Here is a 48,351-nt window from a genome sequence, read left to right as displayed (position 1 = left end):
AGGTCTTGTTTGGAAACTTTGACGACCGGAACAACATCGCCGACGCCTTTGAGTTCGCAATCACTGTCCAATTCAAAGCCACCTTCGCAATGGCCTTGCAACAGCCAGCTGGTCATTAGGGAGGACGGCGATTGTTTGGTGTTGGGCATGGCGGCTTCCAAACCACCCAACGCTTCGCGCAGTTTGGTCAGGATATTTTCCGCTTTTGTCGTGGTAGCATTATTAATCAATAAAAAACCACGCCTTGTATCAAATACGGCTTCAGTCCGAGTGCTTTTTGTAAAAGCACGAGGAAGCAAGTCATCAGTAATTTGTTCTTTCAGTTCTTGTTTTTCCTTGCGACCTACATTTCGACCTTCACTATTTTGAATTTCCAAAACCTTGTCGTCCAAAATATCTCGAATCACGCCGGCAGGCAGAACTTTTTCTTCTTTTTTGAGGGCTACTCTCCATGTAAAATCGGCTGGGAAGACTAATTCTGGAGAAAAATGAACAGGAGAGGAAAAACCCTCTGAAAACCAATCCAAGCCTTGGCAAGGAGAAAACTCTGATTGTGCCAGCTTGTTCGAAAGATATTCGAAATCCGGTAACTTCTCTTTGCTAATGGGATAAAAACTTACTTGTTTGAACCACATCTTTATTTCCTTTCTGTCATATTCAAAATTTACCTTTTCTTCCTAGCCGATTCCGCATGTATTTTCCTTTACTTACTTCTTCAAACTCGGTTTAAATATATCGAATTGATCCTTGTCACCTGACTTATGTTTGCGGTTATAAGCTCGTCTAACCTTGCTTACCGTTGATGTACTACATTTAAGTGCGGATGCTATCCCTGTAATACTCACACCGTTTAATGTGAGTTGGATAATACTTTTGTGCAATTCCTCATTTGCAGGCCGGCCTTTCATCCGCCCTTCTTTTTTTGCTCGTGCAATACCTTGGTTTGCACGCTCTCTTCTTGTCTTCCAATCCTCATGGGCAATACTTAAAGCCATACGCAAGAACATTTTTTGCAAGGCTTCCATCAGTGGTTCGGTTAAATATTTTGGAAGAGAATCACCCTCACCCATAAGTTCATCTAAGTTACCGAAAGAAAAAACGTCGGGGACATGCAGCTTGGCTCCTTTTTCGGTGATTCTTTGAATCAGTAATTCTGCCTCACGGGGTGGGAGGCGAGTGATTCGATCAATCCTTTCTGCAATAACCCAATCACCCTCTTGAAGATCATCGATAAGTCGATTCAATTCGGGACGACTTGCATTTACCCCACTCGCCTTTTCCTCATAGATTCCAGCTATGTAAAATCCATTTTCCTTAGCCTCATCGATAATTTTGCGTTGCCGCTCTAAATTTTGTTGTAGTGTGCTTACTCTAAGATAAATCCGTGCGATTTTGAGGTAGCTCATGTATTTTAAATCCTGTAATTAATCCACTGGATTTTAAGTTATTGTATTTATATTTTACAGTAGTATAATGTGTACTGTAAATAACCTATGGTCAAAATACAGTATTCTACCGAATAGTTCAACTTTGTAATAATAATTGCCGTTGTCTATAATTTTGGTTATGTCTGTATATAAGCCGGTCGAATCCAAAAGGGAGAAGAAAAAATTGCCCTATAGTGGTAAACAGGATATACAGAATTTGATTGTTGTCTTATTCCAATGATGCTTTTCTTACCAAAGGATTTTGATCGTTTGAAAATTATTGCTTATACGAGTCCAGATGGTGATGAATGGTTAACTGCACTTGAAGCAAAGCTAAAACACCGAGAAGGAATGATCTACTACAGCCGTCATCGTCCCGGCACAAGAAAGAAAATGGTTTTGACCAGGAGGAAGGCGACCAATTTTTTTCGCTATTACAGTGAGGCCGACTCCGGTGGTGCTTCTGCTCCTGAATCGCTAACCCACTTGCTTTGCAAACAAGTGCTGAACGAACTATCCAACTTGCCCGGCGGCCTGACGACTGTTCTAAATTATACTGAACACACCGAGCAACATCCGCCAGTTACTATTAGACTGAACCGTGCATTATCCGAATATCGGATAGAGATAGATGGCAAAACATTCTATATTGATGTTTTGCTTGAATTTGATCAACCAGGTAACTCTTCCCTACTCAGGCATGAGATAAGGTGGCGGAGGCAATTGGCGGTTGAGATTTGGCATACATCACGATTGGCTTCTAATGCACCTAAATGTTTAGCCTTATCGAAAATAGGGATACCGGTGGTGCAGATACGGGCAGATAAGGGTTCATTTTTGTATATTGATGAAGACGAGCTACTCAATTACGATAATGAAGAAATCAAAAAACGCATAGATCGCCATGTAGAGAAACTTCGGAACACCTTTCGGAAACAAATTCTCTGCACCCTACTCCGTAATCCTTTGAGTACGGATTTTCAGACGGCCTTGACCCTACATAATCAAATAAAGGCCAATGAACAACAAGTAGAGCAAATAAAAGAAGAGTTTGAGGTGCTGAAGAATAAACATGTTTTATTGGAAGCCGAATATTCGGCTTTGGCTGCTCAGTACACAGCCTTATTAGAACATCAGAAATCCCAAGGTACTCCCGAGAAAAGGGGCATGCCGGAAAAACATGGGATTCTACGACGTATGGCCAATAAGCTGTTCAAGTTGAAATGAGCTTTTGAGGCTGATACAAATTACCTAAAGGAGAACTATATATGAAGAAATTTTTGATACCTACATTGCTGGCTACCGCCTTATTGACACAAGCTGCTTGCGGTAATATGGCTGGCAGCGTGGCTCAGGAATTGGTAAGTTCCTATTTGGTTGATCGTACTATTTATGGCCGGAATGTCGTCATGGGTACATCTTGGCCAAACCATGACAAAGATATTCGTGAAACACAAAGTACAGAAGTGCCTGGTGATTTGTTGAATTATGTGAAAGACGGAGGGTATCTGCGTGTTGATACTGATACAGGAAGTATTGTTCGGTTCACACCTGAAGAGTTCCAGGCTTTACGGACCAAAAATGGAATTATTGATCCAGCAACCAGTAATTATAAAGACAATCTGATTTTAATGAGTTTAAATCTCAAAAAAGAACATAACTATAAAGAAGTTATCAGGATTGCAAAGCGAGATAAGAGTATTATCGTATTGAAAGGTCTCCTTAATGATTCCATTCCTGAGACAGTGACAGAGGCTAAACGCTTTACAGATGAGGGTATTACCGTATTAATTGCACCGCAGTTGGTTAAACTCTTTAGGGGATATGCCGTACCGACATTTGTTCAAGCCAATGTTTTGCCAGATGGCAAATATGGCTGCGACAAAAATCCGGAGGTGAAATGTAAAACATATTTTGGGACAGTTGGTTTGAACCATAAGCCGCTGTTTTCATTTGGTGCGAAGTCCCAAGAATAAAAGGAGAATATTAAAATGAAAAAAATTATAATTGGATTATTACCAGTTATTGCCATTTCAAATGCCCTGGCTGAGGGAAATTTCTTAAATCTTGCATCAAAGCCGGCCAAAATTGACGGAGCATTAGAAGCTTCTTTGGATAAACCCTATCCCAAGTTTGTACAAGATTGGATGAAAGACAGTAAATTGGCGGGGCTTAGTCGGATTGTTCAAGGCAAGGTTTTTGAAAGTACGGGAACAATCGAACGAAAATTCTATGCAAGATCCGAATCTGAACATGAAAAAACAGTTGAGGATGCAGTAGGAACTTTCAAAGCATATTGCGAACATCACAAGGGGGCAGTTGAAACACTGACTTCCGATATTTTCTGTATCAACGGCAGACAAGTACAGTGGATGGGATGGTGGTACAAAGAAAACTATACAAACTTTGCCTTTGCTGAGGGATATACAGGGGAGCAAACCTACCGCAGCAAAGTTACGGATGTACAACCCGGTAAAAAAATCACTACTTCCTATGGGTCTGCTTTGGTCTTAGAAAAAGGTGAGAATGGCTTAATTAAAATTCAGCCAAGCAGAGGCAATGAACGTTGGATTACAAGTGATAGTATTCAAGTAACCTATAAATAATGGGATGTGCATCATATAAGAAAGAGGATTGGTAGCTGAAATGCTACCAATCATTAAGGAGTGCAAATTGAAAACAAAATCTAAAAAACTTTTTAGGCTTGCTACCTTATTTGTAGCGATATTCTCCATCTCCACACCTGCGGTAATGTTTTTTAGTACAGGGGCAGTAACATTAAATCTTTTTGTTGAGGGTTTTTGGATAATTGGATTGCTTCAATCACTCGTGTTTGCCACCATTGTAGACTATTACATTGGTTCTAATGAAGCAGTAACCTCATTTGGCAAATGGCAGTCTTTTGATATGCCTATTGGTGGTTTGAATTCCAAGATTCATGGTGGTGATCCACTTTCGGAATTTCATGACGAATTATTTGAAAAAGAAATGAGGCAAAACGATCCATTTTACGCTCATGAAGTTGATAACATTTGGCATGGAACAGACTTAGATTCGAGTTCTGAGGAGTATTGGAAATAAAAAACAGGAGATTTATAAGCTCCTGTTTTTTATATACCTAGCTATTTAACACTTCTCCTATTGCTGTTACTATTTTCTCAAAGGCTGCTTTTGATTCGATAGTTTCAAGGTCATTGCCGCCACTATAACTCATACGCACTTGATAGTCGCCTTCACCCATCTCTTCAATCTGTACAACGATTTGTGCAATACTCATTTTTAAAATCCTCTCTGTCTAAAAAAATTATGAACAAAGCCCCAGCTACGCTTGTGTTGCCGGTATTCATTTGGAGCTGTTGGGAAGCTGGCCCAGATACCACCTAATTTCATGACTGCCTGCTCATAATTGCCATTTAAAATAGCTTCCATTGCACCTTTTTTAGCTAAAATTAAGGCTACAGCAGCTTTGTCTTGTGTGGCAGGACTAAAATCCGTGAAGCCATATTGTTTTGCCAGTCCTTTCCATGTATATCCCATGAATTGATAGCGGCCGGAGGCATCAGACGTGCTTCTACTACCATCAGTTCGAGTAAAACTACGTCTAACAGAGTTACCTGGGTGACGGGAGAAGTCCGTAATTCTATAGTTACCAATCGCTGTTTGATAACCATGTTTTACACCTTCTGATGCTGCAATAAAATCAAGAAAGGCACGCACTTTCGGATTATGAACATATCGCTCTAATGCGGCTTGATTATGAGCAGTTGAAGCTTTTAATACATAGTTTCCTCTCACTTGTCTTCCACTTGATATTCCACGCCACATTACCCCGTTGCCTCCATATGAGGTGGCATTACGCAACGGGGTTATTCCTTTGGGCGGAATACAGCGGATCCGCTAGACTTCGTATTCCCTGGACGTTGAGGAATTGGTTGGTCAAATTCGGATGCTAAAGCCGGATTACCCAAATGGGCTGTTGCTTGATCTACCCCGGCACCTATCGGTCCTTTTCCTTTACGAACGTCTTCCATTAGATTATCGTATCTTTCGCCGGCGGAGTTCCAGGGTAAAGCGTGAGTATTAATTCTCATGGCTACCCCATTTGTTTCATCTTGAGCTTTTTGAGCATGTGTTGCCAACCTACCAACTTCTTGGCGGTAGCTATTTCTACCTTGATTAATATCGCCTTCAATTTTGCCAGACTTACTTTCATAGTTCTGTTCCAGTTTCTCACCTCTACTACCGATGGCAGCATTAATTCCATCTGGAATCACACCTGCCTGATGAGCTTGGGCTTGAACATTTCCAAATGCCGCCCCAACTCCGGATGAAACTTTATCAGAGTAGTATTTATAAGCGGGTTGTGTATTGTTTTGAGGTCGATCTTCAGGTGAAAGATTATTAGGTTTCCAGCCTGAACTTTCAGCAGCAACTTTTAAACGACCATGACTATTTTCACCTGCACGAATTGCAGCATTGTAGGTTCCTCCCTGCCCTGCATTCAATTCACTCATAGTCAATTCAGGGTTGCCCTGTACCAATGCATTTGTGTTATCTTGGGAAATAGTAATGCCATTACCATATGTACGAGCTGCCATTTCTCGATAAGATTGAGCTTCTTGGAAGCTTTCTGCAGCCATTTGTGAAGCCTCTCTTGCTTTACTAAAGTTAGCTTCGGCTGTTTGTGCCAAACTATTACCAGAATTGAGTGCAACTTTATATGCTTCTGATTGGGAAACTTTGTCAGTAAAATTACTATCGAAGCTAACACCTTGGCGAATACCTGCTTCAATACTTTTACCAATTTCAGCAACCATTTGATCTCTATTAATAGCATCTCCTCTCCAATTTAAATTTCCATTGGCACCAATAGAGCTTTGGATATTTCTAGCCATTTGTCCAACGATTCCAGTGCTTTTAAAAAGACTTTCCAATCCCTGTGCTCCTTTTTGAATCATAGTTTGAGCTAATCTACTAGAAGCAGATTTCTGTTCAGATGCTGTTTCACTTCCACGGGTATTTCCACCTACGCCTAGTCCAATTGCAATGGCAGAGGCAATAGAAGAAGCATTGCTGATACCAAATTGTTGGCCAATCTTCTTACCTCGATCTAAAACGTAGGAAAATTTATTACTTTCAGCTGCATCCAAACCCATTCCGTAACCCTCAGAGGCACTTCTATCCATACCATAATTAGTTGCAAAGGCAAGGCGGTTTGAATTTCCCTGAGATACAGACTCTCGTATAGAAGCCTGCCATTGTTGAGCAGCTGTTTCTGCACGGTCTGCCGCCTTTGAATATGATTCCGATTGACTAATCTGTGATTGAGAGGAAACGCCAAGACTACTATTCCTCATCTGCGCTCTACTATCTCCAGTTACCATATTTGTCCATGAGGTACCAGTAGCTGATTGAGCAGTCATCATTTGAGGATCGGTATATACAGGATTTAAGCTAAGTTTGTTGGCATTGCTATTGTTGTAGTTCATATTGCCGGCAGAGTAATTCCCCGCCCCTGCTTGAGAACCAGCGGCCTCACCAGTTGTCTTGGCTGATGTAGTCATACCCATCATACCGTTTAATAGACTACGTCCGCCCATAGCAAGAGCACCGGCGATGACTGGGATTAGCCACATTGCAGCTCCAGCAGCTGCTTGTGCATCGGCTGCTGCCATCAATAACGTATCACCTGTTCCCGGTGTAATAACGCCGTTGGCAGCTTCCACGCTAAACAGACGCTTCGCATTCATAGTCATAATCATATTGATGATACTGGCCACAGGTGCCCAAAGCTGAATCCACAGCATACTCATCATGTAGAAGCTCAATAACCGGAATGCCATGATGCCGCCTAACATGGCGAGAATCATTACAAAGGGGAATAAACCAATCAGAATGGCCTCAGCAGCAGAACGAATCAAGGGAAGATTCCAACTTGCCATTGATGAGCCGGTTTTTTGGGCTGCAATATACTGATTACGGGCTTGAACTTGAGCAAATGCCTGCTGTACAGCAGCCGAATTTCGGTTGCGTTGGCCATTGATAATGCCTGCTTGACGAATAACCTCAATCATCGCCGCCTGTTCGATATTTTTCAGAGTATCGAAGCGGGAATTGTCCAGCAGATACTGGAATGAGCTATTGCCTAACGTGGCCAGGGCATTTACCCGGTTTATTCCTGCCGAATTTGTACCCAAACCTGCAAAAACACGATCAGCAATGTAACTAGGCAAGTAATTTTTGCTATAAAACTCCGTGCGTTCTTTCAGTAGTTTTGCTGCTTCATTGCAGGTCATAGTTGTTGATTTGCCGTTGTACTTCAGCCTTCCGTTCTGTTCAGCTGTAGTTTGGGAAACATTAGTAAACAAAGCTTGGTTGGTATTGCTTAATGTGGCAAGAATATCTGTACTTTGTGCTAAATCTTGAACTGTGTAGAAGTGATACAGGTTCATATCAAAAAATGAACACTGATTCATAAACAGTGCCCAATCTTGAGTCAACTGTGTATCCGGGATTCGTGCTTCACGAATATTTTCTAACAAGCGTGTTCCGAATAGCATGCCGGTGCGTGAGTAATTGAGGTCGTCCGGCAGGTGGTTAACTTGCTCGGCTTTGCGGGTAATACTTTGGCCAAAAGAACTGACAAAGTAGCCCATATAAGCAAGGCCGACTGGTACATTGCCAACGGTATATTGACGGCCTGTATATCCATACCCACCTGATTCAGTAATGAGTACAGTGGTTTTAGGGACCATCATACCCATCCAACAAAATAACACGACAAACAAATAACTGAAGCTTTCCCTCAAATCCAATTTGAAGGCAGCAACAGCAAGAGTGACCAGGAACCCAAATAAAGCAGCAGCCTGCATTGCGCCACCCATCATCGTGGATCCCGATATTGTGGCAACGCCATTGAAAACCGCCCGTACAGCTTCCCCGTTACCAGGGAAAGTAAAGTATTCGACAGCCATCATCTCTCCTTAGAAACGGTTCATCGAATCGAAATTCATGGAGTTGTTGGTATCTACAAAGGCCGAACGCCATTGTGTTTCAAACTGCTCCATAGCCCTCATCATGTTTTCTTCGATCTCGATTTTTTTCATTGAATCAATACGTTCCTGATAAATTCTGCTTCGTAATTCACCAAGGTTGGCAAATAATTTTCGAACCGCGTCTCCACTGGCTTCGTCTGTCTTGTTATACATACCCAAGGTTGAGCGTACCTGGCGTTCCGATTGGTCCAAAATATTGGCTACAATATCTACAGCAATGGCATCTAAAACTGCTGTTTTTTTCAGATAGCCAGTTCCAAGGAAGGCATCGGATACAGCCATTTTTAATATAGGTAACTTACTATTATTGACAATGGCTGCGATCTGCTTGCGCGTAGATAAATCCCAACCTTGGTTATTCCTTATTGAAGTCGGAAGTGTTTCAAGGCGTTTATGAATCATGTACCGTAACGAAGGTACTTCAACATTATTCTTCTCAGAACAGTTCTCCATTAATTTCTTTGAACCATTCCTACATGTCCACATGTCCAGTACGATCTTTTCGCGGATTTCGCCGCCTGCATTATTTTTACCGTTCAATAAATCTTGGATACTTAAGATTCGTGGTTCAAAACTTTGAATACCTACCCTGTACTTATCTTTGTCTTCATCCTCTTTCGACAAAGGAGTAAAAACAACCGTGCCCAACATGCTGTAGTAGAAGTCCATGTCAAACCCTAATTTAGTACGCTGACCGGTATAGTTTTTCATGGCTTCATAAGTCAAATTACCACCGGTAAAGCTGATAGTGTCTTGTGGTTTGCCAGTATTCCGAACTTTATTGGATTCTTTGACTAAATTGTCAGCTGCTTGGCAGTACCATGCTGCTTCGCCACCATCGTCTGCCGAGCCTGAATCAACAGATGCTGCTCGACAGTTTGAGCTGGCCAACGAACCCAATTTCCCCATTACACCACCGACAATATCCTGACTCAGTTTGCAACTATTTAAACTGCTTTGATTAACCTGATTGACCAAGTCACGAATACCGCCGATTGCGTCTTGAATCATGGGATCAAGGGCTTTAAGTGCTAAGTCGAATGCAACACCGGCCGCATTGTTGCCAAGATTGCGGGTAAATTGGATAAACTGTTCTTTACTTGCAAAAGAGAATGAGCCGGCAAAAAAATCTATACCGCCACAACCGGCACTTATTGACGGTAGTTGGATATTGCCGAGACTGACATCAGAGACCGGATTGCGAACATTAATGCTGCCACCGGTATAAAGGCTGCCACTTTGACCATGGAATGCGCCTGCCTCAGAATAATTGGCTTCTGCACCCATTGAGTTGAACATGTCAGCCATATTCTTCTCAATGCCGGCACTACTATTAATGGGGAGAGACAGTGACGCTGCCAAACATAGATATTTTGAAGAGGAAACACAAACAGCCAGCACTTTGGCCGGCTTTGGTAATCGAAAGATGTGAAATTTCATAACCGCTCCGATGAAGCGGTTATAGTAGGGGAATCCTTACTATAACCGAGATGAGTTACAGTAAAGACTTGAGATTAAGGAAGCTTTATTTTACCTAAATTATCTGTATTGTCAACCAGTTAATACATTGAAATATAAATATTAAAGGCCCTATATAGGGCCTTTAATTTGATTAATATAATGTTCCGACAGGGCGCGAATACGCTAAAAAACGATCCTCAAGCGTGGTTTGTGCCATTACCCCAAATCCAATTGGTGTAAATTGCTTGGTTTTTGTGTCCATGACGTACATGGCGGGTACAGTAGTAACATTCAACCTTTGTGCAATACCATTGTTCGGTAAAGCACGCGGGAAATGATTAAGGCCACCACCATCAAGACTGACCGGCATAACTTTAATTCCGTATTGGTCGGCAAAGTTTTTCAAGATTGGAGCCATGGTATGGCAGTAAGGACAATCTGATTTGAAAACAAACAGAATACCGTTCTCTCCTGCAAGTTTTCTAATTGCCTCAGCCTTTTGTTGCTGACGGTTATGATCATATTGTTGCTGGGCCAGTTGATTGTTCGGACGACCACGTTGGCTGTAATCCAAATTTGGGTTCTGCCAAATTACCCTTTGCCATTGGTCAGTAAACGCCGCAGATTTGTTCATAACGACCTCTTGAAGTTCAATATATCGCTTCAAATTTTGAGGTGTGGGATTCATGACGGCAATTTTACGCGACTCATCCAAATTTTTTTGCAGCATTTCAAATTCTGCAAGTTCATTACGAACCGGAGTGTTTTGAGTCTGGCTTTGTCTAGGCTGTTTGGGCTTTTTGGCATCCGGATACCATAAGAAAGCACGGTTTTCATTTTTCCAAATATCTTGGTCATACCACCCCATACCCTCGGCTGCAGCCTGTAAAAAAGAGGCAGACATGATGATTGAAAGGATAGTTAGGATTAGATTTTTCATGATTTTTATCGCTTATTAGGACAAACTTCCATATCGACTGATTGTGTTGGTGCAAGGCTTTCATATTGCGGTGTCGTTTTGAAAGTCAGACGTACTTTATTACAGCCCGGCTTGTTTTTTAATGCCTCTTGCCTGACTGCCTCAATGTAGATAGGCACTTCTTTCTTGAACTGTTTGTGCACCGCAGCAGCAGCCTTCCCACTAAAATGCCCTCTGGCTGAACCATGGCGCATAGCCAAAGCTAGAAGCACGTCCGGCTTACCATCAGGCAGTGGGATAGACGATTTCACCAACTTCTCGGTTTTGTCTAATGAAATGCCGCCATTAAACGTTTCTGCAGCATGCAATGGCCCTACTACCATGCTCATGCAGACTGCAATCAACGTAGTGAGTTTTGATTTATTGATCATAGTAGTTTTTTACCTCGTTTGAACCTTTTTTGATATTTTCAACCGCACCTTCGATAGCATGGTTTGATTGCTTGGAAACATTGGCCATATTTGCGTAAACGTCATCATAAAAACCCGCAAGGTCCATTTGGGAAAAATCGATTTTCTCCAAATCTTGAGCGGTGAAACCTTCACAGCTTGGATTTTCTGGAGTACCCCACCCTCTTCCTAATTGAGCTTTACCTTGCACGTTTACGATTTTGGTTAATTTGGAGATATAACAGCACTGAGTCTCCATTTTAGTCACACATCCGCCCAGGGCTTTGGAACTACAATATGAACCGATGTAGTGGCACAAATCGGCTTTGCGCTTCATTGCGACCAAGATTTCTTTTTGATCGCATTTCAACCATTGCTGTAATGCCATGATTGCAATGGCAATCGCAAAACTCACCGGGTCGAAAGTAACTACCAACTGACCGCCCTGAATACCGGCTGTAAAACCAAAAGCACTCAGCCCGGTTGGTCCGCCTGCCGCCGCCCCACCTGCTGCTGCCGAAGCACCGGAACCACCAAGACCGGCAGCACTCAACGCAGTCGTCAAAAACTGAGGCGCATTGGTTTGCAACAAAGTATAGGTATAGTGGCTGGCTACGCTGGACAACAGTTGTTTCGCAGCATATTCAGTACCTGCTTGAACGACAAAGTCGATCATTTTTGCTGGGTCAGCGTCTGTTTTACAACAATCACCACCGAAAACACCGTCTAAAGCACCACCTAATTTAATAGAGCATTTATCAGGCTCACCTTTGAAAAACTGCTGTTTCTCAGAATCATAGAACCTTTGGCTTTCCCGAGCCATTTCCATGGCACTTATGGTTCTTGCAAAATCTTGGTCTTTACAGCTTGAGACCTCTCTTGTTGTTTCAGGAGAATCTATACATTCGTACTGTTTATCTCGCGCCTGACATGTACCGTCAGGCAATTTGTGCGTACATTTATCTTCAATTAACTTGCAATTTTTATTACGGTCATAAGCACTGCATTCATCGGCATCATCACCGGTCATACATTGCATAGTGCGCTGTTCTTTCCAACATTCGCGTGTGACAGGAACACCATTAATTATTTTAGTGCTTCCAGGCTCTACGCATTCTTTGGATACAACCTTGCATTTTTTATCCTTGGCGTGACAAGATGATTCATCCCATTCAGTCGTTATTGCATGGGTATGCTCCAACTCTTCCACTTTTTCGGGCAGACGGCCATTGTGAAGTGTCTTCAGATTCACATCACAGGAATATTGGTGCGTGTATCGCAAACATTCGCCGGCTTCAGATTTCTCAAGACAGTTCTGACCCTGAACCTCACATTTTGCTTCTGGTTTTTTCAATGGGGCACAATAATCAGCCGGGTCTTTCTCTAAGCACTGATATTCAGCCTTATATTCCCAACAGTCTTTTGTAATCTCTACGCCATTGATATTTTTTGTTGATGGGCCATCCACACAAACATAGGATAGCTTACGACAAACTGCTTCTTCACGAATAGCAGCTGCCGCTGGTGCCGTTACCAACATGAAATGGCTGATAATTACCATAAGAGAAATCAAACGTTTCATCATTTGACCTTCTCCTCATACTCTTTGCAGCCATCCTCCCAAGATTCTGTACAAATCGGATCACAGTATTGATGTACGCTGAAAATCGATGCACTTTCACCACCGCCACCTGCAATAGTACGCGTCCAAATAATGTTATTGCCCTCTTTCAGGTATGGACGGATGTCAATGTTCAAGTCTTTCTTCCATGAAGTTTTTCGTTCAGCGATACCAATTGTATTGCCTTTTTCATCATATACAGGGCTGATTGTCCGCCAAATGCCCTGTTTGAAATCTGCATAAAACATCTGATTGTTGTAACTGCTATAGACGATAGTGTCATTCACTTTCACAATCAGCCAGTCATCGTATTCAACGCGTCTAAGCGTAAATTCAGAAAGTTTCTTCAGATTTTTGATTTTTACGATGAGTTCACGGTCATATTGGTTATCTCGAAAATAGTCGTCACCAATCGAACCAAAGGTAAGTTTATGCGTATGCTCGCCCGGTGTTTTGATAAAGCTGACTTGCATATCCCCCTGTAACGTACCAGCTTCAACACCCGCTGTTGTACAGTCAGGTGCCTGTTCACACACCACTTTCAATTTTTTACTGCATTGATACTGGTTATTTTGATATTTCGTCTCCAAACATGAGTAATTCCAGTTTGGATCTACTTTAACCTTCAAAGCGGCCTCACATAGGAAGAGTTCTGCACCAGTATATTCGCTGCAATGCTTCACGCTTTTAATGGCCGGTACAGTTATTTTTTCTGTCGGACATGCGGTTGATGGAACAGTACCGATACTGCCATCTGCATTGACCGGATATTTCCATTTGTACTTTTCCAGCGTTTCTGCCGGATCGCCGGCGATTTTCTGTGTTCCTGTAACCAGTTTCTCATTTGGAGATACCGTTACATCAGGTCGTTTGGTACGGTTGCCTGCAATCAGGTTTACACCTTCACATTCTTGCCGCAAATACAGATCAGGATTGGCCGGCAGGTTCTTACAGTCATTGAATTTTGCATCGCCGAACTGGGTGGGAAGCGACACCCCCCCGCCATAATATTGCTCGGCCATAGGCACATTGTCCGTATAGCGCGGAGTATATTGGGCAGGTTGCATCATATTATTGACCGTGCCCGAACCCAAACTGCCTCCCAACTCACTGGCGTATTGGCCAAAGTCTTCGGCATGGGCCGTTTGATACAAACAGAGCAAGGACAAGATAATTACTGAATACTTCATTTTCTGCCTTCCAGAGCGGCTAATTTCGCATTTGCAATATCGGAAAGTTTTTTGTCTTTAGATTCACGGATCAAGTGTTCTAACGCCGCATGTAATGACACATCACCTTTTACGGCAGCATGTTCTGTACACATACCTAATTCTGAATTTACAGCACAACCGTCTAAACCATCTTCGCCATTTCGGGCTATTACCGTGACAGGGACTTCGGTAATACCATAATGGTCGAAGAGTTCAGGATGAATCAGCATATCGCCTTGTAAAGCCGCAAGTTCTTCAGCCGCCTTAACCGTGGCTTTCAGTGAGTCGTCTTTAAAACCACGGATAACCATTACACCACCCGCTTTTGCTGTTTCATGGGCAATACGTTTCAAGCTGGCTTCAGGCATTGAAAATGATACAAATACCAACAAATCTGCCTTTTCCGCAGCTTGTCGAGCTTCTTGCGAGGCAGGACGGTATTTTTGTGCAATAGACATTGGATCAGCCTTGATTTTTGCATTACCGTAGTCACGAACATCGGGCACACGGTGCTTGATACCTTCCAACTCCGGAACTTCTGGTTGCTGCCGATTGTCGCCGACATTCGGGTTTTGGCCTTGTGTAACTTTACCCATGGTTGTACGCAGACGGTTTCTCGCCGCCTCTACATCAGCATCGGCGTAAGCACTACCTACTCCGGCCAAACCACCTAAAAGACTGAGGACGACACCTCCGGCTACGATTACATTGCGTAAAGACTTGTCCATCACTCTATCTCCTGTCAATCACTCTTAAATTTATATGCACCGCAGCAGTCGCGCTTACGGAAAAGTTGGAAGGCAAACTGATTGCCTTTGTAAGGAAAGGCTTTGCCACTGTCTCTGACTAATGTTGAACGTCCAATAGGATCACAACAACGACCTTTATATTTTCGTGCAGCTACGGGATAGGTCATGGCCATTTTGTAGTTCTGCTTATCCATTACCGGATTAAGTTTGTACCCGCATAAGGCATCCTTGCCTGATGCTCTCCAAGCTACCAAATCCCTGTGCATTTTTGCCTGCATTCTTGCCACCATTAATTTGGCAGCCTGTACTTCAGAGAAATGGCCGGACATCCATCCTGATAATGGGTAAATCGATCCGTGACAACCTGCACACCAATACAATTTACTAAATGGAAAGCCAGTTGCAGCTTTTACACAGTCAGCGGCACAGGCTGCTTGTGCAACCACATTGGCAAAGAGCGCGGAATCAGGAGCTTGATAGACGGCCAATGACGGATATTTCCAAGTAGGATCCAGTTCTGTCATCCAACCAATATCCAAAGTACCCTCTTCGATACAATCGTTGTCCAATAAGGCTTCCAACCAAAACACAACCGGATTCTTGTACCAATGAACTTGGTAAAAGGCATTGTGCTGCTCATGTTGCTCATTCCGGCCACGCTTATGCGCGCCACCAAAAAGCTTTTGAATCTTATTTGATGTATCAGCCTTATCCGCTGTTTCAGACGCATCCACTTTTTGCTTTTTAAGAGAGATACCGCCCAGGCTCACCATACAGAACGGTGTACGCACGACTTCTACCAAGTGTGTCGGCTCCCAAAAGGAAACCGTTACGCCTGCACGGGTAGGCTTACTACACGCACAAAACCAATCATTTGGGGTGGATTTGTTGTCTTCCTGATTTGAGTAGTTTAGGTTGATACTTCCGCCAATTTTGATTGGGAACATGCAACTCCAACAAATATCGTTTATTGGGTTTAGCATCTTCCCTTGGCAGGTTAATTTATTTGAATTTGAAGTATTAGATACAGCCTCAGCAGCGTGAGACAAAGAGAATGTGGGAAGTAGCAATAATGGAAGCAGTAATTTCAGTGGGGATAAAAAATTTTTCACGGTTTCATGGCCTCTACGCGGAGCCGGTTCCCTTCTTGGGAAACCAAACTTGGAACTTCAGACAGCTGAAAACTTTTTGACATACGTCCTTGTTGGTCGTAATAAACTGCCTGGTCCATTTCTGCTGATAACTCATACCAATCGCCTGCAGTCAGAATAGGCATAAATGATTCACCATATTCTGCTGCAAGTTTCTTGGCTAGATCGATTTGATCAGGTTCTCGGCCATCAAAGAAAAACATTTTGAATGGGATTGGGGCTACTTCCAAAGGTTTAACCACGGTTCCGGCAGGAGCAATAATTTGGCCGTCTTGGTCATAAATTGTTTCAGTCAGGGTATAACTTGGGTCAAAGTAACGAACAGAACCTTTGGTTGCCTTCGTTAAACCTTCTACCGGCGGTAAATTTAGGGCAGAGCGATTTATTCTTTCTTGAACTTCTTTCTGCATTGCAGCCAATTGGCCACTGTCTTGTTTAGCCTTTAAACGTGCTTCAATTTCGCGAATTGCATGTTTTTCCGCTATTGGGTATGTTGGGCCAATTTTTGCACCGGCTTGCTCACCGGAATGTGTCGATGCGATTACCCATGATGAAATGCCTGTTGCGAGTATTGCAACCAGTGTTACCGAAGCTATCTTTTTTTTATGAGACATACTCACTCCTAAAAAATCGGGACCGCCTTACCAATAATTTGCCCTGAATGGATTAAACCGGATAACTCGTAGCGACTGTCCAAGCTGTCTTTGTGTCCTGTTTTAACCCACATGTACCGTTGGGGAATTTCCCCTTCAAATGGATTGATTGCCAGCTTCATGCCATCTAGGGAGTATTCTTTTGCAGTACCTACCTCTTTACCATCAATGAAAAAAGTACGATTCGTTTTCGTTACATGATTTCCGGGAAGTCCGGCAACCTCTTTGATGACCTGCGTACCGATAGGGTAAAAACCGCCTTGCCATGCAAAGGCCACATAATCGCCCTGCTTCAGATCACTTAGCTTGTTCACATCTTTTTTGATGAGGTAAAGATGATGAGGCAATGAATAGGAAAGATTTAAAGCTAAAGCAAAATGTTGATTGAATACCAACAAGCAGACGACAACGGCTAAAAAAGGGGTTGCATATTTTTGACAAAATTCCTGATAAAGACGTTTCAGAACTGCTTTGTTGCTTTCTTTTTGTGCCATTTCCATCATTATTCCAAATATCAACGCGCCGCTTCTTCTTCGGTGACTGGCGTACCTTTACCCTCTTCCATCATCGGTGCCGGAGCAGTCTGTTCAACTTGTGGATGTGCCGGTGCCGCAACTACAGCTGTGGCAGGAATACGTTTATCCAACTCTTTCATGATGTCAGCCGTAATATCAACCACCTCTGTGTTCCGTCCGACCAAGGCAGATTTGACAAAGATGTTACAGCCGCACTGAGTTACCTTTTCCTCGATAACCTGTTGCAAGGTATTCATTTTTGCTTGATAGTTTTGGAGGATGGCGGCTCGTTGCTGGTCGGAAATTCCATTCTGCAGCCCTTGGTTTTTTGCCTGTTCCTGGTAAGTCATGGAGATACCGGCCAAATCAACAATATGGACTGGTTTCTCATTGGTTTTCATGAAATTCCATACACCCAAACCCAATGCAGCGATAGAAATTGCGCCGATTACAAGGCTGCCCAATGAAACCTCTACACCGTTATCCTCCGGATTCTTTTCCGGAGCGGTATTTGCTGGGTTTTCTTTCTTTTCTTTTGCTTCAGTCATCTTAAAATCCTATCCTCTGCATAATTAGTGGGTTGCAGCCCGGTCCCTTAAAACTGCTTCAATGGCCTCGGCTGTATTCAATCCCTGATTTCTGTAATGGTTCACGGCTTCAACGTCTTCTGCTTTTGAGCTTGAGGCAAGTACATTGAATGGATCTGAGTACAACCGTCCTACTCCATAACCTATCGGGGTAGAGACAAATATTTCACTGTAGTAGTCAGTTTTGCTCAAAGTTCGGAGAATCTGCATAATTCCATCATTGATTTCAAAAGGTTCTTTCTCTTGAATGGTTTTGAGCGATTTAGCCCCGGTACGCAATTGGAAAACAAAGTCGGCGTTCTCTAACGCTGCTTCAGCTGCCTTGGTCTTGTAGTAGTCATTTGCACCTTGCGTCAGCGTACCGCATGCGCCTTTGTACTTACGGACTCGGCGGTAGCCTTCCTCAATAAAACGAGCAGCTGTACCTGTATCACCCAACAATGCCCAAGCCTCGTCAATCATCATGATTTTGTACTGACTTCGTGACAGGTACATACCCTGCATAATGCGGTACATAATCAGCTGCATGATGATCTGTTGCAGATCCGGCTTGGTTTTTAACTCTTCGAGTTCCAGTACAACCAAGTCATTTTTAAATTCGACATTCAATTTCCCATTGAAGTAACTGCCATAGATACCTTCTGAACAGTATGTGTACAGTTGGTCGGCAACGGCCACCATAGACAGATCTCGTTCGCCGGGTTCTCCTCCTTCATTGCTGCCGGTAATCAAACACCTGAGACAGCGTTCTCTTACATGATCAACCGTGCCTTCTTGTCCAAATTCGTACCATACTTCTTCAATAATTCGTTGAAGCTTGGCTTCCTGCTGTTCAGTTAGGGAGCCTGACGGAGAGGCCATCAATGAAAAGATCAGTTTCAACATTTCAATATCTTCATTGATGTCTGTTACCATTTGGAATGGTGGGAAACACAGCCCTGCTTCATAGGTAAATTCGATATATTGACCGCCAATCATTTGGCAGAATTTTTCATACGAACGGCCAACGTCGATAATCCATACCTGAGTTCCCAGCCCCATGTAATTGCGCACAATTTCATTGGCAAAAAATGATTTACCGGAACCGGAAGCTCCAATAATGGCGAAGTTATAGTTACCGGCGGGGTTGGCAAATAAGTCGATTCCCATAGCCTGGCCACGCTTACCAAACAAACCGATGACAGGTCTTCCTAAACCGTGCCACTCACCGATAATGGGAGACATACAGACAGCATTGGTCATGGTTTTGGTTGACCATCTTTTCTTACTGTCCAAATATTTTTCAACCTCTTTGTCGATAGCCATCGGGAGGGCAGTCAAATATGATCCCAGTTGAAGATATTGGTCGCGATAAAGACCAAACCCTTGAGACTGCCAAATAGATACCGCCTGGCTTTCTGCCAAGTTGATGTTTTCAGGTCTTTCCCAAATAACAACTTGGTGCAACAAACTCACCAGACCACCACCGCCTTTACCGAATGCTTCAAGGCAAATGTCGTAATCACGTTTGATTTTTGCAGCCTCCGGCATGACTGCGGCCATCTTGGATTCCGCTGTTTGTTTGGCACGAGCGGCCTTTAGTTTTACGGTATTGCTGGAAGTATCATAATCACGCTTGAACATCGCCATGGAAATCAGAAATGGTGATGTGTAATTCATGTTTGCTTCAATGGCATCACCGATCAATGCACCCATATTGGACAGATGAAACTCTTCCGGGTAACGATTGGCCGAATAGCATTGAGCGATCACGCAATCCCCCGCAGCACGGTTGCCAAATCTCAGCCCCGAACCACTATCAAGAACCTTGATAGATGTGCGGGTCTCAATCATTTGTTCACTCAAGAATTTAGTTTCGTCCCAAACAGGATCGATTTCATCTTGTTGGCCAGTAAACATCCTATTAGGATTGAGTAGGAGTGTTGTCCAACCCAATAAATCATTTGCATCCCAAGTATGGTGATAAATCTTCATGGAGATGAGTGCATCGCGCATACGGGCAAGGAGAGAAACGGCCTTACTGACTTCAACACCGTTGTCAGGCGAAATATTCAAATTTACACTGAGGATACAGCGCAGATTTCGTAAACGAATGGCCGTATTTTCTACTAAGACCTTCTGTGTGCCCTTATTCCAAAATTCAGTACGTTTCTTGGCCAAAGTTTCAAAGGTGCTCCGCATCGGGTCGTCGATAGGACGTGATGCTTGGACTTGCTCATATTCATTGAAGTAGTTTCTCAGATCAGGGGAGCCGAAAATCTGCACTTGTATGGGCGTTTTTTCAGGAAGCAGCGCATACAGGTTGCCCCACTTACTGATCAGGTCATCACTGCCACCTAAAAATGGGTTGAGTTCAAAAACAAAGCCCATACCCAACGGTTTGTCGCCTTTAACGGACATCAGAGTAAATAACTCTGTTTTGGTATCGTATGCACCATAATTGAGATAGTCGCTCAAATGGTCAAAGTCAGGATCAACAGGGTTGTTGTGTAAGGCTTCCATCGGTTGATCGACATCATCCGAACCAGCTAACCAATTTTTAAATTTTGACAGGACACCCATTACATACCTCTAGCGAGTGGTACCGGGAATACCCGATGTTTCCTGCAGATTAAGATTCACACCAACATCGGGAATACGGTCATTTGTGTTATTTGAATTGGTTGAAGAAGTATCAACCGAACTGTCTGAAGTTTTAGATCCATTCCCCAATAAGCGGATAGGACGGTACTCGTCTATGATCTGTTGCTGATTGTGGGCTATTAACCAATCACCCTGATTCAGAACGACATATGTGAAACTTTGATCATTTAAATCGCCATCCGTATCAAGATATGGAGCAACCCAAATACGAGCAATTTCACTTTGAGAGCGAATGGGCGTACCGGAGGAATAAGCTTGCGTTAACATCAATGTTCGGGCACTTTGATCTGTGTAAGGTTGTCCAACCTGTCTTTTCATGCCGTCTTGTAAAACGCCTGCAACAGATGCTTTATAGTTACTGCTTATGGATGCGCAATAAGGATCATCACTGTTCCAAGCATTTGAGCATCGGAATTTTTCACTACCGCCGATACCGGACATGGTTAAGGTTGAACATCCGCTAAGAATCAAAATTACCGCAGTAATTGATAAGGCTTTCAAACGCATCATTCCGCTCCATTCAACCATTTTTCCAATTCAGCACGCGGCATAGCACCGGATGTACGCCGACCATCTTTATGAATCATGCTTGGAGTACCGCGAACTTTAAGCTGCTCTGCGAGTGCAATATTTTCTGATACAGGGTTTTTACAGTTACCGGCTGCCGGTTCTTTATCCATCAGCATGTAGTTATTCCATGCTTTTTCACGATCTTTACTGCACCAGATACGTTCTGCTTTTGAAATTGCATCAGGGTGGAGGGATTTAATCGGGAACATGAAAACGTATGCGGTATAGTCTGTCATGCCGGCCAATGTTTCTTCCAAACGACGACAGAACGGGCAATCTGGGTCAGAAAAAAGTGCAAATTCACGTTTGCCTTTACCGCCATTGCCTTTAACGATTTTGATGGCGTTTTTGAATGGCAGTTGGGAATAACTTTTTTGTATTACCGCTGAACGAGACATCTCGGTCAAGTCTTTCTGCTCTTGCATATCGTACAGCGCGCCAAAAATGAAATAGCGACCGTTTTCTTGTACATAGGCTATGTTGTCACCCATTGTCACTTCATAAATTGAAGCCATGGGGGTGGCCTTTACTGAAGAAAACGTGGTATTTGGGTACAACTTGCGCAGAGTGCTTTCGACAGTTTTGACATCGGCAAAGGCCGTCTGAAAAGCTGTGATTGCTGCAATAGTGGCCAAGATTTTCTTTTTCATTGAATCCATCCTATTTAGTTTCGCCGGTATCAATTTCGATACCTTGAGTCAGTACGACATCCACTTGACGGCCTGCATTGACTTCGACCACAGGGAATACCTTGTCGGCAAGTTTGATATAGTAGTCAGCCAGTCTGTCAGCTGCACCACCGATACCGGAAGCAATTCCTGCACGGTATTGATCACTGCCTCGAACGGAGGTCGTGCTTCCAAATGCAGTATCACTTGTCACTTTGAATGCTTCGGATACGCCTTTACCCATACCGCTGATAACGCCCGACATCAGTGCATTCGCCAAGAGTTGACCTTGTTTCGTTACAAGATTGCCTCTAACACCTGTTTTTCCGTCTTCACCGGCAACGTAACCTTTTACTGGCATATCAATGGCTCGGCCATCGGTACCTACACAGCTGAGATTCTGCAATCTGATGTATGCGCGTTCTGAAGATATATCGCCGTAAGCCTGACCGGTAACGAAGCACTCTCTAAAGTTGTATTTAAACCGGTTGGGCAGTTGCGCAAAATCAGTTACGCGCATTAAAACTGGGTGGGGGCTGGCATTTTGTGCTTCACCCCCGGTCGGTGCATCAACCCCACCTAACAGTACAGATCGGAAAAAAGTACCGCTCGGTATATACGAGTCTCGCGCCCGAAACTTGCCTTGAGAGACGGAAACTTTTCCGCCGTCTTCAACTACTTCTATATTCATACGCGGAGTTTTTGATTTAACCCACTCCGCTTCTTTTAATTGTGGGGAAACCCGTACATTTTCATTCGGATTTCCGGTATTTACTGCTCCAGTCGTTCCAGGTTGCAGCTCCGCATCATTCATACTTCCTGAAACAATTCTTCGTTCAATGGGTCTGTCTGTTGCAGGAGCTGCCCCATTTGGCAATGTACCTGCCGGAGGTGCTGGGGGGAGTTGGCCGTTATCGCCAATGCCGCTTATTGCCGGCGGCTTGCCTAAACCATCGGGTCCCAGTCCCTTACTTGAGTCAGGATTGCTACCGTTCTCTTTTGCTTGTAACTGCTGAACCATGGTTTCCAATTCGCTGATTTTTCGATTCGCATCTTCAATCTTCGAACTTTCTGTGTTCATCCATAAAGAGTTGTCTGTAATGCCTGCTTGTGGACTTGTAAAATCAGTTTTAAGGATCTGCTGTTTGTTTTGAACCTGTGTGACTTCGGCTGATTTCTTTTTGTTACCTTCAATGACATAAATCGCACTGCCTACAATTGCTGCCATACCGCCTGCAACCATACCTGCAATGGCCAACTGCCTTTTTCGTGCAGCTGATAGGTTAAATTTGTTTACTTTCACCCTCATCTCAACCTCCCAGACGGCTGATAATAAATACGTCGGTAATTTCTCCGGGTTGTAGAATCTGTTTCCGTACCGCTACCGCCAAAACGCCTTGTCGGTAAAATTCCTGCTCTCTAATTTCAAGTTGTTTGGAACCCAAATTAGTCAATGTGAAAGAAAAACCCTGCATATCGGCGGCGGTGTAACTTCCGGTTTGAACAAACAGCGTGTTTTCCCACAATGGGATGGTTTGGTATTCACGACTGTGATTGATGCCCATATCGCCGCTAGTACCACTCATCATGGAGGCCATCATTTTCTTGATGGCTCGCACATATTCGGTACTATTCATCGTCACAGGCATAGGACCGCTTTTCGCAGCCAATACTGCTGCTTCATGACGATTTGCACCTGCCACATCGATTACGATGTTGTCACCCTGTTTCGATGTAGGCTTAAGAACCAGCAAGTAGGTCTTACCCTCCTCGCTTACAACAAAAAGATTTGTAGGATTTGAGGTCAAACTTCGAACAAACAGTTGACCTGTTGTCGTATCTTTCTGAAGCTCAAGATCGCCATCCATAAATTTCCATGAGGCAATTCGACCGCCTTCAATAGCGATTCTGCTCAAGTTGCGTTTACTTACTGAAACAACGTGAGGTGTATTTTCTGTTGCAGCCACACGTTGCTCGGCAAAACTAGTGATGGGTCCAGCTACCAATAAGGCAGTAAAGACAATTTTTTTTAATGGTGAACACATATCAATTACCGCCTTTAAATTCTGATGCCGTTTTACTGATTTCTACATCCTCGGTTTTTACTTCGGATTCTTCCTGATTTGCGGGTTCTGCTTTAGTTACGCGCTTTTGAACTTCTTTAATCGATAGTAATTGCAGCGTTCCATAATTATTTTTGAAAGAAATGAGTAGCTCGCGGTCTTTTTGCTCCACTACTGTATTGTTGCGTTTAACCTCAAAAACGCCACGAATGGAAACTGTATTGTCTGAAGTGTCTGCCGTTGCTTCTGTCGCACTAAAAGTGGTGCTTACATTATTTTTCTTAACCCATAAGGCATTTAAAGACAGTTCCTTTTCCAAGGCATCTTTATAATCAGGAGCAACGATTTTTAATAATTGGCTGTTTTGATAATCAACTGTTTTAGGGGTTACATTTAAAAGAAGATAGGCTGCATAGGGAGCCATTTCTTCAAGATATTCTTTTGAAAAAGCGATGTTTGATACAGTCATTGAACGCCGGATTTCCGGAGGAGTCAGCGTTGTTTGAACAACAGTACCTTTGAAGAGTACCGTCGCAGACAAAAATAGATTGGCAGTTATAGACATACCCAAAACTACCCAAAAAAAGACCTTGATGCCGGTTCTTACCGCTAATTCACTCAACATATACTCAGTCTTCAATTTAGAAACTCCCGTTTATTTGTTTCAGGTATCCGTTTGTTTTTTTCATTAATGGGTAGGTACCAATAAAGAACATGCAAAAAGAACCATTGATGCTTGCCCGACTTCAACTTTCCCCATCGCCATGCGATAAAAAGACTAAGCGACATGGAAATGAAAAAGTGACGAGAGACAATACCTATACCGAATCCGGACATAAATAAGATGAATACGTCCAAATCCCAAATAAATGCTTTTTTGGGATCGTCTATCGATACCGGAACTCGAAAATCTCTCATCACTTCCCTTTTTCGGTTTGATTAAACAATCAAGGTGAACATACCTTTAATGATGCCCGGGCCCAATGTTGCGGCCAGGCCAACACCCAAGCCGACGATACATGGCATGATGGTTTGTTTCATCAGACCTACGGCCAAACCGATCAAGAATGCAGTCAAGCCCAAAGCCATACCCAGATAGCCTTCAGACCAGCCTGATACCATGTCAGCCAAGCCTTTAAATTCAGCGCCGGTTGTAGCGGCCATTGCCAAGTTAGCGGTCAAAGCCAATGCAATCACGGCTGCGTATTTTGCTACTTTAGTTTGTTTGATATTCATAAAGAACCTCATATATAGAGCTTGTATCGCCAAGCTTTTGCGTCCGATCATTCTTTACCAAGTGATTACAACAGTTCGTGTGTCATCACTATTGCAGCAGGCAGGGGAACTGGCAGTTCGAATTTTTGCGGAGACATTATGTTTCCTTAGCCATTTACTGATCACTGCTGCCCGTTGTTTAGCCAAACGTCTATTAATTGCAGTATTTCGGCCTCCGATACTGTCAGCCCATCCGCGTAAATAAACCGTCTGAGTTTTTTTCAATTTAGGCAGAACACGTTTGAGCGTTCTCACGCCCTCCGCACCGAGGTGTGAACTACCTAAATTGAAAAACACCCTGATCTCATCTTGTTGAAAACTGCTTTCTGTATGAGCATAAACCGGCTGTTCCGCCAAAACTTTGCGTTCAAATCCTGAACACTCTTCATTACGGCAAAAAACAAATTCGCCCAGTTGATTTTGTTCCACTGTATAAGTTGCGTCTTGAGGCAGCTCGACCACGTCCTGTTTTGGGGCGGCACAGGCTGTCAGAATCATTGTGGAAGCTACGAAGAGCGTGTTTTTAATCGTTTCCAATTTTGATATACCTTATTTGCGTACGTCATTCTTGCGCGATAGCATGCCCGACCTTTAAGTTTGGTACATGCAGCGTTATAAGCACCAACCGCTTCCCAAGATTTGCCATGTTGACGATAACTATTTGCCAATATCCATGCACCAATGTGTACATTTGTGCATGGATTCCATACATCTGCTTCTGTTAAACCGAATTTTTTGTGAAGTACGGGTAGCCATGAACGGTTGATACCCATCAAGCCAATATCGGCTGTATGACTTTCAATATTCGGTCTGAAAGAGCTTTCTGTTAATGCGATCGATTCCAACATATCGGGATCGATACCATATTTGTTGCCGGCTTCCCGATAACAAAAAGCATCTGCTCTTGTAGATGCGAGTACCAAAACACCTGGTACGACGAACTGTAAAAGTATGGCCCTTAATCTCATGTCTTTACTGTCGTTGTATGTAGGCACTGATTTTTACCTAGAATCGACAAGTTTTGTTAAATCAAAAGAAATTAACTAAATTATTTAGAAATATTTTTTTATAAAATAATTGTGATATAATTAAAAGTTACGCTCAAAATAATAGAAACCACCCTACTGCAACCTATTGATATTAAAAGGAATGCTACAAGGGTAAAGGCTCTTATCCAAAAGCCAAAAAGGCCGTCTGCTAAAAAAATCGCAGCCGGCCTTTTTTAAAAGCTGTAACGGTAAAGCAACAGCCTTAATGGTTAAAGGAAAAGGTTTAAGGGAAAAGGATAAAAGTTAAAGGTAAAACAAAGACCTGCATGTCAAAATGCAGGTCTTTGTTTATTAAAAGGGGCGTAATTATACGCTAAAAACTCTGTTTTGTGACAATTCTAATTAAAATAACCTTTTTTACTTTGATTTTTGACATAGTAACTTTTTTTGATTATATGAATGGTTTAACAACTCTGACTTTTTAATCAAAATGAATGAAACAGATCTTTCCAAGCTTCTTGGTGTCGTAAATCGCTTTACAAATATCGATAAAAACTGGTCTTGCGTATTGTTGTACTGGATGCAGCGTGCTACCGGTTATCTGGAAATGATGACTCTTGATGACGATGAAAATACGGCAACCTTCCTTATCGAGAAGCTGGAGAAACTTTTAGAGCCATTGCCGGAAGAAATTAATGACACGGTTTTTGCAAACGCATTGGCCGATGACTTTGAAATCTTATTTCTCATGGCTCAATACGGTTCAGAATACTGGAATTCGCTAAAAGAAAGTTTCGGTGATTTTTGTATTAGACATACTACGTTACCCAATCAATTGATTGCTGATATACCACATGCCAAAAAAGAAGAAGTCAGCATGTGGCTAAAATCTTTGCTTAAAGCATCATGAAAACAAGCCTTATCACATTAGCATCCTCACTAATGCTTATCGGTGGCTCAATGCTATACCTGATAAATACCAAAAAAAGTGCTGAACCCGCATCACATAATGATGAGGGTTCCCATCGCGATCAGAACATAGTCAATGACCGGTTTCGCATTTTAAAAGCGCATGAACTGATTCAGGTGCTCGACTTAAGCCCTCAAATATCCGGTATAAAGATGAATTTAGGGTTGTCGGATGAAAACTGGAGTAAGGATGCCCTTCCCTTTTTGGAAAAATATATAGCCTTTGTTCAAAGGCTTCCCGCCAGTGAGTCTCATCACCATGCAGGTGATGGTGGTTTAGTCCGCCATACACTCGATGTAGCTGCACTGGCCCTAGTCGCATCGACATCTCAATCATGGCCGCCTAATGCCAAAACAGAGGAAATAGCAAAGAAAACTGCGGCCTGGCGTTATGGCATCATGTGTGCAGCCCTACTCCATGACGTTGGTAAAACTGTGACTGGATTTCAAGTTGAGCTATTTGATTCGGCTACCAGCCTTGAAAAATTGCTATGGTTGCCTGATGCAGGTTCTATGGCTGAAAGCGGTAAGCTTTATTATCGTGTCGAATTTCCTGATGCAAAGTCTGCTTACAGCACACATGCCGAAATCGCTTGGACATTCTTTCAAGCTTTGGTTCCTTCGCATGTCAGACAATGGCTTGCTACAACAGATCCAAATTTAATGATTACCTTGAGAAATTATCTGAGTGGGAAAAAAGATGGTAGTCCTCTTGAGCAGTTAATAAAAAATGCTGATATGACTTCGGTTTCACGGGATTTACGAAGTGGTAGCCGTCAACGCTTCTCAACTGCCAAGCGTAAACCATTTATTGAAACGATTATGGAAACATTGAAGGAAATGTTATCCGACAGAGGGGTCCATTTCAGCATCGCAACGACTGCCGGTGGTGACCTGTTCCGCAAGGGTGATCGTATCTATTTGATGTCAAAAAATGTACCTGATTACATCCGGCAGTATTTGAGAAAAAATCAACATCCTGCTGCAGGGTCATTTCCAACTGATAACCAAAGGATATTTGACACATTATTTGAGTACCGTGCCGTCATTCCGCCGGAAAACGATCCTCACAGGGCAATTACCCATATAGAGGTAGAGTTTACCCGCATGGACGGTGAAAAGGTTCGCAATGTATTCAGTGTACTTTGTTTCAATGCCAAAACCTTGTATCCGGATGGAGATTATCCGGCGGAGTTCTTAGGCAATCTTTCTGAAGTAGCCGCTAAAAAAGAAATAGCATATGTTGTAGCTTCGGAGGATAAAACATCAATTCAAGCACAAGATATTGAAATTAAGTCAGCCAACACCAAAGACAAAATGGATTTTCTGTCTATTCAACCGGAAATAACAGAACAGCCTTCCCTACCCGAAAAAAATCAAACTGAGACAGTGAACTCTGCTTTTGACAACAGTAAGAATACACCTGCTCCAGAGGAAAATAGATCCAGTAAGGTAGAAAAAGCAGAAAACCCGAATAAACGGAATTACAGCTCAATAGATAACCTAATCGAAAACTTTAACCTGATAGAACCTGATTCAGAACAAACAGAACCAACCAATTCAGAAGCTGAGACAGCAGTAAATGCCGTTAGCCCAATTCAGGAAAATATAAGCGTGGAAGTTGAAACTGAGACAGTAGCCAAACCTCACACTGAGGTTAAAGACACTGAGACAGATAAAACTCCAAAAACAATTAAATCGGGTACCAAAGCAGGTCGTAAAAAACTTGCCGACCTTTTCTCAGACGATCGTAAACCTGTTGAGAAAACAGCTGATCCTGAATCAGATCACGGACAGATTAAAACAACTGAGACAGTGAACCATCAAATTAATACTGAAGCAGTTTCATTACCTGAATCTGAATCAGCACAAAATGGTATGCGTGAACTGGAGCAGCTAAGACTAAAAGAACCTACATCTAGTCCACGTCCAGTCCAAGTCATGGATGACTCTCAAGGTTTAGATAGCCTTGCAAGCGGAGCGAAGAATATGGCCGAACTCGAAGCCTTAGTTTCTGAACGTAATTTGAAAAAGCAATCAGAAACAGAGTCAACCGAAATAGTCGAGGATTCAGTCAAAGCCAAACATATGGAAGCCAGAGACCGTGGTATGCAGTTTTTACGATGGCTGGCAGATGGATTAGGAGACGGCAGCATAGCTGTCAATAGAAGTGGTGCAACAGTCCACTTTATTGAACAGGGAATGCTGTTGGTTACGCCAGCCGTATTTAGAGATTACGCCGGCGGCGTGTTCAATAAATCTGATACGGAAAGCCTAGGCCCTCTTACACAAAAAGGCTTTGAAGCTTTGAGGTTGCATGCAAGGACGAAAAAAAGCTCATTGCATAGGGTTCTAACGACAAATGGTAGCAATCGCAGACTCTTCTATTGCTACCTTATCCCTGAACATAATATCAAACATATCATACAGCCAGGTTCAAGACCTCAGAATAATACCGATATTAAATTGGATGAATCCGACTTATTAGTAATGGAACAAAAATGAGTGCCCACTTTCCTGAAAACGTTTATCGATCACCCTATGAATGGATCAGTGTAGCCGCATACTCCACCACAGCGGTTTCAGTAGCACATTTGCCTGTACCTCCGGTAATTGCTTATGGCAGTTTAGCCATTTTTTCGGTGGTTTCAGTCAAACGCGCGTTATCAGCATTACGCATTATGCGTTTCCGTAAAAATATTCGGAAGCTGCCCTATTATGCCCTTACCGCTGATGAAATTCCTTCTTCTGATAAAGCACTTTTTCTTGGGAAAGGATTTAGATGGACACAAACACATACCCAACGTCTTTTTATGGTTCGCCAGCCTGAGAATGACGGACTTCGTAACCCCTCAAAACTCTATAAGGCAGCGAGAAAACATGAGATTGAGACAATGGGTACAGACTGGATTTCCCGCATAACTCGGAAATCAGCATGGTGGAATCCGGTTGCTCCCTTACCTCCGGTGGGAGGTTCTCCTGAATTACATGGCATTGAAATTGATGAAGATGATATTTGGGAAGATTTAGGGGAACGCGTTGGCCACAAGGTTGTATTGGGCACAACCCGCGTTGGTAAAACCCGACTATGTGAAACCATGATTGTTCAGGATATTCGGCGGGGTGATGTAACGATCGCCTTTGACCCCAAAGGCGATGCTGACCTGATGACTCGAATGTATGTCGAATCGCAAAAATCAAACAGACCATTTTATATGTTCCATTTGGGTTTCCCCGAGTACAGTTGCCGGTACAACCCTATCGGGGATTATGGTCGTATTACCGAGGTGGCGACAAGGATTGCGAACCAACTGCCCTCTGAAGGTCAGTCTGCTGCTTTCCGAGATTTTGTATGGCGTTTCGTCAACGTTTTAACGAAAACCATGGAAGGTTTATCCATTAAACCAAGCTATGAAAATATCTATAAGTCTGCTGCAAATGTAGATGAACTTGCGGGGGATTACTTTAAAAAGATATTGGATAAGCACCACCCTGGTTGGGAAAAAGACTTCGACAATTTTGATATGCCGGAATCGGAAGCAAAAAGCGCAGTAAAGACTGGGCGCAATTTGGACACAATGAAGCTCGGTTCATTCTTGAAAGCCAAAAAGCACAACGAACCTCTTATTGACGCCTTGGGTGGTATTTTGTCCAATGACAGATCCTATTTTGAGAAGCTAGTCAGCTCTCTGTATCCATTACTGGAGAAACTGACGACTGGCGAAGTTGCCAAGCTTATCAGCCCGGATACAGAGGATTTGTCAGATCCAAGAATCATTATGGACTGGCGCAAAGTCATGGAATCGAATGCAGTCGTCTATATTGGATTGGATTCCCTATCTGATGCCGAAGTTGCAGCAGCCGTAGGTAATGCGATGTTTGCTGACTTAACCTCTCTTGCAGGTCAAATCTATAAATTTGGCCATGGGGTTGGACAGAGTGGAAAAACTCAGAAAAGAAAAGTCTCAATTCATGCAGACGAATTCAATGAATTAATCGGTGACGAATTTATTCCGTTATTGAATAAGGCCGGTGGTGCCGGCTATCAAGTGACGGTTTATACACAAACATGGAAAGACGTTGAAGCCAAAATTGGCTCCCCGGCTAAAGCAGGTCAAATTGGTGGCAACTTGAATACGATGATTATGCTTAGGGTGAAAACCGTCGAAACAGCAGAGATGCTGACCAATCAGTTACCGGAAGTCAAAATTATGACCAGCACCTTGGTATCAAGGGCTGGAGATGTTGCTTATCCGGATAGTCACGAAGATTTCAGCAGCGGAAACGAAGACAGGATCGGTGCTGAGACAGTTCCTATGTTAACGCCCGCTGATTTAACCCAATTGCCAAAGGGTCAAGCTTTCGCGCTTATTGAAGGTGGCCAGTTATATAAAATTCGGCTTCCCTTACCCAAAAAGGACAAGCTGGAGAAAATTCCAGCACATATTGGTGAAATGGCGGCTGAGATGCGCGAAGTTTACAGACTAAGCCAGCCTTCGGCTGAAGAAAACGCATTTACGGAGGGAAGTAGTTATGCCGTCTAATACAAGCGCATGGTACATGAACTCATTGCCTTTAAAGTTCTTATTCCTCCCGTTTAAAGCTGCTTATACCTTATTTTTGATTGTGTTACTTATCTTTGGTAGTTCGATGTTGACTCAAAACTATTTCGGTACCGGTAATCTCTTGGAAGATGAAATCAAATGGTCTGAGTCTGTTGGCCATGATGCGTTTCCAGGAAAAGAGGTTGGCGATACTATTAATCTGCAAATTGCCAAACTAAGTTACAAGGGGCTGAAAACGGTATTTTTTGACCTGACATTAGTCAATGAGTCTCTGAAAGCTAAGTCAGAGGCCGATTTCGGCTATAAATTCAAAAATTACTTAGCTCCCCGTATGAAATACCTACAACAATTTGATGCAACATTGAAGGTTATTTCCTTACGTTTAGGAAACTTGGCATTGTTCGTGGGTATCGCGGCAATCTTTGCAATACCGGTTTTGATAGATGGGTTAGTGATGAGAGCTATCAGACAGGAAAATGCCTCACGGGAGAGTGCCGGAATTTATCACCGGGCAAAATACTGGAGAACAGGAATTATTTGGTTGGGGTGCATGATTTATATGTGTATTCCTATATCAATTTCGCCCTACTTGCTCTCTTTGCCTTTGATAGCGGCAATTTGGATGATTTTCATGCAGGCCAAATATCTTAAAAAGTATCTTTAGGATTCCAGTGGAACCTATGTGGTGCCTTTTTCAGTTCATTACGCATAGGGTTAACATCGTGGCTAAAGTATTTTTGAACTGAAGTTACGTTCTTATACCCCATCAAAATTTGAACTGCCCTAACGTCTTTGGAAGAAATCAAATAATTAAATACACAGATTTTTCTCAACGTACCAGGCGATAAGGGGTGCTCCAAATCTGCAGTTATTGAGGTTGTAACTATTTTAGAAATTTCATTCCTTGTAATTGCAGTACCATTTTTTTTCGTAAACAAGGGAAATTTTGTATTTAAACCATTTGGCATGCCATAATGATGTGGTAATAATTTTAGATATTTTTTTAGATAATGAGTAGTTAGCTGGTCAAGATACACAATTCTTGGCCTCTTGAATCTATTATCAAGAAGCAGTGCTTGTTCGTGTTGAACGAAATTGCGGATTTGTAATCGGGATAATTCGCAATTTCTTAAACCGGCATGATATATCAGATCAACAATGCACCAGTCTCTTATCTGTTTGATGTCATGCTCATCTTTGGGAATTCGTACAGAAATTTGGTACATGGGAATTGAATTTACCATGCTATCAGGTTTCTTAAAATATCTTACTTTTTGAGAAGAAACCTTTAAATTTCTAGTAAAACAATACCAATTTCTAAAACAGTGCCAACTTGCAATATACTGATTTAAAGACGATACTTCTTTACGTTTAATTGAACTTTTGTTGAGTGAGCGATGATACAGAATTAGTGTCTTTTTAAACACATTAGGATCACTAAGTACAAAAGAATCGTAGTAACCCATTGATTGTACGATTTGTCCGTATATTTGGAGTTTGTGTTGATACAACTTGATGGTTGATGTGGAATATTTTTGAGATTTTAAGTAGCTCGTAAATTCTGAAAAGATCAAATTATATTGGTTACTGCTTATAGAGAACATCTATTATTAACCCACGTTACCTGTCAAAGCTGATGTACTCTTAGTGTTATAATGTATGAAGAAGTTGCTAAGATTTGAAAAGTATTTGCAAAATACTCAAATTTCGAGTATTATATGAATGCAATATTTTATGATTAACTAATAGTTAACAAACAGGAATAAACAACGGCGATTGTTAGGTATAGGGAAAAACTACATAATTTATATTATGTTAAATTCATAATGCCAACATTTTAGTCTGTTAAATCCTGTTTTACTCAGTAGTTCAATTACTTACAGAATTCAAAAGTAAAAGGTCGTCTGAAATTTTTCAGACGGCCTTTTATTTATATCCCCCAGTCTTTTCTCAGCAAATCCTTTATTGTTTGATCAGCTGCTAATCAATTACCTACTCCAACTTTAACAATGGAAAGTAGGCAATCTACTCAATCCGTTTATGCCGTACCAACGCTATACGTTTCGCCCTTGCTGTCCGCTTGACTGACAACGGCAGCAACAGCGGTGGCCAAGCCGTTGCGCGTCATGTATTTTTGCGGAATTTCTTGGGCATTTTGTGTCAAGGTATAGGCATTATCTTCGCCATCGGCAAGGCCGCAGGGGCGCAAAATGGTCCAATTCAAACCGCTTTGTTTGAGATAGATTTCGGCTTCTGTTTTAGCACGGACGGCTTCGCCGAGTGCCTGTTTGAACGGCTCACTCATCATATCCCATTGTTCGCCGCAGCCCATGCTGGTAATCAGTACAAAGCGGGCTTGCGGATTGGCGGCTTTCGTGGCGGCAATAATGTTAATATTGCCCAGAGCATCGCTGCGGATGCCCTCTTCGTTTTTGCCGCCGACAAAACTGATCACGGTGTCGGGACGATATTGTGCCAACACTTTATCAAGCGCGTCTGCATCAAGTGCATCGGCGACGACGGTTTGAATATTGTGTTCTGCAAAAAAGCTGTCTTCAGACGGCTTTCTCAATACGGCGACGGTATCGGCTGAATTGTTCAATGTACGGATATAGGCGCGGCCGGACGGGCCGTTGGCTCCGAAGATGAGTTGCATGTTTGGGGTTCCTTTGTATGGTAGATGTTTGTTGTTAGAAAATCCGCTCCTCTATGCAACAAGGAACGGATTTTCAGGCCGTCTGAAACTGTTTAAGCAGCATCAAACAGTTTGCGCATGGCTTCGATTTGATGTTGTTTCAACTCGCCTGTCTCATCGCGGCCGACGAAAATTTTAAACATGGCGCCGCCGTTGCGGTTGATAAAGTTGAGCGAGCAAGTGGCTTTGCCCATGAACGGGCGTTCCAAAAGGTAGATGGAGGCGCAGTTTTCGTAATAGATATGACCGTGTACGCCGCCGTCGGTTTCGGGATGGTCAAAGTTGTAGAAACCGCGGCCGACTTTGCCGTTAGGCAGTTTGCCGCTGACTTCGACGATGGCATCGGGGGTGTGGGCGATAAAGGTAACGGATTCATCCCATGCTGCGATGGCTTGGAGAATTTCGACAATGCGGCTGCCTTCGGTTTGGCGCACGTTCTCTTCAGGCAGGCAGCGGATAACGTCTTCAAAACTGCATTGGTTTTGCGCGGCCAGCATTTCCAGCACTTGGCCGGGATTTTTTTCCAATGATTGGCGTAACATGGTTTGTTGTTCGGCTGAAAGTTTTTGCATGGTTTGATCCTTTTCTTGAGTCGGAAGAGTGAGCATGAGTTTGCGGATAAGGGTGGGCGACCAATAACGGCCGCTGGTATTCAAACGGATCAGACCGTCTGAATCGGGTTCTTTAAAAAGCTGCATTTCCTGCCATTGGGCAATCAGCTTTTGCGCTGCTTTGTTGCCGTCGAACAATGATGGATTTAGACGGCCTGTTTCAATATCGTGCTGGACTTTGCTGAGAAGTGCTTTATTTGGGCTATGGCCGCTCATAAATGCGATGTTTTTCTCGCCTTTCGGCGTGGCAAGATAGCTCTCCAAATCGCCCTGCACCTGATAGCTGAAACCGCCGAAGTTACCACCTGCTCCGGAGCCGAATGCTAAACAGGAAATATCGGATTTGATCAGGGTATTGTAGCGGTTGCGCTCGCCGCGGCCGGGATAGGCGAAGTGGCTGTTGCTGACCTGTTCCCAGCCTTTTTCCAGCAGTGTTTCAACCGTGTAGGCATATTGGTCTGCCTGAATATCGAAACCCGGCGGTGTCGGAAATGCACCTTTTTCAATCATGCGGTTGATGGGCAGCATGGGATAAAGGTTGAACGCATACGTATCCAAACCGGACAGCGGCAGTTCGGCGGCTCGTGCAATATCGTTTTGCCAAACCTCATCGGTTTGATTGGGCAGGCCGAACATCAAATCGGCCACAATTACGGCATCAAGCTCGCACAATTTTGCCAAATATTCAAACGCCTCGTCGCCGCTGTGTTTGCGGCCGAGACGGCGGCGGATGGCGGTATTGAAGGTTTGCACGCCGATGGAAATGCGGTTGGCCCCTGCTTCGAGACAGGCCTGTGCTTTTTCCAAATTGAAATGGCTCATGCGCCCTTCGATGGTGAACTCGCAGTCTTCGGCAAGCGGCAGATATTGATAGCAGGCACGAATCAAGCGGACGATGTCTTCCGTAAGCAATGCGGTCGGCGTACCGCCCCCGAAATAAACAGCTCGGATTTTGCCCTTGCCTGTACGAACTTCGGCTTCAGCGGCCATTTCTTCGATAATTTTGTCGGTGTACACGCTGCTTTGGCTATCCTTCCACGCATTACGGTAGAAGCCGCAAAAAACGCAATGGTTGGCGCAAAATGGAATATGCAGATAAGCAAGCGCATCCACATCGGTAGCATAGGGAAGCTTTTTCTTCCAAATGTTCTGCCACTGGGGACGCGGCATTGGAACACCGCCCCAAACAGGCATTAATGCCTGACGTTCGGGAAATGCCTTGGGCGCGGATTGTTTCGGAGTCCAAACAAGCTGCTGTACCATGATAATGATTAATAAAAATTATTAATAAGATTTATATATTAAATAACCATCATCATTTTCTTGTCAATATTTTTGTGTAATTAAAAATTAGTATTATTTTAAAATATTGTATTCTATAAATAATAAAATATATTTCTATTTGATGGAAATCGGCATTTTACTTGTGAAATGCGCAAAATTTGGTTCTTCAAGCTGAGAACATCCTCCCATCTCGTTTTATTTTTGAACAATACAATAAATTTTATTTATCGTTTTTCAGACGGCCTTTTGGCGCTCAGCTTCTGAAATAAAACCCTGCCTCATCTTTGCAACGGCGTATCTGCCAACCGTAAACCGATTCAAGCAAGTCGGGGCGCATCACTTCGCCCACCTTGCCTGATGCAACTACTTTTCCCTTATTCATCAAGATAATATGTTCCGCATAACGCGCGGCGAGGTTTAAATCGTGCAATACCATCATTGATGAGGCACGGTTCAAATGCCCGACCAAATACTGCATCAGGCGGTGTTGGTGGCGGATATCGAGATGGTTGCACGGTTCGTCCAAAAGCAAGACCGGCGCGTTTTGCAACAGGGCGCGGATGATGTTGGCGCGTTGCTGTTCGCCTCCTGAGAGCTTGCCGATGCGCTTATCCGCCAAGACCGTCAAATCAAAATAATCGAGCAACTCGTCCGCCCATTCATGGTTCAGACGGCCTTTTTGTACGAATGATGCCAACGCAATGTATTCGCGTACGCTCATCGGCATGTTGTAACGGCCATGCTGCCCGACCCATGCCACCCTGCCCGTGCGGATTTGCGGCGCAACGGCCTCACCGAAAAGCGTGATTTCCCCCTGCCCTGTTTGCCCGATTAAGGCCCGCAGCAAAGTAGATTTACCCGCACCATTTGGGCCGATAATAACGGTTATGCCGTGAGGTATATCCAGTTGATCGATTTCTAGCAGGGTTTTGTCTTGGACGCGGACGGAAAGATTACGGATTTGAAATAAAGAGTGCATGGCAAAAAATATGAGGCAATGAAGTTTCAGACGGCCTGTTCAAACATCAACGGCTTTTCAAAGGCTTGATAAACAAATACATAAAAAACGGTCCGCCCAATAAGGCAATCACGATACCGACCGGCAGATCGACAGGGTATGTCAGCCAGCGCGCCGCGCCGTCCACCACCATCAAAAATACTGCGCCCAACCAAGCCGACAGCGCAATCAATTTGCGGCGGCTGCCACCGACGGTTTGCGCCAGCACATTGGGGATCATCATGCCGAGAAAACCGATGATGCCCGAAAGCGACACCGCCGCCCCCGTCATCAATGCTGCGCCAATTACGGTTTGCACACGCAATGCCCCAACCGACACCCCCATACTGGCAGCCGTGTCTTCCCCCGTCATCAAAACGTCCAGCCGCCTGCCTGCCGACAGCAAAATCAGAAAACCGGGCAACATGACCGCGATTGCCGTGACAGGCGATGAGAAACCGGCTTCAGCAAGGCTGCCCGACAGCCATGTGGTCGCGCTGCGCAATACCAAATCGTCAGATAAAAACAAAATCATGCTGACTACCGCACCCGAAAACGCGCTCAACACAAAACCCAACACCAGCAATCCCAAAGTACCGCCGCCGAGTAGTTTGTGCACCGCCAAAATCAGCAGGCACACACCCAATGCACCGAGAAAAGCCGCCGCCGGCACACCCATCGCGCCGCCGCCCAAAGCCAATAACACTATCACGCCCAAGGCCGCACCGCCCGATGTCCCGATCAAACTCGGATCGGCCAGCGGGTTCTCAAATAAAGCCTGCAATGCCGCCCCCGAAGCGGACAAACCGGCTCCGACCAAAAGCGCGGTATAGATGCGTGGTAAACGAATTTGGCGGACGGTTTCATCCATCGCCAGCGGCGACTCCCACGCGCCAAAACCGATGCCGCAGCACAAATAAACGGCGGCGGCAGTAAGCAGCAGGCAGAGGGTAAGGGTATGCGGTTTCATGACATCATGCGGTTCAAGCGGATTGAGGAACGGTTTCAGACGGCATTTTTAAGACAGCCGTTTTGCCTCCTCAACAAGAAGGAACACATCAAGGCCGTCTGAAAACAAAAATCGGGCAGTTTTTTCAAATCAGGCGCGTTTATTTCGCCAAACCGTGCAAACGCTGAATCACTTGCGGCGTATCCAGCCCGTAACGGAACATATCGTTGGCCTTCCACAAATAAATTTTGCCGTTTTTCGCGGCAGGCGAGCCGGCGATTTCGGGACGTGCGGCAAAGGTTTTGACGTTGCCTATCATGGCAGTGTTGTGGTCGGCAATAATGATGATGTCGGGTTTGGCCGCAATCCATGCCTCACGCGTCATCGGTTTGAGGCCGTCAATGGCGGCTGCGGCATTGATACCGCCGGCACGGCGGATGATTTCGTCGGCGGCAGTATTCTTGCCCGATACGATGCGCCCGTCGTAGCTGAAGAGGTAGCGTTTGCCGTTGGAAGGCTGCTGTTTCATATCCGCCTGCCACTTGCTTGCCAACTTGTCCGCCTGCGCGCTTTTACCGATAAGCTGACCGATGTTGCGGATACTTTGCGGATAGGCGGCGATGCTGTCGTCGGGTGCAACATTGACGGCTTTAATGCCTGCTTTTTGCAGGTGGGCAAAAATATCGGCAGGCTGCGCCATCCATGAACCGATGGCAATGTCGGGTTTGGCGGCCACAATCGGCTCAACCGTCAGACGGCGATGAATGCCGATACTGGGCTTGTTTTTCAACGCCGGGTTTTGAACGGTCTGATCTCGGCCGACAATTTCGTCCAATGCGCCGAGCGCAGCAACAATGTCTGCCGTATCAGGGGTTAACACGACGATGCGTTGCGCGTGTGCAGTGCCGGCCAACGAAATAAGCGCGGAAAGCAGAAGGAGTTTGAGTTTCATTGATTTTCCTTGTCGAATGCTTTCAGACGGCCTGCTCACTTTCTCAGGCCGTCTGAAAACGGTTGAATCACTTTAGAACTTCAGTTGTACGGTTGCGGCGAAATTGCGGCCGCTTTCGGTGTACAAGTCCATCACACTGGTACGGCTCATGCCGGCAACGTCTGCATGCTGCCAGTATTTTTTGTTGCCGACGTTGTAAATGTTTGCGCCGATTTCAAGGTTTTTAAACGGCTTGTACCACGCACCGACATCCCATACGCCATACCCCGGCGCTTGGAAAACAGTGTCGCTGCTGACGCGGCTGTGTTTTTTCGACCAGCGCAGCTTGGTGCCGATACCCCATTTTTCCTGCGTGTAATCCAAGCCCAAAACGCCGTTGAGCGGATAAGCGGAATCCAGCGGCGTACCGTCTTGCTGTTTGCCGCTCATCCAAGCGATGCTGCCGGAAACCTGCCAGCCCGGCAGGAATTTGTAGGCGGCAGAGGCTTCTGCACCGTAGGTTTTGACCCTATCTAGGTTTTGATATTGGTACTGGATAATTGGGCGTCTGCCAACGGTGGAGGTACCGATTTCAGTGCGGTTGATGAAGTTGCGGTAACGGTTGTAGAACGCGGTGACTTGCGCACGGGTGCGTTCGTTTTTAAATTTCATCCCCAATTCAAAGCTGTTGGATCGTTCGGATTTGAGGTTGGCATTGGGAATGACGGCATAGCCGTAGGTCGTATTGGCAAACGCCATGGTCGCGCTGTCAAACGGCGGCGTGCGGAAGCCTTGGGAATAAGTAGCGAAACCGGTGAACTGCTCACCCATCGGCACGCTCAGGCGCAGGCTGGGCGTAAACGCGGAATCACTGAAGCGCGTCGCCGTTCCGCTGGGGTTGGCGTTAAGATAAGCTTGGTCGGTCGAAGTGTTCAGCTTGTCTTTTTCGTAACGCAAGGCCGGGGTCAGGACGATGCCGTTGCCGAAGGTCAGGCTGTCTTGCGCGTAAACGCTAAACGTTTTGCGCTTACTATCGGGGAAAGTTTTATTCGGATAGGTGCTGCCTGCATAGATTTTGCTGACGGCGCCGGTCAGGTTGTCCACTGTCAGGCTGTCACGCGGACGGGCGGTCTCGGCGTGTTTATATTCTGCGCCGGCAACGACGGTTTGTTTGACCGCGCCATCAAATTCCCACACGCCTCGCCCGTTCAGTCCGCGTATGGTCTGATTGAAACCGTAGTCGGAATAACGGGTCGAGTTACCTAATAGACGCGCGCCCATGCGCGTCATGCTGACATCGACGGCATCGTCTTCTGTACGCAATTTTTGCTGATAGGCAGTCAGGTTCGCTTCTTTCAGACGGCCTTCACCAGTGTAGCGGTAGCCCGCTTCGATACGTTGACGGCGGATGCGGTCTCGGGCGTTGCTCTCGGATGTTGCAATGGTTACCGGCCCGCGCGATTGCGAACCCAAGCCGTTTGCCAATACAGTATCGTTGGCGTGGTAATACTGCTCGTACAAAGTTTCCAAGCGGTGGCGTTCGTTGCCGATATTGCCTTTCGCCAAGATATTGTAGGCATTGTTTTTCTGCGGGTTGGTAGCAGTACGTGCAGTCGAGTAGCTGGTATCGCTGCCCATGTTTTCGGTTTCATGACCTTGACGGCGCGTCAGCATCAGCAGACCTTCGGCGTTTTCATGGAAACCGGCGGCTGTCGCTGTTACGCCGTGACTGCGGTCGCGGCTGCGATAGCCGTGTTTCAAACTGAAATGACCGCGTTTATCCGCATCGACGAAATCGCTCGGTGAGAGCGTGACCATGTTCACCACGCCGCCGAGCGCATCGCTGCCGTAGAGCGCGGAATAAGGTCCTTTGACAATATCGACCTGCTTGAGCGTGTCGCTTTCGACCATATCGCGTCCCGAAATCGCACCGTTGGAGCCGCCGCCTGCATAAGATTCGGGAATGCGCACACCGTCCACCATCATCAGAATGCGGTTGCCGTCTATGCCCCGGATATTAATGCCCGCATGGCCACGGCGGTTGTTGTCAGACGGCACACTGACGCCGGATTCATACATCACGATATCGTCCAAATTCTGCGCCGAGGCTTGATTCAAGGTTTTGCGTCCGATAACCGACACATTCGGCGCGGCTTTATCCAAGGTTTGCGCATTACGGTCGGCAGTAACCACCACAGGCTCTATTTCGGCCTGCTCTACCGGCATCTGAGCCGCATATAAATGTCCGGAAAAAACCGCCCCTACTACACAGGCAATCGCTTTCTTTTTCATTACATAACCTTATTATTCGAATAAAAATGGTTTTCATTTATAAAACAAATAGGCGGTTTTTGCAAGTTTAGAAACCGTAAGACAGCACTAACAACCATTTCGAATCGCAAAATATAGTATGACGCAGCTAAATCAGTAATTCATGAACCAGGGGCAAAGTGCCCGACCTCGTCAGCGTAGAAAACCCATCCGCCGTCTTTGACCAAAAATCTCACATCGGCAATTGGGAAGCCGACACCTTCATCGGCAAAAATCAGAAAAGCGCATCGCCGAAAAAACATTTAGCTTATGAAACGCCAAGTATTTTATTTTTAAATCTGTTCCAACCACTGGTGCCCGAGTGTTGCATTTGAAATCCGAATCAAAAGCTATCTGAAATTTTCAAACAAGTTTTTATTTGTTCCTCTTATCCCTCATCCTTCTATTTACTTCAGACTCAAAAACATTTCCATATTATTAAAAATTAGTTAGAATTACACAAAATTATAAATAATAATCAAACTTATTTACCTAAATTCAGTCAGAGTGTAATCGCATCTATTTTCGGTCTGTCTTGTTCAGACGGCCTTACCAATCAAGCCATATGGATACATTCTATGCAACCGATCAAAATTACAACCCTCTCCGCCTGTATCGCCGCCATTGGTTTTGCACCTACCGTTTATGCTGCAGATAATTCGACAGTTATTCTCGATACCATCACTGTCAAAGGAACTCGAAATAAGGATGAAATCGGTAAAAACCGAGTTTATACCCGCGAAATCGTCAATCTTTACAAAGGCAAAAACGAAGTCGAAACCTTCAAAGGCAACACCGTATCCGACCTTTTAAGCGGTATGTCCGGCGTGTACAGCGGCGACGCGCGCAACAGCGGTGCGCTGGACCCAAATATACGCGGCGTACAGGGACAGGGACGGATTCCCGTTACCATCGACGGCACCGAGCAGGCGATTACCGTCTGGCGCGGCTACGCAGGCGCAAACAACCGCAACTACGTCGACCCCAACATCATCAGCAGCGTTTCCATCGAAAAAGGCCCCTCGTTCAGCCGCGATATGAAAAGCGGCATAGGCGGCTCCGTCGCCCTGAAAACCATTGATGCCGACGATATTGTCCCCGAAGGGCAGAAATACGGCTTTGAAGTGAAGGCGGAGGCTTCCAACAATTCCATCAAAAGGCGTGAGAATGCTTATGAACATTCAGTCGATTATCGAACCTTGCCTGTTCCCGCAGTAGCGACGGGTGGTATTTGGCGTTCGTTTTTTGACGATACCGACCGAATCGACCAGCGTTTCAACGGACGCAATAAATTTGGGGAGGATAAAGCCTACCGCATTGCCGCCGCCACCAAGCAGGACAATTTCGATGCCATGCTTGCCTATGCCTACCGCAGTAAAGGCAATTATTTTTCCGGCAAAAAAGGCGCGGAACGCTACGGTTATATCGGTCCTTGGACACAAGAAACTTTAGACGAATTGAAACGTCGTAAAGAAGAAGCCGCTGCCAAGGGTGAGAAATTTTTCGGCAGTGAAAACATGCTGGGCGCACCCGATATTTCAAAAATCGGACTTTTTTATCATCCGGGCGGGGAAGTCAGCAATACCTCGCTCGAAACCAAATCATGGGTAGGTAAAACCACCTTCCGTCTGCCGAACCGCCAAACGCTCAAATTCGGCCTGCGCCATACCGATTCCACGTTCGGCGAAATTATGCCTTCGCGCATTATCGGCCCCATCAGTTGGGATGCGTCCGTCCTCAACAAAATTGCCGAATGGCCGCAGGCATGGGTAAAACAGCGTTCCTACAATATCGACTATTCGTGGAAGCCCGAGGGCAGCCGTTGGATAGATTTCGATGCCACGCTTTGGACAACGCGCACCAAATCCAAAACCAATACCGCAGGTGGCTCACCCGGCGATACCGTTTATGAGGACAACAAATTTCAAATAGCATGGGATGAGTACGACAGATGGCAAAAAGCTACGCCTGAAGAGCGTCAAGAATTGCTGAATGCAGGTTTTGAAGTCCCAAAACCGCCCAAACCCGAAACGCCCAATACAAACGGCAGGTTCAACACTATTGAAGGCAACGCCTATTACGCCCGTAACAACCGTACAGGCTTTCAATTCTCCAACCGTATGAAATTGAGCGACAAACTGTCGTTGACTTTGATGGGCGATTTTCAAAATGAAAAACTGACATCGCGCAATGATTTTTCAGACGAGCTGGAGCGGGGAGGATACGACAAATATCGGGAAGAACTCGAAAACAGCACCATCAGGGCAAATTATGAATTGAACCAATACGGTGTACCTCGCAACGGCAAGCGGCGTGAATACAATCTGGGCTTTAATTTTCGCTACGAACCCTTCCGCTGGCTGACTTTGACGGCAGGTGGGCGATATACCAATTTCCAACTTCAGGATAAAAGCAGACGTTTGGAAAGCGGCACGAATAAGACCGGCGATCCGTTAGAAATGAACAGGGGAATAAAATATTCGATCGGCAGGGTTGCCACGCCGCAAGAATACGCGGATTACAAGGCAATTGACGATGCTTTGGCGAATGGCAGTCTTGATTATGGAGTTTTATATGAAACAGAGGAATACGCAGAACAAAGAAAAAAACATGCACAAATTAGCCTGACTTCGTTTCAAGTCAATTCGCAATATATTCCGACTTTGACAGATGATCGCGAAAAATGGGTCAATCCTAATGAAAAGGTGGATTTCTATTGGTTGAAAGACGATAAAGGCCGTCTGAATATGCAGGATCATCCCCTTACCAATGGCAGCATTCCTGATTTGCACACCAAAGTCGCCAATCCTGTATATGACCCGTCTATTCCAGACAGTCCGCAATTTGTACCTAAATACTACGCAGCCAGTGCAAGTGTTTACACAACGCCAATGACCGAAGCCGAAAGACAGAGGGCAATGAAGCAGAAGGGCAGCGGTTGGGTACCTGCATTTTCTGCCACCATCAATTTTACTGATTACAGCCGCGCCTATTTGCGCTATACCGAAACCCTGCGCTACCCCAGCATTTTTGAAGGGACTTACGGCTTTTCTACCGCCGCCGGCTCATTCAACCGCATGGGCTATGGCTGGCGGCCCGAACACGCCAAAAACTGGGAAGTGGGCTATATTCATGATTTGACGGGGCTGTTACCGAAAATGAAAAAAGCGGATTTCCGCGTCAATTACTTCCATAACAAGACCGAAAACGTTATCGATAGGGACAGCAATCTCGAATTCGAACAATTCGACAGACAAATCCGCAGTGGTGTCGAGCTGTCCACCCGCTTCGATACCGGACGCGTCTTTGGCAGCCTGAACGTATTCCGCAGCCTGAAAAACAAAATGTGCGACGAAAATTTCACTTGGACATCCGCAACAGAGGGCATGGTTGATTCAAGCTATTTTGTGAAAAACGGTAAGACTATGAATCGTCCTGTCTGCAACCACGGCGGCTTGACCGATTCGGGCTATCTGGCAAGCGCACTTCAACCACGCTGGTCGATTGATGCCGAATTGGGCAGCCGTTTCCTTGCCAACAAACTGGAAACAGGCGTGCGCCTCCATTACCACAGCCGCGTCTATGAAAACCGCAACGATGCTTGGCAGCCATTCTACGATGTGCGCAATAAATATCTGAATGACAATATGAAGCCCCAGCATAACGATATGCGTTGGCAGCCTGTCGCCGTATGGGACGCCTACCTGCGCTACAAAATCGGCAAAAACCTGACTGCCGAGCTGGTGGGCAGCAACCTGACCAACCGCTACTACCTCGACCCGATGAGCCGCTCCTATCTGCCTGCACCGGGCAGAACGGTCAGGATAGGGATTACAGGTAAGTTCTAAAATAGTTTCAGGATGCAATTATCAAAATTCTAATATTAGTAAAATGTAAATTATCATAAATGATAATAATTTCCGTTTTTATTTTATAAAAATGGGAATATACTTACTTTGCTTTTCCAAGAGGGCGAATTTGTAAGATTAATCCAGGTTCTTCTTGAGAAAGTTTGTTGATTTTGTAAATTTTTATTTTGGAGTGAATTATGGAACTCGTAAAAACCGTTGCGGTATTGAGTGTTGCGTTTGCTGCTTCTTCTGTGTTTGCACTACCTAAAGGTTTTCAAGCCAACCCGACTGGTGCGACGACCGAATCGATTCAAGTCGAAGGGGTAAAGCATATTGGTGTTACTCTTGAAAACGAAGGTGAGCATAAAGGTAAAGCTTCCATTTTTGTTAGCGATACCAAGGCTGTCTCAGGAACTCCAGAGAAAGGTATTGCCAATAACAAGCCTGTCTCTTTTGCTAAAATCGATGCGACAGCGAACAAATATTTTGTTAAAACGTTTGCTCACGGTATTTTGGGTAAAGACAAAAACGGCGTTACTGTTGCCAATCTGTATCGGATGAACGGTGCATGGCATCTGATTCCCAAAATGCCCGACCATTCCCATTTGGGCCGTCTGTCTTATTCCAAAGTCGGTAATATGGATGTTTACTTCGGCGACTGGTCTGCCGTTCCTTCCGGTGCGGCTGTCGGTACAAAAGGTACGAATTACACTGCCTTCTATAGCGGCACGGGTCGAACCACCAATCTGCCGACTACGGGTACTGCCACTTATACGGTTAAGGGTATCAACCAATATCATACGCAAAATACAGCCCTCTTAAACGGTACGTTGAAAGCTGATTTCGGTAAGCGAACGCTGAACGGAGAAATGGAACGCGCAGGTTTGAATGTCGCCATCAACAATGCCACGATTAATACGGCTCAGGCTTCCTTCTCCGGTACAGCTACGGCAAACAAAGTGGCCGGTACGACCCACGGTCATTTCTTCGGCAATCAAGGCGCAGCGATTGCGGGCGTGGCTGATTTTGGTCGAAACCATGCCTATAACACTGCCTTTGGCGGTACGAAAATCGGCAAATAATGAATCATAATGCGATAAGGCGGACGGTTTTTGTCGTTTCCCATTCCGTCCGCCTATAAAACACAAATCATCCGACACACAATGCACATCGTACAGGGCCGTTCGGAAATATCGGGCTTCGCAATGCGTTTAAGCCGGTATTTTTCGAACGGCCCGTGAGTTTGAAGGCGTGCTGTTTCGATGGGCTTGAGAAGCTCATTTTCAGACGACCCGTCATTCAAATAAAAAAATGCTCTGCCCGGTAAAGATGAAATGTCAGTTTTTCTTTGAAAAGGTCGTCTGAAAAACAAAGCCGCCCGATACACAGGAAAGAATTTTATGAAACGCCTTTTGCTCCTTCCCTTTTTTATCAGCCTGCTGCCCCACGCGTTTGCCGACGACAGGGAAGACCGCTTCATGCAGCTCAAACAGGGAACGGAACTCCGCCGCGCTCAGCAGGAAAGGAACGAAGCGGACAATACGGCGATCGAATTCGGCGCGGGAGAAGTGCAGGACGGCGAAGATTTGGCGTTGTCGCTGATGAAGGCGGTCAACGCGCAAAACGAAGAGGAAACGGCTCGGCTGTTAGACATTTACCGCCGTCAGGATGATTACGACCCCGATATAGTGCTGTTTGCCGAGGCCAATCAGGCGGTGTCCCGCGACGATTTGGAGGCCGCGCTGGCGAAATACCGCGAGCTTTACCGCAAAAATCCCGAATTTCTGCGCGGCCGCCTGGATTTGGCGCGGCTGCTGTTTATAGACAAACAAAACAAAGAATCGGCGGCATTGTTCGACGGCATCGATATTCCCGAAGTGCCCGCCGTCAATGAGAAAATCAAAGTGTTTGCCGACGCTTTGAAGAAACGCGATGCGTGGAGCGGCTCGGTTTCGTTCGGCGCGGGTTACGACACCAACTTAAACCAGTCGTCGGGCACGACGGTTGTCCGCAATCAGACAAGCTGCGGTTTCGATTCGAACGGGCAGCCGATTCTGGACGATGCCGGAATGCTGTCCTGCCGCAACGAACAGCTTGACGCCTACGCGCCCGATGCGTTGAAAAACCGGATGTGGGTATATGAAGCCAACTTAAGCAGACGCATTTCGCTCAACGGCCACCACGGCCTGCAACTGGGCGGCTACGCATGGGGCCGGCTCTATCCCGGCAACAAAGAATACGGCGAACACAATATCAACGTCAGCCCCGCTTACAGTTTTCAGAGCAAAGACCATTCCTTCAGTATCGGCCCGCAGGTGCAATACGAATGGTCGGGCGGGAAACTGCGCGACAGCAGCGCCGGCATCAGCACGGCATACAGCCGCACCTTTTCCGACCAAGCCTCGCTGGGCGTGCAGCTCGACCACAAATACGACCGCTACCGCGGTGAATTAAAACATTTCAACGGCCCGCAGACGCTTCTGTTCACCACCGCCATCTACGCCCTGCCGAAAGACTGGCTGGTATTCGGCGGCTACGACTACCTGCGCAAAAACAGCCGCGAAAAAGTGGATTCCTACCGCCGGCACGGCCTGCGCGCGGGCGTCAATAAACGTTTCGAATCCGGCATCGACGCCACCTTTCAGGCAATCTGGCGCAAAACAGCCTATCAGGATTACCATGCCTGGCTGGAAACCCGCCGCCGTGATTTCGAACGCACCTACCAGTTGGACATCAAATTCGATCGCCCTTTCCTCCGCGGCTTCGTACCCATCCTCACCGTAAAACACACTGACAACAAAAGCTCGTCCTGGCTAAATCGCTATAAACGGAATGAATTTCTAATTAAAATAGAGCATAGGTTTTGAAATTAAAGGTCAGCCAGATGATCTCTTGTAAGATTATTATCTTATATTCATAATGTGATTAACTCGCAAATTTCTTACAGTTTAACTTATCAACTTGCTAAAAAAATTTGCAAATAGGCCGTCTGAACTTAATGTTTCAGACGGCCTTTGCAGTATAAATTAGCTATCCCCTACACTTTCTTGTTTCACAAGAGTTTGATGGTACTTGGTATTCTTATATCTCTCCTACTCCACTACACAATAAATTAGGAAGTAGAGGTAAGGTAAAATTAAATAGCCAAGTTTCTCTTAAAACCTATTGATTTTATACTAAAAA

Annotated in this window: 43 protein-coding genes and 1 pseudogene; 12 read left to right on the top strand and 32 right to left on the bottom strand. The window is 44.9% G+C overall.

Annotated elements, in window-relative coordinates; all coding sequences use genetic code 11:
* The coding region (gene rdgC, locus HMPREF2661_RS02185; RefSeq protein WP_070822244.1) for a recombination-associated protein RdgC at window positions 1-635 on the bottom strand (635 nt) is incomplete at its 3' end.
* 72 nt (window positions 636-707) lie between these two features.
* A complete protein-coding gene (locus tag HMPREF2661_RS02180) occupies window positions 708-1,406 on the bottom strand; it encodes a recombinase family protein (protein WP_070822222.1) in 699 nt (232 codons plus the stop codon).
* Window positions 1,407-1,697: 291 nt separating this feature from the next.
* On the opposite strand from HMPREF2661_RS02180, the gene HMPREF2661_RS02175 reads away from it, so the two are divergent.
* The 4 genes from HMPREF2661_RS02175 to HMPREF2661_RS02160 all read left to right on the top strand — a co-directional run bounded on the left by HMPREF2661_RS02175 (window position 1,698) and on the right by HMPREF2661_RS02160 (window position 4,508).
* Complete coding sequence (locus HMPREF2661_RS02175) at window positions 1,698-2,654, top strand: hypothetical protein (RefSeq protein ID WP_283140436.1); 957 nt, start codon at window positions 1,698-1,700, stop codon at window positions 2,652-2,654.
* Window positions 2,655-2,695: 41 nt separating this feature from the next.
* The gene (locus HMPREF2661_RS02170) at window positions 2,696-3,403 is read left to right on the top strand and encodes a TrbC family F-type conjugative pilus assembly protein (protein WP_070822220.1); all 708 of its coding nucleotides are present in this window, start codon (window positions 2,696-2,698) and stop codon (window positions 3,401-3,403) included.
* A 15-nt stretch (window positions 3,404-3,418) separates the two neighbouring features.
* Entirely contained in the window at window positions 3,419-4,033 is a 615-nt protein-coding gene (locus tag HMPREF2661_RS02165; protein WP_049359969.1) for a hypothetical protein, read from the top strand.
* A gap of 67 nt (window positions 4,034-4,100) precedes the next feature.
* Window positions 4,101-4,508 (top strand): hypothetical protein, encoded by a 408-nt coding sequence (locus HMPREF2661_RS02160; protein ID WP_070822243.1) that lies wholly within the window; start codon window positions 4,101-4,103, stop codon window positions 4,506-4,508.
* Between the two features lie 37 nt (window positions 4,509-4,545).
* Here the strand turns inward: HMPREF2661_RS02160 and HMPREF2661_RS11575 are convergent, their stop codons facing one another.
* The 23 genes from HMPREF2661_RS11575 to HMPREF2661_RS11120 form a co-directional block, all read right to left on the bottom strand.
* Window positions 4,546-4,704, bottom strand: a complete 159-nt coding sequence (locus HMPREF2661_RS11575; RefSeq protein ID WP_162837463.1) for a hypothetical protein — start codon at window positions 4,702-4,704, stop codon at window positions 4,546-4,548.
* Window positions 4,705-4,706: 2 nt separating this feature from the next.
* Window positions 4,707-5,288: a glycoside hydrolase family 24 protein gene (locus HMPREF2661_RS02155; protein WP_239665074.1), complete on the bottom strand. Its 582-nt coding sequence runs from the start codon at window positions 5,286-5,288 to the stop codon at window positions 4,707-4,709.
* 5 nt (window positions 5,289-5,293) lie between these two features.
* A complete protein-coding gene (locus tag HMPREF2661_RS02150; RefSeq protein WP_070822219.1) occupies window positions 5,294-8,404 on the bottom strand; it encodes a conjugal transfer protein TraG N-terminal domain-containing protein in 3,111 nt (1,036 codons plus the stop codon).
* Window positions 8,405-8,410: 6 nt separating this feature from the next.
* On the bottom strand, window positions 8,411-9,922 hold the full coding sequence (locus HMPREF2661_RS02145) for a conjugal transfer protein TraH (RefSeq protein WP_070822218.1): 1,512 nt from the start codon (window positions 9,920-9,922) through the stop codon (window positions 8,411-8,413).
* Between the two features lie 172 nt (window positions 9,923-10,094).
* Entirely contained in the window at window positions 10,095-10,883 is a 789-nt protein-coding gene (locus tag HMPREF2661_RS02140) for a thioredoxin family protein (protein WP_070765318.1), read from the bottom strand.
* Window positions 10,884-10,888: 5 nt separating this feature from the next.
* Window positions 10,889-11,251, bottom strand: coding sequence for a hypothetical protein (locus HMPREF2661_RS02135; protein WP_141759986.1), 363 nt, complete (start codon window positions 11,249-11,251; stop codon window positions 10,889-10,891).
* A gap of 31 nt (window positions 11,252-11,282) precedes the next feature.
* On the bottom strand, window positions 11,283-12,896 hold the full coding sequence (traN, locus tag HMPREF2661_RS02130) for a conjugal transfer protein TraN (protein WP_283119052.1): 1,614 nt from the start codon (window positions 12,894-12,896) through the stop codon (window positions 11,283-11,285).
* Complete coding sequence (locus HMPREF2661_RS02125; protein WP_070822217.1) at window positions 12,893-14,122, bottom strand: hypothetical protein; 1,230 nt, start codon at window positions 14,120-14,122, stop codon at window positions 12,893-12,895. Before HMPREF2661_RS02125 ends, traN begins: the two co-directional genes overlap by 4 nt.
* Window positions 14,119-14,871 (bottom strand): type-F conjugative transfer system pilin assembly protein TrbC, encoded by a 753-nt coding sequence (gene trbC, locus HMPREF2661_RS02120; protein ID WP_070822216.1) that lies wholly within the window; start codon window positions 14,869-14,871, stop codon window positions 14,119-14,121. The genes HMPREF2661_RS02125 and trbC overlap by 4 nt, the downstream gene beginning before the upstream one ends.
* Before the next feature lie 14 nt (window positions 14,872-14,885).
* Window positions 14,886-16,004, bottom strand: a complete 1,119-nt coding sequence (locus HMPREF2661_RS02115; protein ID WP_049323354.1) for a TraU family protein — start codon at window positions 16,002-16,004, stop codon at window positions 14,886-14,888.
* Window positions 16,001-16,657 carry a conjugal transfer protein TraW gene (locus tag HMPREF2661_RS02110; RefSeq protein ID WP_049359995.1) on the bottom strand — a complete coding sequence of 219 codons (657 nt, stop codon included), beginning with the start codon at window positions 16,655-16,657 and terminating at the stop codon, window positions 16,001-16,003. Before HMPREF2661_RS02110 ends, HMPREF2661_RS02115 begins: the two co-directional genes overlap by 4 nt.
* Before the next feature lie 8 nt (window positions 16,658-16,665).
* Window positions 16,666-17,190, bottom strand: coding sequence for a S26 family signal peptidase (locus HMPREF2661_RS02105; RefSeq protein WP_283119053.1), 525 nt, complete (start codon window positions 17,188-17,190; stop codon window positions 16,666-16,668).
* 20 nt (window positions 17,191-17,210) lie between these two features.
* Window positions 17,211-17,759 carry a hypothetical protein gene (locus HMPREF2661_RS02100; protein WP_049359999.1) on the bottom strand — a complete coding sequence of 183 codons (549 nt, stop codon included), beginning with the start codon at window positions 17,757-17,759 and terminating at the stop codon, window positions 17,211-17,213.
* A 24-nt stretch (window positions 17,760-17,783) separates the two neighbouring features.
* Window positions 17,784-20,360 carry a type IV secretion system protein TraC gene (gene traC, locus HMPREF2661_RS02095; protein WP_070822215.1) on the bottom strand — a complete coding sequence of 859 codons (2,577 nt, stop codon included), beginning with the start codon at window positions 20,358-20,360 and terminating at the stop codon, window positions 17,784-17,786.
* A gap of 9 nt (window positions 20,361-20,369) precedes the next feature.
* The gene (locus HMPREF2661_RS02090) at window positions 20,370-20,951 is read right to left on the bottom strand and encodes a TraV family lipoprotein (RefSeq protein ID WP_141759985.1); all 582 of its coding nucleotides are present in this window, start codon (window positions 20,949-20,951) and stop codon (window positions 20,370-20,372) included.
* Window positions 20,948-21,661 carry a DsbC family protein gene (locus HMPREF2661_RS02085; protein ID WP_070822213.1) on the bottom strand — a complete coding sequence of 238 codons (714 nt, stop codon included), beginning with the start codon at window positions 21,659-21,661 and terminating at the stop codon, window positions 20,948-20,950. The genes HMPREF2661_RS02090 and HMPREF2661_RS02085 overlap by 4 nt, the downstream gene beginning before the upstream one ends.
* Window positions 21,662-21,671: 10 nt before the next feature.
* A complete protein-coding gene (locus tag HMPREF2661_RS02080; protein ID WP_070822212.1) occupies window positions 21,672-22,988 on the bottom strand; it encodes a TraB/TrbI/VirB10 family type IV secretion system protein in 1,317 nt (438 codons plus the stop codon).
* Between the two features lies 1 nt (window position 22,989).
* The gene (locus tag HMPREF2661_RS02075) at window positions 22,990-23,724 is read right to left on the bottom strand and encodes a TraK domain-containing protein (RefSeq protein WP_049323363.1); all 735 of its coding nucleotides are present in this window, start codon (window positions 23,722-23,724) and stop codon (window positions 22,990-22,992) included.
* 1 nt (window position 23,725) lies between these two features.
* Window positions 23,726-24,367, bottom strand: a complete 642-nt coding sequence (locus HMPREF2661_RS02070) for a TraE/TraK family type IV conjugative transfer system protein (RefSeq protein ID WP_070822242.1) — start codon at window positions 24,365-24,367, stop codon at window positions 23,726-23,728.
* A gap of 11 nt (window positions 24,368-24,378) precedes the next feature.
* Window positions 24,379-24,660, bottom strand: coding sequence for a type IV conjugative transfer system protein TraL (gene traL, locus HMPREF2661_RS02065; RefSeq protein WP_049323364.1), 282 nt, complete (start codon window positions 24,658-24,660; stop codon window positions 24,379-24,381).
* Between the two features lie 21 nt (window positions 24,661-24,681).
* Complete coding sequence (gene traA, locus HMPREF2661_RS02060; RefSeq protein WP_070822211.1) at window positions 24,682-24,978, bottom strand: TraA family conjugative transfer protein; 297 nt, start codon at window positions 24,976-24,978, stop codon at window positions 24,682-24,684.
* A gap of 54 nt (window positions 24,979-25,032) precedes the next feature.
* Complete coding sequence (locus HMPREF2661_RS02055; protein ID WP_070822210.1) at window positions 25,033-25,554, bottom strand: OmpA family protein; 522 nt, start codon at window positions 25,552-25,554, stop codon at window positions 25,033-25,035.
* The gene (locus HMPREF2661_RS11120) at window positions 25,524-26,012 is read right to left on the bottom strand and encodes a lytic transglycosylase domain-containing protein (protein WP_239665078.1); all 489 of its coding nucleotides are present in this window, start codon (window positions 26,010-26,012) and stop codon (window positions 25,524-25,526) included. The genes HMPREF2661_RS02055 and HMPREF2661_RS11120 overlap by 31 nt, the downstream gene beginning before the upstream one ends.
* Window positions 26,013-26,496: 484 nt before the next feature.
* On the opposite strand from HMPREF2661_RS11120, the gene HMPREF2661_RS02050 reads away from it, so the two are divergent.
* Genes HMPREF2661_RS02050 through HMPREF2661_RS02035 form a run of 4 tightly spaced genes read left to right on the top strand, consistent with a single transcriptional unit; the run spans window position 26,497 to window position 32,204 of the window.
* Window positions 26,497-26,916 (top strand): hypothetical protein, encoded by a 420-nt coding sequence (locus HMPREF2661_RS02050; RefSeq protein ID WP_070822209.1) that lies wholly within the window; start codon window positions 26,497-26,499, stop codon window positions 26,914-26,916.
* Complete coding sequence (gene mobH, locus HMPREF2661_RS02045; protein WP_070822208.1) at window positions 26,913-29,480, top strand: MobH family relaxase; 2,568 nt, start codon at window positions 26,913-26,915, stop codon at window positions 29,478-29,480. Before HMPREF2661_RS02050 ends, mobH begins: the two co-directional genes overlap by 4 nt.
* Window positions 29,477-31,519, top strand: coding sequence for a type IV conjugative transfer system coupling protein TraD (gene traD / locus HMPREF2661_RS02040; protein ID WP_070822207.1), 2,043 nt, complete (start codon window positions 29,477-29,479; stop codon window positions 31,517-31,519). The genes mobH and traD overlap by 4 nt, the downstream gene beginning before the upstream one ends.
* Window positions 31,509-32,204 (top strand): IncC plasmid conjugative DNA transfer DtrJ family protein, encoded by a 696-nt coding sequence (locus tag HMPREF2661_RS02035; RefSeq protein WP_070822206.1) that lies wholly within the window; start codon window positions 31,509-31,511, stop codon window positions 32,202-32,204. The genes traD and HMPREF2661_RS02035 overlap by 11 nt, the downstream gene beginning before the upstream one ends.
* On the opposite strand, the gene HMPREF2661_RS11115 is transcribed toward HMPREF2661_RS02035, so the two are convergent.
* From HMPREF2661_RS11115 to HMPREF2661_RS02000, 7 genes are all read right to left on the bottom strand, one after another.
* Complete coding sequence (locus HMPREF2661_RS11115) at window positions 32,188-33,006, bottom strand: site-specific integrase (RefSeq protein WP_168166706.1); 819 nt, start codon at window positions 33,004-33,006, stop codon at window positions 32,188-32,190. The two genes, HMPREF2661_RS02035 and HMPREF2661_RS11115, sit on opposite strands and share 17 nt — an antisense overlap.
* Before the next feature lie 572 nt (window positions 33,007-33,578).
* Window positions 33,579-34,196 (bottom strand): NAD(P)H-binding protein, encoded by a 618-nt coding sequence (locus HMPREF2661_RS02025; RefSeq protein WP_049360043.1) that lies wholly within the window; start codon window positions 34,194-34,196, stop codon window positions 33,579-33,581.
* Between the two features lie 92 nt (window positions 34,197-34,288).
* Window positions 34,289-36,109 carry a heme anaerobic degradation radical SAM methyltransferase ChuW/HutW gene (gene hutW / locus HMPREF2661_RS02020; RefSeq protein ID WP_049360044.1) on the bottom strand — a complete coding sequence of 607 codons (1,821 nt, stop codon included), beginning with the start codon at window positions 36,107-36,109 and terminating at the stop codon, window positions 34,289-34,291.
* 274 nt (window positions 36,110-36,383) lie between these two features.
* Window positions 36,384-37,109 carry an ABC transporter ATP-binding protein gene (locus HMPREF2661_RS02015; protein ID WP_049360048.1) on the bottom strand — a complete coding sequence of 242 codons (726 nt, stop codon included), beginning with the start codon at window positions 37,107-37,109 and terminating at the stop codon, window positions 36,384-36,386.
* A gap of 46 nt (window positions 37,110-37,155) precedes the next feature.
* Entirely contained in the window at window positions 37,156-38,097 is a 942-nt protein-coding gene (locus tag HMPREF2661_RS02010) for a FecCD family ABC transporter permease (protein ID WP_049360051.1), read from the bottom strand.
* Window positions 38,098-38,236: 139 nt separating this feature from the next.
* Window positions 38,237-39,028 (bottom strand): heme/hemin ABC transporter substrate-binding protein, encoded by a 792-nt coding sequence (locus HMPREF2661_RS02005; RefSeq protein WP_049360052.1) that lies wholly within the window; start codon window positions 39,026-39,028, stop codon window positions 38,237-38,239.
* A gap of 72 nt (window positions 39,029-39,100) precedes the next feature.
* Window positions 39,101-41,299 (bottom strand): TonB-dependent hemoglobin/transferrin/lactoferrin family receptor, encoded by a 2,199-nt coding sequence (locus HMPREF2661_RS02000; protein ID WP_070822204.1) that lies wholly within the window; start codon window positions 41,297-41,299, stop codon window positions 39,101-39,103.
* 137 nt (window positions 41,300-41,436) lie between these two features.
* Between HMPREF2661_RS02000 and HMPREF2661_RS01995 the strand changes: the two are divergent.
* The 4 genes and pseudogenes from HMPREF2661_RS01995 to HMPREF2661_RS01980 all read left to right on the top strand — a co-directional run.
* Window positions 41,437-41,652, top strand: a pseudogene (locus tag HMPREF2661_RS01995) (hypothetical protein); the annotation flags it as partial.
* A 243-nt stretch (window positions 41,653-41,895) separates the two neighbouring features.
* On the top strand, window positions 41,896-45,165 hold the full coding sequence (locus HMPREF2661_RS01990; protein ID WP_070822203.1) for a TonB-dependent receptor domain-containing protein: 3,270 nt from the start codon (window positions 41,896-41,898) through the stop codon (window positions 45,163-45,165).
* Between the two features lie 200 nt (window positions 45,166-45,365).
* Complete coding sequence (locus HMPREF2661_RS01985) at window positions 45,366-46,250, top strand: Slam-dependent surface lipoprotein (protein ID WP_049343863.1); 885 nt, start codon at window positions 45,366-45,368, stop codon at window positions 46,248-46,250.
* Between the two features lie 318 nt (window positions 46,251-46,568).
* Complete coding sequence (locus HMPREF2661_RS01980) at window positions 46,569-48,035, top strand: surface lipoprotein assembly modifier (RefSeq protein WP_049343865.1); 1,467 nt, start codon at window positions 46,569-46,571, stop codon at window positions 48,033-48,035.
* Window positions 48,036-48,351 lie beyond the last annotated feature (316 nt).

It is taken from the genome of Neisseria sp. HMSC061B04 (assembly GCF_001836705.1).
In the GTDB taxonomy this organism is placed as follows: Bacteria; Pseudomonadota; Gammaproteobacteria; order Burkholderiales; family Neisseriaceae; genus Neisseria.
The sequence above is the reverse complement of the archived record's forward strand: the minus strand, read 5'-3'. Positions and strand labels throughout refer to the sequence as shown.

What these genes read in the sequence shown, in the direction of transcription:
- HMPREF2661_RS01990 (WP_070822203.1), top strand. Translation starts at nt 41,896, where the DNA reads ATGCAACCGATCAAAATTACAACCCTCTCCGCCTGTATCGCCGCCATT.
- HMPREF2661_RS02170 (WP_070822220.1), top strand. Translation starts at nt 2,696, where the DNA reads ATGAAGAAATTTTTGATACCTACATTGCTGGCTACCGCCTTATTGACA.
- HMPREF2661_RS02000 (WP_070822204.1), bottom strand. Translation starts at nt 41,299, where the DNA reads ATGAAAAAGAAAGCGATTGCCTGTGTAGTAGGGGCGGTTTTTTCCGGA.
- traA (WP_070822211.1), bottom strand. Translation starts at nt 24,978, where the DNA reads ATGAATATCAAACAAACTAAAGTAGCAAAATACGCAGCCGTGATTGCA.
- HMPREF2661_RS02005 (WP_049360052.1), bottom strand. Translation starts at nt 39,028, where the DNA reads ATGAAACTCAAACTCCTTCTGCTTTCCGCGCTTATTTCGTTGGCCGGC.
- HMPREF2661_RS02025 (WP_049360043.1), bottom strand. Translation starts at nt 34,196, where the DNA reads ATGCAACTCATCTTCGGAGCCAACGGCCCGTCCGGCCGCGCCTATATC.
- HMPREF2661_RS02110 (WP_049359995.1), bottom strand. Translation starts at nt 16,657, where the DNA reads ATGTCTCATAAAAAAAAGATAGCTTCGGTAACACTGGTTGCAATACTC.
- HMPREF2661_RS02015 (WP_049360048.1), bottom strand. Translation starts at nt 37,109, where the DNA reads ATGCACTCTTTATTTCAAATCCGTAATCTTTCCGTCCGCGTCCAAGAC.
- HMPREF2661_RS02090 (WP_141759985.1), bottom strand. Translation starts at nt 20,951, where the DNA reads ATGATGCGTTTGAAAGCCTTATCAATTACTGCGGTAATTTTGATTCTT.
- HMPREF2661_RS02145 (WP_070822218.1), bottom strand. Translation starts at nt 9,922, where the DNA reads ATGAAATTTCACATCTTTCGATTACCAAAGCCGGCCAAAGTGCTGGCT.
- HMPREF2661_RS02035 (WP_070822206.1), top strand. Translation starts at nt 31,509, where the DNA reads ATGCCGTCTAATACAAGCGCATGGTACATGAACTCATTGCCTTTAAAG.
- traC (WP_070822215.1), bottom strand. Translation starts at nt 20,360, where the DNA reads ATGGGTGTCCTGTCAAAATTTAAAAATTGGTTAGCTGGTTCGGATGAT.
- trbC (WP_070822216.1), bottom strand. Translation starts at nt 14,871, where the DNA reads ATGGACAAGTCTTTACGCAATGTAATCGTAGCCGGAGGTGTCGTCCTC.
- HMPREF2661_RS02165 (WP_049359969.1), top strand. Translation starts at nt 3,419, where the DNA reads ATGAAAAAAATTATAATTGGATTATTACCAGTTATTGCCATTTCAAAT.
- HMPREF2661_RS02070 (WP_070822242.1), bottom strand. Translation starts at nt 24,367, where the DNA reads ATGTTGAGTGAATTAGCGGTAAGAACCGGCATCAAGGTCTTTTTTTGG.
- traD (WP_070822207.1), top strand. Translation starts at nt 29,477, where the DNA reads ATGAGTGCCCACTTTCCTGAAAACGTTTATCGATCACCCTATGAATGG.
- mobH (WP_070822208.1), top strand. Translation starts at nt 26,913, where the DNA reads ATGAAAACAAGCCTTATCACATTAGCATCCTCACTAATGCTTATCGGT.
- HMPREF2661_RS02080 (WP_070822212.1), bottom strand. Translation starts at nt 22,988, where the DNA reads ATGAGGGTGAAAGTAAACAAATTTAACCTATCAGCTGCACGAAAAAGG.
- HMPREF2661_RS02075 (WP_049323363.1), bottom strand. Translation starts at nt 23,724, where the DNA reads ATGTGTTCACCATTAAAAAAAATTGTCTTTACTGCCTTATTGGTAGCT.
- HMPREF2661_RS02010 (WP_049360051.1), bottom strand. Translation starts at nt 38,097, where the DNA reads ATGAAACCGCATACCCTTACCCTCTGCCTGCTGCTTACTGCCGCCGCC.
- HMPREF2661_RS02180 (WP_070822222.1), bottom strand. Translation starts at nt 1,406, where the DNA reads ATGAGCTACCTCAAAATCGCACGGATTTATCTTAGAGTAAGCACACTA.
- traL (WP_049323364.1), bottom strand. Translation starts at nt 24,660, where the DNA reads ATGAGAGATTTTCGAGTTCCGGTATCGATAGACGATCCCAAAAAAGCA.
- HMPREF2661_RS02135 (WP_141759986.1), bottom strand. Translation starts at nt 11,251, where the DNA reads ATGAGCATGGTAGTAGGGCCATTGCATGCTGCAGAAACGTTTAATGGC.
- HMPREF2661_RS02105 (WP_283119053.1), bottom strand. Translation starts at nt 17,190, where the DNA reads ATGGCACAAAAAGAAAGCAACAAAGCAGTTCTGAAACGTCTTTATCAG.
- HMPREF2661_RS01980 (WP_049343865.1), top strand. Translation starts at nt 46,569, where the DNA reads ATGAAACGCCTTTTGCTCCTTCCCTTTTTTATCAGCCTGCTGCCCCAC.
- HMPREF2661_RS02125 (WP_070822217.1), bottom strand. Translation starts at nt 14,122, where the DNA reads ATGAAGTATTCAGTAATTATCTTGTCCTTGCTCTGTTTGTATCAAACG.
- HMPREF2661_RS02085 (WP_070822213.1), bottom strand. Translation starts at nt 21,661, where the DNA reads ATGAAAAAGAAAATCTTGGCCACTATTGCAGCAATCACAGCTTTTCAG.
- HMPREF2661_RS02140 (WP_070765318.1), bottom strand. Translation starts at nt 10,883, where the DNA reads ATGAAAAATCTAATCCTAACTATCCTTTCAATCATCATGTCTGCCTCT.
- HMPREF2661_RS02100 (WP_049359999.1), bottom strand. Translation starts at nt 17,759, where the DNA reads ATGACTGAAGCAAAAGAAAAGAAAGAAAACCCAGCAAATACCGCTCCG.
- hutW (WP_049360044.1), bottom strand. Translation starts at nt 36,109, where the DNA reads ATGGTACAGCAGCTTGTTTGGACTCCGAAACAATCCGCGCCCAAGGCA.
- HMPREF2661_RS02150 (WP_070822219.1), bottom strand. Translation starts at nt 8,404, where the DNA reads ATGATGGCTGTCGAATACTTTACTTTCCCTGGTAACGGGGAAGCTGTA.
- HMPREF2661_RS11575 (WP_162837463.1), bottom strand. Translation starts at nt 4,704, where the DNA reads ATGAGTATTGCACAAATCGTTGTACAGATTGAAGAGATGGGTGAAGGC.
- HMPREF2661_RS01985 (WP_049343863.1), top strand. Translation starts at nt 45,366, where the DNA reads ATGGAACTCGTAAAAACCGTTGCGGTATTGAGTGTTGCGTTTGCTGCT.
- HMPREF2661_RS11115 (WP_168166706.1), bottom strand. Translation starts at nt 33,006, where the DNA reads ATGGGTTACTACGATTCTTTTGTACTTAGTGATCCTAATGTGTTTAAA.
- traN (WP_283119052.1), bottom strand. Translation starts at nt 12,896, where the DNA reads ATGATGAAACGTTTGATTTCTCTTATGGTAATTATCAGCCATTTCATG.
- HMPREF2661_RS02050 (WP_070822209.1), top strand. Translation starts at nt 26,497, where the DNA reads ATGAATGAAACAGATCTTTCCAAGCTTCTTGGTGTCGTAAATCGCTTT.